Annotated in this window: 51 protein-coding genes, 1 rRNA gene, 1 pseudogene and 2 riboswitches (1 of these 55 cut by a window edge); of the genes and pseudogenes, 51 read left to right on the plus strand and 2 right to left on the minus strand. The window is 49.3% G+C overall.

Annotated elements, in window-relative coordinates; all coding sequences use genetic code 11:
• The first annotated feature begins 82 nt into the window (after positions 1 to 82).
• From rrf to tnpA, 3 genes are all read left to right on the plus strand, one after another.
• Positions 83 to 199, plus strand: a 5S ribosomal RNA gene (gene rrf, locus BFJ94_RS19265).
• A 729-nt stretch (positions 200 to 928) separates the two neighbouring features.
• A complete protein-coding gene (locus BFJ94_RS19270) occupies positions 929 to 1363 on the plus strand; it encodes a hypothetical protein (protein WP_229717263.1) in 435 nt (144 codons plus the stop codon).
• 236 nt (positions 1364 to 1599) lie between these two features.
• On the plus strand, positions 1600 to 2073 hold the full coding sequence (tnpA, locus tag BFJ94_RS19275; RefSeq protein WP_120460925.1) for an IS200/IS605 family transposase: 474 nt from the start codon (positions 1600 to 1602) through the stop codon (positions 2071 to 2073).
• Positions 2074 to 2238: 165 nt separating this feature from the next.
• On the opposite strand, the gene BFJ94_RS19280 is transcribed toward tnpA, so the two are convergent.
• Positions 2239 to 2760 carry a hypothetical protein gene (locus BFJ94_RS19280; RefSeq protein WP_120464111.1) on the minus strand — a complete coding sequence of 174 codons (522 nt, stop codon included), beginning with the start codon at positions 2758 to 2760 and terminating at the stop codon, positions 2239 to 2241.
• A 217-nt stretch (positions 2761 to 2977) separates the two neighbouring features.
• Here BFJ94_RS19280 and BFJ94_RS19285 point away from each other — a divergent pair, with 217 nt between their 5' ends.
• From BFJ94_RS19285 to rsmI, 10 genes are all read left to right on the plus strand, one after another.
• A complete protein-coding gene (locus tag BFJ94_RS19285; RefSeq protein WP_120464112.1) occupies positions 2978 to 3163 on the plus strand; it encodes a sigma factor G inhibitor Gin in 186 nt (61 codons plus the stop codon).
• Between the two features lie 180 nt (positions 3164 to 3343).
• Complete coding sequence (locus BFJ94_RS19290) at positions 3344 to 4858, plus strand: aminotransferase class I/II-fold pyridoxal phosphate-dependent enzyme (RefSeq protein WP_120464113.1); 1515 nt, start codon at positions 3344 to 3346, stop codon at positions 4856 to 4858.
• Between the two features lie 35 nt (positions 4859 to 4893).
• Entirely contained in the window at positions 4894 to 5535 is a 642-nt protein-coding gene (gene tmk / locus BFJ94_RS19295) for a dTMP kinase (protein WP_120465317.1), read from the plus strand.
• Positions 5536 to 5611: 76 nt separating this feature from the next.
• Positions 5612 to 5941: a cyclic di-AMP receptor DarA gene (darA, locus tag BFJ94_RS19300; RefSeq protein ID WP_120464114.1), complete on the plus strand. Its 330-nt coding sequence runs from the start codon at positions 5612 to 5614 to the stop codon at positions 5939 to 5941.
• Between the two features lie 74 nt (positions 5942 to 6015).
• Positions 6016 to 6459, plus strand: coding sequence for a YaaR family protein (locus tag BFJ94_RS19305; RefSeq protein ID WP_120464115.1), 444 nt, complete (start codon positions 6016 to 6018; stop codon positions 6457 to 6459).
• A gap of 27 nt (positions 6460 to 6486) precedes the next feature.
• A complete protein-coding gene (gene holB / locus BFJ94_RS19310) occupies positions 6487 to 7467 on the plus strand; it encodes a DNA polymerase III subunit delta' (protein ID WP_120464116.1) in 981 nt (326 codons plus the stop codon).
• A gap of 130 nt (positions 7468 to 7597) precedes the next feature.
• Positions 7598 to 8398, plus strand: a complete 801-nt coding sequence (locus BFJ94_RS19315) for a PSP1 domain-containing protein (RefSeq protein WP_120464117.1) — start codon at positions 7598 to 7600, stop codon at positions 8396 to 8398.
• 53 nt (positions 8399 to 8451) lie between these two features.
• Positions 8452 to 8817 (plus strand): DNA replication initiation control protein YabA, encoded by a 366-nt coding sequence (gene yabA, locus BFJ94_RS19320; RefSeq protein ID WP_120464118.1) that lies wholly within the window; start codon positions 8452 to 8454, stop codon positions 8815 to 8817.
• A 109-nt stretch (positions 8818 to 8926) separates the two neighbouring features.
• Positions 8927 to 9682, plus strand: coding sequence for a tRNA1(Val) (adenine(37)-N6)-methyltransferase (locus BFJ94_RS19325; protein ID WP_120465318.1), 756 nt, complete (start codon positions 8927 to 8929; stop codon positions 9680 to 9682).
• Positions 9679 to 10569: a 16S rRNA (cytidine(1402)-2'-O)-methyltransferase gene (gene rsmI / locus BFJ94_RS19330; RefSeq protein ID WP_120464119.1), complete on the plus strand. Its 891-nt coding sequence runs from the start codon at positions 9679 to 9681 to the stop codon at positions 10567 to 10569. The genes BFJ94_RS19325 and rsmI overlap by 4 nt, the downstream gene beginning before the upstream one ends.
• Before the next feature lie 140 nt (positions 10570 to 10709).
• Here rsmI and BFJ94_RS19335 read toward each other — a convergent pair whose 3' ends face one another.
• Positions 10710 to 10964, minus strand: a complete 255-nt coding sequence (locus BFJ94_RS19335) for an AbrB/MazE/SpoVT family DNA-binding domain-containing protein (RefSeq protein WP_068778580.1) — start codon at positions 10962 to 10964, stop codon at positions 10710 to 10712.
• Between the two features lie 347 nt (positions 10965 to 11311).
• On the opposite strand from BFJ94_RS19335, the gene BFJ94_RS19340 reads away from it, so the two are divergent.
• From BFJ94_RS19340 to nadC, 38 genes and pseudogenes are all read left to right on the plus strand, one after another.
• Entirely contained in the window at positions 11312 to 12601 is a 1290-nt protein-coding gene (locus BFJ94_RS19340) for an HD domain-containing protein (RefSeq protein ID WP_120464120.1), read from the plus strand.
• A gap of 85 nt (positions 12602 to 12686) precedes the next feature.
• Positions 12687 to 13454: a TatD family hydrolase gene (locus tag BFJ94_RS19345; protein ID WP_120465319.1), complete on the plus strand. Its 768-nt coding sequence runs from the start codon at positions 12687 to 12689 to the stop codon at positions 13452 to 13454.
• Between the two features lie 217 nt (positions 13455 to 13671).
• A riboswitch (cyclic di-AMP (ydaO/yuaA leader) is annotated at positions 13672 to 13889 on the plus strand.
• A gap of 260 nt (positions 13890 to 14149) precedes the next feature.
• Positions 14150 to 15286 carry a resuscitation-promoting factor gene (locus BFJ94_RS19350; RefSeq protein ID WP_120464121.1) on the plus strand — a complete coding sequence of 379 codons (1137 nt, stop codon included), beginning with the start codon at positions 14150 to 14152 and terminating at the stop codon, positions 15284 to 15286.
• A 168-nt stretch (positions 15287 to 15454) separates the two neighbouring features.
• Positions 15455 to 16006 (plus strand): ribonuclease M5, encoded by a 552-nt coding sequence (gene rnmV, locus BFJ94_RS19355; RefSeq protein ID WP_120464122.1) that lies wholly within the window; start codon positions 15455 to 15457, stop codon positions 16004 to 16006.
• A gap of 1 nt (position 16007) precedes the next feature.
• Entirely contained in the window at positions 16008 to 16904 is an 897-nt protein-coding gene (gene rsmA, locus BFJ94_RS19360) for a 16S rRNA (adenine(1518)-N(6)/adenine(1519)-N(6))-dimethyltransferase RsmA (RefSeq protein WP_120464123.1), read from the plus strand.
• 39 nt (positions 16905 to 16943) lie between these two features.
• Positions 16944 to 17846, plus strand: a complete 903-nt coding sequence (gene yabG / locus BFJ94_RS19365; protein WP_188831484.1) for a sporulation peptidase YabG — start codon at positions 16944 to 16946, stop codon at positions 17844 to 17846.
• A 134-nt stretch (positions 17847 to 17980) separates the two neighbouring features.
• The gene (gene veg / locus BFJ94_RS19370) at positions 17981 to 18256 is read left to right on the plus strand and encodes a biofilm formation stimulator Veg (RefSeq protein ID WP_120464124.1); all 276 of its coding nucleotides are present in this window, start codon (positions 17981 to 17983) and stop codon (positions 18254 to 18256) included.
• Positions 18257 to 18460: 204 nt separating this feature from the next.
• Positions 18461 to 18643 (plus strand): small, acid-soluble spore protein, alpha/beta type, encoded by a 183-nt coding sequence (locus tag BFJ94_RS19375; RefSeq protein ID WP_120464125.1) that lies wholly within the window; start codon positions 18461 to 18463, stop codon positions 18641 to 18643.
• Between the two features lie 236 nt (positions 18644 to 18879).
• On the plus strand, positions 18880 to 19734 hold the full coding sequence (ispE, locus tag BFJ94_RS19380) for a 4-(cytidine 5'-diphospho)-2-C-methyl-D-erythritol kinase (RefSeq protein ID WP_120465321.1): 855 nt from the start codon (positions 18880 to 18882) through the stop codon (positions 19732 to 19734).
• An 82-nt stretch (positions 19735 to 19816) separates the two neighbouring features.
• A complete protein-coding gene (gene purR / locus BFJ94_RS19385; protein ID WP_120464126.1) occupies positions 19817 to 20644 on the plus strand; it encodes a pur operon repressor in 828 nt (275 codons plus the stop codon).
• Between the two features lie 185 nt (positions 20645 to 20829).
• The gene (gene spoVG / locus BFJ94_RS19390; RefSeq protein WP_068778569.1) at positions 20830 to 21114 is read left to right on the plus strand and encodes a septation regulator SpoVG; all 285 of its coding nucleotides are present in this window, start codon (positions 20830 to 20832) and stop codon (positions 21112 to 21114) included.
• A 124-nt stretch (positions 21115 to 21238) separates the two neighbouring features.
• Positions 21239 to 22648: a bifunctional UDP-N-acetylglucosamine diphosphorylase/glucosamine-1-phosphate N-acetyltransferase GlmU gene (gene glmU / locus BFJ94_RS19395; protein ID WP_120464127.1), complete on the plus strand. Its 1410-nt coding sequence runs from the start codon at positions 21239 to 21241 to the stop codon at positions 22646 to 22648.
• A gap of 133 nt (positions 22649 to 22781) precedes the next feature.
• Positions 22782 to 23735, plus strand: coding sequence for a ribose-phosphate diphosphokinase (locus BFJ94_RS19400; RefSeq protein ID WP_068778567.1), 954 nt, complete (start codon positions 22782 to 22784; stop codon positions 23733 to 23735).
• A gap of 962 nt (positions 23736 to 24697) precedes the next feature.
• The gene (pth, locus tag BFJ94_RS19410) at positions 24698 to 25258 is read left to right on the plus strand and encodes an aminoacyl-tRNA hydrolase (RefSeq protein WP_120464129.1); all 561 of its coding nucleotides are present in this window, start codon (positions 24698 to 24700) and stop codon (positions 25256 to 25258) included.
• 692 nt (positions 25259 to 25950) lie between these two features.
• Complete coding sequence (gene fin, locus BFJ94_RS19420) at positions 25951 to 26181, plus strand: anti-sigma-F factor Fin (protein WP_120464131.1); 231 nt, start codon at positions 25951 to 25953, stop codon at positions 26179 to 26181.
• A gap of 230 nt (positions 26182 to 26411) precedes the next feature.
• A complete protein-coding gene (gene mfd / locus BFJ94_RS19425) occupies positions 26412 to 29936 on the plus strand; it encodes a transcription-repair coupling factor (protein ID WP_120464132.1) in 3525 nt (1174 codons plus the stop codon).
• Positions 29923 to 31041: a peptidylprolyl isomerase gene (locus BFJ94_RS19430; RefSeq protein ID WP_120464133.1), complete on the plus strand. Its 1119-nt coding sequence runs from the start codon at positions 29923 to 29925 to the stop codon at positions 31039 to 31041. The genes mfd and BFJ94_RS19430 overlap by 14 nt, the downstream gene beginning before the upstream one ends.
• A 282-nt stretch (positions 31042 to 31323) precedes the next feature.
• Positions 31324 to 31866 (plus strand): stage V sporulation protein T, encoded by a 543-nt coding sequence (spoVT, locus tag BFJ94_RS19435; protein WP_120464134.1) that lies wholly within the window; start codon positions 31324 to 31326, stop codon positions 31864 to 31866.
• Positions 31867 to 32055: 189 nt separating this feature from the next.
• Positions 32056 to 33756 carry a putative polysaccharide biosynthesis protein gene (locus BFJ94_RS19440; RefSeq protein WP_120464135.1) on the plus strand — a complete coding sequence of 567 codons (1701 nt, stop codon included), beginning with the start codon at positions 32056 to 32058 and terminating at the stop codon, positions 33754 to 33756.
• A gap of 200 nt (positions 33757 to 33956) precedes the next feature.
• Positions 33957 to 35447 carry a bifunctional methyltransferase/pyrophosphohydrolase YabN gene (gene yabN, locus BFJ94_RS19445; protein WP_120464136.1) on the plus strand — a complete coding sequence of 497 codons (1491 nt, stop codon included), beginning with the start codon at positions 33957 to 33959 and terminating at the stop codon, positions 35445 to 35447.
• Positions 35448 to 35628: 181 nt separating this feature from the next.
• On the plus strand, positions 35629 to 35901 hold the full coding sequence (hbs, locus tag BFJ94_RS19450; protein WP_120464137.1) for a non-specific DNA-binding protein Hbs: 273 nt from the start codon (positions 35629 to 35631) through the stop codon (positions 35899 to 35901).
• On the plus strand, positions 35901 to 36176 hold the full coding sequence (locus tag BFJ94_RS19455; protein ID WP_120464138.1) for an RNA-binding S4 domain-containing protein: 276 nt from the start codon (positions 35901 to 35903) through the stop codon (positions 36174 to 36176). The genes hbs and BFJ94_RS19455 overlap by 1 nt, the downstream gene beginning before the upstream one ends.
• A 117-nt stretch (positions 36177 to 36293) precedes the next feature.
• Positions 36294 to 36575 (plus strand): sporulation protein YabP, encoded by a 282-nt coding sequence (gene yabP, locus BFJ94_RS19460; RefSeq protein WP_120464139.1) that lies wholly within the window; start codon positions 36294 to 36296, stop codon positions 36573 to 36575.
• A pseudogene (gene yabQ / locus BFJ94_RS25930) lies at positions 36572 to 36823 on the plus strand (spore cortex biosynthesis protein YabQ); the annotation flags it as partial. The gene yabP and the pseudogene yabQ, both read left to right, overlap by 4 nt.
• Before the next feature lie 113 nt (positions 36824 to 36936).
• Complete coding sequence (locus tag BFJ94_RS25935) at positions 36937 to 37134, plus strand: hypothetical protein (RefSeq protein WP_229717136.1); 198 nt, start codon at positions 36937 to 36939, stop codon at positions 37132 to 37134.
• A gap of 34 nt (positions 37135 to 37168) precedes the next feature.
• Positions 37169 to 37513 carry an FtsB family cell division protein gene (locus BFJ94_RS19470; RefSeq protein WP_229717133.1) on the plus strand — a complete coding sequence of 115 codons (345 nt, stop codon included), beginning with the start codon at positions 37169 to 37171 and terminating at the stop codon, positions 37511 to 37513.
• A gap of 114 nt (positions 37514 to 37627) precedes the next feature.
• Positions 37628 to 38116, plus strand: a complete 489-nt coding sequence (locus tag BFJ94_RS19475; protein WP_120464141.1) for a S1 domain-containing RNA-binding protein — start codon at positions 37628 to 37630, stop codon at positions 38114 to 38116.
• A 352-nt stretch (positions 38117 to 38468) separates the two neighbouring features.
• Positions 38469 to 40967, plus strand: coding sequence for a stage II sporulation protein E (gene spoIIE / locus BFJ94_RS19480; protein ID WP_120464142.1), 2499 nt, complete (start codon positions 38469 to 38471; stop codon positions 40965 to 40967).
• Positions 40968 to 41151: 184 nt separating this feature from the next.
• A riboswitch (cyclic di-GMP riboswitch) is annotated at positions 41152 to 41241 on the plus strand.
• Positions 41242 to 41395: 154 nt separating this feature from the next.
• On the plus strand, positions 41396 to 43147 hold the full coding sequence (locus BFJ94_RS19485; RefSeq protein ID WP_240431918.1) for a methyl-accepting chemotaxis protein: 1752 nt from the start codon (positions 41396 to 41398) through the stop codon (positions 43145 to 43147).
• A gap of 50 nt (positions 43148 to 43197) precedes the next feature.
• Positions 43198 to 46914: a non-ribosomal peptide synthetase family protein gene (locus BFJ94_RS19490; protein WP_120464144.1), complete on the plus strand. Its 3717-nt coding sequence runs from the start codon at positions 43198 to 43200 to the stop codon at positions 46912 to 46914.
• 612 nt (positions 46915 to 47526) lie between these two features.
• Complete coding sequence (locus BFJ94_RS19495; RefSeq protein WP_120464145.1) at positions 47527 to 48273, plus strand: vWA domain-containing protein; 747 nt, start codon at positions 47527 to 47529, stop codon at positions 48271 to 48273.
• Positions 48257 to 49198 (plus strand): serine/threonine protein kinase, encoded by a 942-nt coding sequence (locus BFJ94_RS19500; protein ID WP_120465323.1) that lies wholly within the window; start codon positions 48257 to 48259, stop codon positions 49196 to 49198. Before BFJ94_RS19495 ends, BFJ94_RS19500 begins: the two co-directional genes overlap by 17 nt.
• A 37-nt stretch (positions 49199 to 49235) precedes the next feature.
• Positions 49236 to 50684: a tRNA lysidine(34) synthetase TilS gene (tilS, locus tag BFJ94_RS19505; RefSeq protein ID WP_120464146.1), complete on the plus strand. Its 1449-nt coding sequence runs from the start codon at positions 49236 to 49238 to the stop codon at positions 50682 to 50684.
• Positions 50685 to 50739: 55 nt separating this feature from the next.
• Positions 50740 to 51279, plus strand: coding sequence for a hypoxanthine phosphoribosyltransferase (gene hpt, locus BFJ94_RS19510; protein WP_120464147.1), 540 nt, complete (start codon positions 50740 to 50742; stop codon positions 51277 to 51279).
• Between the two features lie 100 nt (positions 51280 to 51379).
• A complete protein-coding gene (gene ftsH, locus BFJ94_RS19515; protein ID WP_120464148.1) occupies positions 51380 to 53506 on the plus strand; it encodes an ATP-dependent zinc metalloprotease FtsH in 2127 nt (708 codons plus the stop codon).
• Positions 53507 to 54280: 774 nt separating this feature from the next.
• Positions 54281 to 55219, plus strand: coding sequence for a quinolinate synthase NadA (gene nadA / locus BFJ94_RS19520; protein ID WP_120464149.1), 939 nt, complete (start codon positions 54281 to 54283; stop codon positions 55217 to 55219).
• Between the two features lie 35 nt (positions 55220 to 55254).
• Positions 55255 to 56871, plus strand: a complete 1617-nt coding sequence (nadB, locus tag BFJ94_RS19525; protein WP_120464150.1) for an L-aspartate oxidase — start codon at positions 55255 to 55257, stop codon at positions 56869 to 56871.
• Positions 56861 to 57671 carry the 5' portion of a carboxylating nicotinate-nucleotide diphosphorylase gene (nadC, locus tag BFJ94_RS19530; RefSeq protein ID WP_120464151.1) on the plus strand. The gene runs 56 nt beyond the window's last position, so only the first 811 of its 867 coding nucleotides appear in the window; the start codon lies at positions 56861 to 56863; the stop codon falls past the right edge of the window. Before nadB ends, nadC begins: the two co-directional genes overlap by 11 nt.

Consider the following 57671-nt stretch of genomic DNA (forward strand, 5'->3'; position numbering starts at 1 on the left):
AGTTTCGTATCCAGTTTTCAGGTGATCAAACATCTGAATGATTTTGAAGGAAGCTGTGATTCACAGCCAGCACAAAATCCCGTTTGGTGGCGATAGCGGAGGGGTTCCACACGTACCCATCCCGAACACGACCGTTAAGCCCTCTAGCGCCGATGGTACTTGGACCGAAGGGTCCTGGGAGAGTAGGAAGCTGCCAAGCGACAAGAGCCACTGCCGATAATCCGGTGGTGGTTCTTTTTGGTTGTCTCGTAACAGAAACGAGTAACGTTATTCTGGCCCCTATAGTAGCTTGAAGTCCAGATGTAGCTCAAGTAGCGATAAAGCTGTGACTAGAACCGAATTAGCCTTGTTTTGGAGTAAATAGCGGTCTGTTGTTTCGTTAGAGTCAAATCCCCGGCTGTATCCTCTAAAAGCCTGCAAAAATGCAGGAATTCTGCCCCTAATCGGCTCCAAGACGAACAATTCCTGCAATAATGCAGGTATTTTCTCCGCGCAGGCCTGATTTCACAGAAAAAGAGGGAAAAGCCTGCACTTTTGCAGGTATTTGCTCGTAACAGATGGTTTTGGATGATAAAGCCTGCATATTTGCAGGAATTTCTCAATCTACCATTAATGTAATCAAGTGCCCTTACGGAGAAGGCGGATTTGTCACCCATTAATCGAGAGAATCGAATACAATAGGAATAGGTACTCCATTAAACTCGATATTTCCTAAAAAAACAGCTTATTTGCTCATTTGAAGAATAGAATAGAGTAAATATAACGATAAGCTTGAAATAACTAATGTAACCTTTTTGTTACCGACAGCTATAGGACTATCGGTATAATTAACTTGGTGTCTTATTACTCAGGAAATTGAGCCTACTCATGAACTATGTCTGGTGGAGAATGATCATTTCAAATATTACTGGGTAAGGAGGAATATATAATGTGGCAAATGAGAGTGAGATATTCCTTCTATGTGTTGGGGATGATCTTGATGATCCTTGTCATTGTGGGCTGTAGTTCCTCTAATTCCAATTCTTCTTCCTGGACGACCTTCGTAGGGGCATCGGTAGAGAAGAGCTTTCCCGTTCCGAAGGAAGCGGATCGGATAGAAACTGCACCTAATAACTCGAAGATGGACTACGTACATTATTCCTTGTCTGGCTTGCAGGAGGATAGCGGCGTACCTCCGGCCTATCGGAAGATCATTAAGGAATGGGGCTGGAACGAGAAGGTAGAAGAGGGCAAAGGCACGACGACAGTTTACGAGAAGGATAAATTGACTGTACAGCTTACGATCCATAATAATAGCTTCACAGTGCTCGTTCCCAAGAAAGAAAGCAAGGCCGTCGTACAAGGCTTGGATAGCGGTTCATGATCATGCGGATCAATCGGCAGCGATATTCTTACAGTTCTTACAGCGATGCATAAAGCAGCCTGTCCCCAGGAATCACGGGTGACAGGCTTTTCATTATGGCTTTAGCCAGTTGAGTGCGTGAAACGCGCGAAACAAAAAACCACCCGCTATGCGGGTGGAGGGATCGAGGGTTTGACCAATAAGACCATCCCGATAGAATTGAGATGTTCAGGCTCAATTGAAAGGAATGGTCTTAGATGGCAAACAAGAGCTATAGTCTAGCTCACACGAAGTGGATGTGCAAATACCACATTGTGTTCACCCCGAAGTATAGACGGAAAGAGATCTATAATCAAGTGAGGAAAGACTTAATCGAAATTTTCAAACGTTTATGTAAGTATAAGGGAGTGGACATCCTGGAAGGTCATATGATGCCAGATCATGTACACATGCTGGTAGCGATCCCCCCAAAGATAGCCGTGTCCACATTCATGGGATATCTGAAGGGGAAAAGTTCGCTAATGATCTTTGAAAAGCACGCGCAACTAAAGTATAAATATGGGAATCGAAAATTTTGGGCAGAAGGCTATTATGTAAGTACAGTGGGCCTAAATGAAGCAACCGTAGCAAAATACATTCGTGAACAAGAAGCACATGACCAAGCAATAGATAAGTTGAGTGTAAAAGAGTACGAAGATCCGTTTAGCAGTAACAGGAGCAAAAAGAAATAAACCAGTTTAACTGGTTAGTGAAAGTGACAAATTACACTGAGCCTGAACAGATTTGTGGTCAGGCTAGCGTCTTTAGGCGCAGTTTGGCAACAGGGGGTTATACCCCAAGTGCAAACCACCCGTTGGACGGGTGGTCATGATTTTAGTGAATTTAGATTAATCAAGTTAAGGCATATAATAGGAGGCATCTTGCGGGTTCAGCTTAATAATCCCGTCGCGAGGCTGTTTTCTGAAACGAATCAGCACGATCAGCCTAGGGGCCATAATCCAGAAATGCCAGAAAAATAAGGCCATCGTAAAAGAAACCGGCGACCACGGGATCAGAGCGAGAATAATGAGGCAACTGATCCAAGTCGTATAGTGCTGGGTGCGGCGGAAGTTAGGATAACTGACGAATTGCTCTGGCAAGTAGCCAATCCAGGGCATTCGCAGCCTAAAGTGCCAGCGCTTCTTATAGGAATGGCTGATAATAATTAGAACGGAACGGGTAATGACGAACTGAATCCACAATATAATGAAAAGCGCCAATATAAAAGTAAAAATACTTGTCCAGGAAATGAATATAATTTCAGCCAACAGCCAAATGAAAGGAAGCGTAAGTAAGCCGCCGATCAGGGCTTTGGGGATGGTAACTCTTTTGAGAAGCCTGTAGTTATAAAAGGTTGCGCTTCCGGACTCTGCAGGCATGAGTGTGGACGACCCTCCTTTTTGTCATTAGAACTAAAAAAATGTAAATCCCTGATTAATATATCGGATGAAAGAAGAAAAAATTAAGATTTACTTACGTACAAACACAGTCATCAGGCTTCCGGCATATATATAAAGTAGGAATCTAACTATGAAAGGGTTTAAATAGTAGAATTTGTATCATACTGGTAGTAAAACGAACAAGGTGGGATCGCATATGGATGAGCTTACCGGGAACACATGTATCATTTGTGGAGAGACCAAGCAAGACGGCATTCATATCGTATCAGAATTTATATGTGATGCTTGCGAAGCGGAGATGGTCCATACGGATGTTCAGGAAGAGAAATATCATTTTTTCATCCATCAGATGAAGCAAATCTGGATGCAGAGAAATGCATAGAAGCAAATTATTATCCCTTCTATTCCTTTATAATAAAAGATGGATGCTGGACTACTGTGTAGAGAGGACCTGATCTTAAGTGATGTCGGGTCCTTTTGTATTGCCCTGTCAGGCGATTAAACGGTAAAATGGAGAAAAAGAGCATCAGGAACTGCATGCGGGAAGGAATCGATATTAGCGATGGCAGAAAATAAGCCACAGGCTCCGTTATATGATGCTCTGGTACATTACAGGGAGCGGAAGGACGCTTCCTTTCATGTGCCGGGTCATAAGGACGGACAAGCCTATCAGGATATAAATGAACAGATCGCCTTGATCAAGGCGATGGAGATCGATGCGACGGAGATTACAGGGACGGATGATCTACATCATCCCGAGGGAGTGATATTGGAGGCGCAGCAGCTTGCGGCGGAGTATTTCGGAGCCGCAGAGACGTTCTTCCTGGTTGGCGGCAGTACGGTCGGCAACCTGGCCTTGATCCTGAGCGTGTGCACCGCTCCAGGCGATGTGTTGCTCGTTCAGCGCAATATACATAAATCCGTGATCCACGGATTAATGCTCGCTGGCGCGAACGCCGTGTTCCTCTCGCCGCAGATCGACGCGTCGAGCGGTCTGGCTACCATCCCGTCCGTGGAGACAGTGCGTGAGGCCCTGAGCCGGTATCCCGGCGCCAAGGGACTGCTCGTCACGCACCCGAACTACTACGGGATGGGCACGGCCCTGCAGCCGTTAGCGCAGCTATGCCACGGCAGCAGCGTACCGCTGCTCGTGGATGAGGCGCACGGCGCGCACTTCGGATTGCACCAGCAGCTGCCTCCCAGCGCTCTCGCGCAGGGGGCGGACGGCGTGGTGCAATCCACGCACAAAATGCTGACCGCCATGACCATGGGCGCGATGCTGCATGTGCAAGGCGGTCTGCTCGACCGCAGCCTGATCCGGCAGCGGCTCGCCATGGTGCAGAGCTCCAGCCCTTCCTATCCGATCATGGCTTCGCTGGATCTAAGCCGCTGGCTGCTTCAAGCCAGCGGAGAGGAGCGATTCGCGCAGGCATTAGACCTAGCCTCGCGACTCCGCCGCGATATCGCAGCCATGGAGCGTTTCGGTCTTGTCGAAATAGGCGCAAGCGGAGGAAGCGCTGCATATTCTATACAAGACCCGTTCAAGCTGGTGCTGTATGACGCGGCGGGCGCGCTTAGCGGCTACGCGCTGCAAGAAGCGTTGGAGGCGCTGGGCTGTGTTCCAGAGATGAGCGACGATCGCTATGTCGTGTTGGCTCTTGGACTCGGCACTTCGCAGCAGGATGCCGATCGTCTGCTTGCAGCACTGCGGCAGTTGAATACTCAGTTGAATACTAATATTTCCACGTGGAACATCACAGATGAGCCGGACACTGCATCAATGCTTGAAGCTGATCGGGGTCAAATGGCTGCTAGCGTGTCGGCTCCCACTTTATTCAGTCTCAGGCCAGTAGCTGCGTCAGAAGTGGAGAAGATTCCCGTAGAGGAGAGCGCGGGGCGAAGAGCCGCGGAGATGGTTATTCCGTATCCTCCCGGGATTCCTCTATTGTATCCGGGCGAGCGGATCACCGAGGAAGTAACGGCCGGGCTAATCCTGCTCAAGCGTTCCAAGGCGAAATGCCAAGGGGTGGAGGACCCTTCTCTTCATACCATCCGAGTATATCTAAGTAAAGAATAAAGGCGGGACACATATTGAAATTTGGAAATAGAGGAATGTTCATTACGCTGGAAGGCGGTGAAGGATCAGGCAAGACGACGATGATCGGGGAATTGGCGACGATCCTCGAGGAACAGGGAATCCCGTATATTACGACCCGTGAGCCTGGCGGCATTGAGATCGCGGAGAAAATTCGCGCGGTTATCCTTGATCCGCAGCATACCGCTATGGACCCACGCACCGAAGCGCTGCTCTATGCAGCAGCAAGACGGCAGCATCTGGCCGAGAAGGTGGAGCCTGCATTAGCTGAAGGTACCTTCGTCATCTGCGACCGATTTATCGACAGCAGCCTTGCTTATCAGGGGTATGCCAGAGGGCTGGGGATTGAGGAAGTATTGTCGATCAATCTGTTTGCGACCCAGGGGCGGATGCCGGATATTACGTTTTATATGGATATTGAGCCTAGACTGGGCTTGGCGCGGATATCCGCGACCCAGGGGCGTGAAGTGAATCGCCTCGATTTGGAGAAACTGTCCTTTCACGAGCAGGTTCGTCAGGGATACCAGCAGGTAGCCGCCATGTATCCAGAGCGCATTCAAGTGATCGATGCCTCCGGCTCCAAGCGAGAGGTAGCGGATATCATGAAAGCTCAACTTCTGAGGGGTATAGAGGAATTTGGGCGTTCTTTGTCAAAATAATAGAGTAGTCGGACAGAGATCAGTCATGGCATCTCGTCTGGTGAATCTGGTTCACACAAAATAAGGAGGGACTGCAATGAAATTAATTGTTGCGATTATCCAGGATAAAGACAGTAACAGATTGTCTAGTGCATTAGTCAAGGAAAATTTTCGGGCAACCAAGCTGGCCAGTACCGGCGGGTTCCTGCGCGCGGGCAACACAACATTTATGATCGGGGTCGATGATCAGCAAGTAGAATCTGTATTGGATGTGATCCGCAATAGTTGTAAAGTACGTGAGCAGTTAGTAACTCCAGTGACGCCGATGAGCGGCACAACCGATTCCTATTTGCCATTGCCGGTCGAAGTACAAGTGGGCGGCGCGACCGTCTTCGTATTGCCGGTAGATCGTTTTGAACATTTCTGAACATATTTTAACTATAAATCTGCTTAGTATGATAGAATCATAACAATTAAGGTTAGATTGGCAGGTGATAGCTTTTGAAGATAGATCCGGGTTACAGGCCGCTGAATAGCCGTCTGGGCGTTAGCGATAACACGACCAAGCCGACGCAGGCCAAGAGCTTCGCAGATGTGATGCATAAGCATGGAGAGCAGGCCAGCAAGGAAGAACTGAACCGCAAATTCAAGGAGATCCAGCTACAGGGTGATCGCTTGGCGCGTTCAATGACGGTGCGGGAGCTAAAGGCCTACCGTCTATTGGTCAAGGGCTTCCTGGAGGACACGGTTCGTCGCGGAGTAGGCATTAAGGATTCCCGAGGCTGGGATCGCCGTGGCCGGGGTAAGCGTTACAAGCTGCTGGATGAGATCGACGCAACTTTATTGCAGATGGCTGATGAACTGCTGGAATCGGAGCAAGGGAAAATTGAGCTTCTGCAGAAAATTGGCGAAATTCGCGGTATGCTCATCAATTTATGTTTCTAGGAACACGATTAGAGGTAAGGAGACATCATGGCTTTTAAAGATATCATCGGGCAGGAGGCTGCTAAACAGCAGCTGCAGAGCAGTCTCCGCCGTCAGCAAATATCGCATGCATATATATTTAGCGGGCCACCGGGAAGCGGACAGAAGGAAGTTGCTATGGCGTTTGCCCAGGCCCTGTTCTGTATTCAGGGAGGGGATGAAGCATGCGGGGAATGTCTGGAATGCCGGAAGGTGCAGCATGGCAACCACCCCGATTTGCACAATATCTCCCCGGATGGAGCGAGTATCAAGATCGAACAAATCCGCGATTTGCAGCGGATCTTTTCATATCGTTCGGAGACGGGGAATCCGAAGGTATATATTATCGATGAAGCGGACAAAATGACCGTCCAGGCAGCGAATAGCCTGCTGAAGTTCCTGGAAGAGCCGCCATCTCCGGCTGTAGCGATCCTGCTATCCGATAATGGACGAGCTCTATTGCCGACGATTCAGTCGCGAGCCCAGTGGGTCTCCTTCATGCCGCTGGACCCGGACAGAATGCTGCAAATTTTAACCACAGAGGGATATCCTGTGAACCTGTCCAGATGTGCTGTCCAATTGGCAGCAGGACTCCAATCCTGCCGGGATTTACTTGACCAGAATTGGTTTGCAGAAATTAGAAACGTAGTGTTACAATTAGGGAAGGAAACCGCTGGCCGTGGCGGATCTCCATTAATTACAGCGCAACAGAGCATATTCAAAGCCGGATTAGCTGAACATTTAGACGTATTGTTCAATCTTTTCCATTTATGGTTCAAGGACATGATTCAAGCGCTCTATCATAGACATGACCGAATCGTTTTCATAGATGAGCTGGAATTTATCACAAAGCATGCCTTTTCACGACCGGAAGGTCAGTGGATTCATGCGATGGAACTCGTGGCGGAAAGTAAGAAGAAACTGCGACAAAATATGAATGCCCAGCTTTGTCTTGAACAATTTCTGATTGGAGTAGACGAGCGTAATTAAATCGGTGGCAGTACGTATCGTGTCAGACAGATAGATAAACTTTTCTCCCGATAAGCAGGGGTTTGATTACAAGTGATGGCCTTTATTCGAGGCCCACCAAGTTTTTATCGCTATACAAGGGGGTAAGTTTTTGTATACTGTAGTGGGTGTCCGCTTCAAGAAAGCGGGTAAAATATACTATTTCGATCCACTTGATTTTCCTGTTGAGAAGGAACATAGCGTTATCGTCGAGACGGCGCGCGGGATCGAATACGGCAAGGTTGTGGTGGGCAAGAAGGTGGTTGAGGAATCCGACGTGGTTCTCCCCCTCAAGAAGGTGATCCGGATTGCAGGCGATGCCGATGCCGATATTGTTGAGGAGAATAAGCTTGCGGCAAAGAACGCGTTTGCCACATGTTTAAATAAAATCAAAGACCATGATTTGAAGATGAAGCTGGTCGATGTCGAATATACATTTGATCGCAACAAGATCATTTTCTATTTCACGGCAGAAGGACGGGTAGACTTTAGAGAGCTGGTGAAGGACTTGGCCAGTATCTTCCGTACCCGGATCGAGCTGAGACAGATCGGCGTCAGAGATGAGGCGAAGATGCTCGGCGGGATAGGCCCTTGCGGCCGGATTCTCTGCTGCTCTTCCTGGCTTGGCGATTTCGAACCTGTCTCCATCAAGATGGCCAAAGATCAGAGCTTGTCGCTCAATCCAACCAAGATCTCCGGTTTATGCGGGAGATTAATGTGTTGTCTCAAGTTTGAGCATGATAACTACGAGAGTGTGAAGGAAGAAATGCCAACGGTGGGCAAACAGGTGATTACGTCCCTGGGAGAAGGCAAAGTCGTTGGAATCAATGCCGGTTCACGGACGGTGCATGTGCAGTTGTTCGAGGTTAATAAGGTCAAGGAGCTTTCATTAGACGACGTAGTTGTTAAATAGTTAATAAATATCATAATTTTCAATATATTTGAGAATGACTCTGGGGTGGGAACTTGGAGAATAAAGATATTTTCACTTATATGCAAGCGCTGGAAAAACAAATAGCTAAAGTACACGGCGATTTCGGTACTCTTATGCTTGAGGTGAAGAAGCTGATGGAAGATAATCAGCAGCTCAGGCTCGAGAATGAGAAAATGCGAAAAGTGCTGAAGCAGGAGCAAGAGAAGGAACCTTCATCTTCCGATGACAAGAAGGATCGAGCGCAGTTGGAGGATAAGGATAATACCGATATCGTGGGAGAAGGATATGACAACCTGGCGCGTTTGTACCACGAAGGTTTTCATATTTGCAACGTATATTATGGACATTTACGTACAGAGGGCGATTGCCTGTTCTGCCTGTCTTTTTTGAATAAATAACGAGCCGTAGGGAGAGCTTCCTACGGTTTTTTTTAGATCAGACGATTATTCTATGGATGTATTTGTTCAGCTTCTATATAAAATTGAACAGAAATGGACGAAAAAGTTGATGAGAAATGTAGAAATTCATGAGTCTGAGCGAGTGGACGATCTGCTCACCCATGAGCTGCGGATTATCCAGAGCGAACAAGTATTCAGTTTTTCCATGGATGCGGTTCTGCTGGCGAAATTCGCGAATATTCCGAAATACGGTAAAATATTGGATCTATGCACCGGTAACGGGGTCATCCCCCTTCTGTTGTCGACTCGGACGCAGGCGCAGATCGACGGTATCGAGATTCAACCCCGGCTGGCTGATATGGCTCAGCGCAGTGTGGACATGAACGGGCTGAGCAACCGAATTAACATTATAGAAGGGGATTTGCGCGAACTGGCCAAGACCGGCGGGAACGGCGTATATGACGCGATCACCGTGAATCCGCCTTATATGCCGCTAACGGGCGGGGATTTGAAGCTGAACGAGCATCAGCGTATCGCCCGGCATGAGATTCATGGCACACTCGAGGATATTGCGGCGGCGGCGATGCGGCTGGTCAGGCCCGGAGGCAAAGTATCGATGGTTCATAAGCCGCAGCGTCTAGGAGAGATTATAACCCTGCTTAGAGAATATCGGATGGAGCCTAAGGTCATCCGGTTTGTCCATCCTAGAGCGGGCTCAGAGGCCAATATGGTGCTGATTGAGGCGCATCGGGACGGCAGGCCGGATGTGAAGATATTACCTCCACTTGTCGTATATGAGGAGAACGGGGAATACTGTCAAGAAGTGATGGAAATTTACTATGGATCGGAAGAGGAGAAGGCATGAGTATAAGCGTACAGAGAAGTTTTGAGGACCATATAGAAGCAGGGAATCCAGGTAAGTTATTCCTCGTCGCTACGCCGATCGGCAATTTGGAGGATATGACGTATCGGGCAGTACGAACCCTGCAAGAGGTGGATATTATCGCCGCAGAGGATACACGGCAGACGCGCAAGCTGCTGAGCCATTTTGAGATATCCCCAGGCAAACTGCTAAGTTATCATGAACATAATAAAGCGGCAAGTGGACCAGAATTAGTACGTCTTATAATAGAGGGAAAAAATTTGGCCCTGGTCAGCGATGCAGGTCTGCCTGCGATTTCAGATCCAGGTAGTGATCTAGTTAAGCTGGCGCTGGAGGCGGGGATATCCGTCATTCCGGTTCCAGGCGCGAATGCCGCTCTATCGGCTTTGATCGTATCAGGCTTGCCCACCGATAGATTCACCTTCCTTGGCTTCCTGCCAAGGGATCATAAAGATCGGGACAAGCTGCTGAGCTTGCTATTGGATGAACAGGGGACCTTGTTGCTCTACGAGTCGCCTCATCGCTTAGTGAAGTCACTTGAAGCGCTGCTAAGTGCTTGGGGGGATAGACATATCGTCTTGGCCCGAGAACTGACGAAGCGTTACGAAGAGATGGTGCGCGGGACATTAAGCGAATGTCTGGAATGGCTTCAGGAGCATCCACCGCTTGGCGAGTATTGTATTGTCGTCTCTGGTGCTCATCCGGAGGAAGTGAAGGAACGAAGGGATGCCTGGTGGCAAGAACTTACTGTCGAGGAGCATGTACGTCATTATGAGGAGCAAGAACAGCTGACTAGAAAAGAAGCGATGAAAAAAGCGGCAGGAGATCGGGGAGTCTCCAAACGGGATATTTATAAGGATTTACTATAAATTAATAAAAAACCCATATTTTGTATTCCGGGGTCAAAAAAGGGGCCTTCGAAGGCCGGGTTCAAGCCTGGAAGGCGCCAAGGAGATATGAAAAAGGTTAGAATTAACATATTCAGTAAATCTATTATATACTATTTTTATTAATTTGTCACAGGGGTAGGCAATTCACTTAAACATTCATGGCAAACAATTTTTCCCTTGAAGTAAGTTACGTTCTCGGCGTTGCCACAGAAGATACAAGCTGGCTCGTATTTCTTAAGCATGATCCGTTCTCCGTCAACGTAAATTTCAAGAGCGTCCTTCTCACCGATACCAAGAGTACGGCGTAATTCGATCGGAATTACAACACGTCCTAATTCGTCTACTTTTCTAACAATACCTGTTGATTTCATCATAACTGATAGTAGCCCCTCTCGCTATAGTTTAAAAGTGTCATTATTCGACAAACTTCTATCTTTTATGATATTTATGATACCAACCATTGCCAGAATAGTCAACCTATTTATGGTAGAGTTCAGTTTTATTTCTATTTTTTTGGGTTTAAAAGCATAAATCATCCTTTAATTACAGGAGGTTAGGGCCATTTTACCTAGAAAAAACGAATTATATCATTCGACAATTTGGAAGACGTAGATTCAACACTATTAGACAAAATTCGACAAAACTAGTCGACAACAGCGTCTTTTTCGCCAAAATTTCCTTATTGGATAAGCTAAAAAAATGGATCAAGGAGGGATTTACCATGTATCGTCAGCTTCGTGAAGAGAAAGTATTCAAGGACCCGGTTCACAATTATGTTCATGTTCAGGATGAAATTATTTGGTCACTTATCAATACTTCTGAATTTCAGCGTTTACGCCGGATTCGTCAGCTTGGCACCTCCTATTTAACATTTCATGGCGCCGAGCATAGCCGATTCTCCCACTCTTTAGGAGTTTATGAGATTACCCGACGAATTATTTCTAAATTTGAGCGGGCAAAGTACGAGGACTGGCCGAAGGAAGAAGGGACGGTAGCCCTATGTGCTGCATTATTGCATGATTTGGGACATGGCCCATTCTCTCATTCTGTTGAGCAGGCTTTTCAGATGCATCATGAGGATTGGACCTGCCGGATTCTGCTCGGCGATACAGAGGTCAGATCGGTATTGCGCCGGATGGGTGATGATTTTCCGGAGAAAGTAGCAGCGGTTATCCGCAAGGATTATGAGCATCCGATCGTCGTCAACCTCGTCTCCAGCCCGCTTGATGCGGACCGGATGGATTATCTCTTGCGCGATGCTTATTTTACCGGTGTCAATTATGGTACGATCGACATGGACCGCATCGTGCGGATGCTTAGACCGTATAAAGGGAGAATTGTCGTCAAGGACTCAGGCATGCATGCCGTAGAGGATTATTTAATGTCAAGGTATCAGATGTACTGGCAGGTCTATTTCCATCCAGTGACGCGCAGCTCGGAGATTATATTGCGCCAGATCTTTAGAAGGGCGAAGGAGCTATATGAACAGGACTACCCATTTAAGTTCCTGCCGGAGCCTCTCCCGTCCTTATTTGATCGCAGCCTCACGGTGCAGGAGTATCTGCAATTGGATGAAGCGTTAGTCCAGACAGCCTTTATGCAATGGAGGAAGGAAACGGACGAGCTGCTGGGTGAGCTATGCTCTCGCTTCATAGATCGTAAGCTGTATAAGTATGTAGAGATGGGTACTCTCGATAAAGAGACTATAGAAGAGATCCGATTTGCCTTCGCTGAAGTGGGGCTGGATCCAGAATATGATTTGGAAATTGATTTTCCAACCGATCTGCCGTATGATGTGTTTCGTCCGGACGGAGAGGGGCGGGAGAAGCAAATTCTGCTTCTGGACCGACAGGAACGCTTGCGCGAAATTTCCGAAGTATCGGATATCGTCAGATCGATCAGCGGTCTACAGCGCGGCAAAATTCACTTATACTTTCCAGACAAGAAGGTTCGTTCTATAATCGACAGGCTTCCGCATGAAATTGCAGAAATTTTTGCAGAACAGCATTAGATTTCAACGGTAAATTTCTACTTTCCTTTCATCCGGCTGCCTTGATCTGGATAATTATTAGTTACAGGAGGCGCAATGAACATTGATGCTTATTGATACACATACCCATTTGGATGCTCCGCAGTTTGACGAAGATCGCGAAGAAGTCATTCAGCGGGCGCTGGAGCAGGGCGTTACACGCATGATCAACATCGGCTTTAACCGGGAGACGATTCCGACGACGATGGAATTGGCGGAGAAATATGATTTTATCTACGCAGCGGTAGGCTGGCATCCGCAGGATGCGATCACTATGCAGGATGGAGACCTCGACTGGATTGCCGAGTTATGCAAGCATGAGAAGGTCGTTGCCATCGGTGAAATCGGACTGGACTACTATTGGGATACCTCACCAAAGGACGTGCAGCATAAGGTTCTGCGTGAACAAATTGGACTTGCCAGAAGCCTGGGGATGCCGATTTCCATTCATAATCGCGATGCGCATGAAGATATTGTACGAATTCTGCGGGAAGAGAAGGCCAGTGAAGTGGGTGGTGTCATGCATTCCTTCTCAGGTAGCTGGGAAATTGCCAAAATGTGTCTAGATATGGGATTTCATTTGTCGTTTGGCGGCCCGATTACTTTCAAGAATGCCAAGCAGCCGAAGGAAGTCATTGCCAAGGTCCCGCTGGACCGTTTATTGATCGAGACAGACTCCCCATATTTAACTCCACATCCACATCGAGGGAAGAGAAATGAGTCCGGTCATGTTAGGTTGGTTGCCGAGGCAGCAGCGGAATTAAAAGGAATTTCTTTGGAAGAAATAGCCAGCATAACGACCCGAAATGCAATGGAACGATTTGGCATTCGCTGAATTCTTGAGGAAAAGCGATGAAAAAATGAGTAATCGAGAAAGATTAATGGATTTTAACAATTAAAAGTCCGTTTATTACATTTTTTTAACCAATTATTAAAATAAACGTTGTTGATTCGTCCTTTACAACATGCATCGAAACAAGATAGAATTTCTTCAGTAATCGATTTGGTGCTATCTTAATTTTTAAGATTCGCCTCGATTGCCGAAGTTCCATAAACCAGTCTCGCTGAATCTCCGAGTATGGAGAACGGGGGAACCGATTGCGACAAACTACCAAAGTGAACACGGATTTCAATGTCGCGAAGGATTTCTTTGTAAGGGTCTATGGGGTGAATTCGAGGTCATTGCGCCATGAGCGAATGAACTGAGAAAGGGCGACTCTCTACGTCCTAACCCGACAGCTAACCTCGTAGGCGTATCCAGAGAGGCAACAACTCGTGCATCTATACATCATCGATTTAGTCCGGAAGCCACGAATAGAGTTCCTCTGACTCTTTCTTTAGGCTTCTTTTGTTTTGAATAAACATACTAGGGTCATCATACTGTTGTTTACAGGGGGTGACCAATGCCGAGAGGACTGGGACAGGAATGCGAAATGCGCTTAATGGCATTTCGTAAAAACGATCTGTAGTCACGTCAATTTCATGATATCTCGATCTAGACGGCGGGACTATGTAAGGAGGACGGAAGATATGGGATTTTTCCGTAACCAGGATACCCATGAATCACGCTCATCCAGCATGTCTTACGCAATGCGGTGGAAGCAAGAACATCTGCGTCAGGTTTTGCTAGTAGGAGTTCTGGCCATCGCGGTAATTACCATCATCCTGATTTGGTTTTACGCGCAGAATAGTAAAAAAATATATTTGGTTGTGGATGGCAAGACCGAATCCATTACAACCAGACATTCGCAAGTCGACAAGCTGTTGGATGAACAGTCCATTGTGCTGCAGCCAGGTGATGAAGTATCCAAATCCCTGTCGAGCGCAATTAAGGACGGGGACCGGATTGAAGTCGTTCGGGCCGTTCCCGTCAGCATCAGCGCGGATGGCAGCAAGAAGCTGACCTTCACGACAAAGGCGAAGGTTCAAGACGCTATTCAAGAATTAGGCGTGGATGTAAGTCAGGAGGATAAAGTTTCTCCAGGCCTGAATCAGGCCATTACGGCTAACATGGTTATTAGTATCATTCGTGTCAAAAAACATAATGTACAGCAAAAAGAGACCGTACCATTCCAAGTCGTCAAGACGAGTGATGATAAATTGCCTAAGGGTGAAACAAAGGTCGTACAGCAAGGTAGCAAAGGCCTGGTCGTACACAATGTCGAAAAGGTGTATGAGGATGGCAAATTCGTGTCTAAGCGTTGGCTAGGCAAGGAAGTCGTCAAGAAGGCGACTCCTAAAGTGATTGCCGTCGGCACGAAGCCGAAGACTGCTGTTATGTCCGCCAGTATTTCACGTTCCTCAAACGAGGTAAGCATTAGCGGATTGACTACGAAGAGCGGAGTCTCGTTCAAATATAAAAAGGTGCTCAAAAACGTAACCCTGACTGCCTACTCTGCAGAGGAGGATGGAATTGGCACGAAGACAGCTTCCGGAACCCGCGTGAAAGAGGGGAGAACGATCGCTGTTGACAAGAGTGTAGTTCCGTTAGGTTGGTGGGTGTACATTGAAGGTGTCGGGTTCCGCAAAGCGGAGGATACCGGAGGTGCCATCAAGGGTAACAAGATGGATGTGTACTTTGATTCGCTCAAAACAGCAAATAAATTCGGCCGCAAGAAGGGACGCACGGTTTATGTGATCGGCCCGAACAAGCCGGAGTTGAACTAAGGGGAGTTCAAAAAGTAGACTTTTTGAATAACCTCTATTAGGATGATGAATAAAGACAGTGGATAAGAAGAGGATATATTCCTCTTCTTTTTGTTTTAGCGGTTAGAGCGTATAATTTTCAGGGATAAATGAGTGTTCAAAAACCTCTGTATAGAAGGGGAGACGTATATGATCAAAGAGGTCATCGTGGTTGAAGGCCGGGACGACACCGTCGCCATCAAACGGGCGGTAGAGGCGGACACGATTGAAACCGGCGGTTCAGCGATTAACGACAAAACACTGCGCAAAATCGAGCTTGCCCAGGAGCGGAGAGGGGTTATTATATTTACAGACCCGGATCATGCCGGTGAGCGGATTCGCAAAATCGTGGCCCAGCGCGTGCCGGGATGCAAGCATGCCTTCCTGCGGGAAGCAGATGCGACCAAGCGGGGCGATATCGGGGTCGAGAACGCATCGCCTGAGGCGATACGTGAAGCACTGAGCCGAGTACGCAGTGAGACGGAGGGAATGGACCCTCTGATCGATTGGGAAGACTTAATCGAGGCGGGGCTTATTATCCACCCGCAGGCGGCTGCACGACGCCGTGTCCTCGGCGAGCTGCTAGGGATCGGGTATTGCAACGGCAAGCAGCTGTATAAGCGCCTGACTGTCTTTAAGATCAGCCGTGAGGAATTCGCGGCCGCATTAGCACAATTGGAGGATGAAGGGGTAAATCATTGATATGACGATAAGAGAAGATATAGCGACTCCGCGGCGGACGAAGGAGATTATTCAGCGCCACGGATTTTCGTTCAAAAAAAGTCTCGGTCAGAATTTCCTGATCGATCAGAATATACTCGGCAAGATTGTAGCTGCGGCCGGATTAGATAAGACCAAGGGGGCCCTGGAGATCGGCCCGGGCATCGGCGCACTCACCGAGAAGCTGGCTGACGAGGCGGGCAAAGTAACTGCGGTAGAAATCGACCAGCGTCTGCTGCCGATTCTGAGAGAAGTGCTGGAACCGTATCCGCATGTGCAGGTGATTCATGGCGATGTGCTGAAGCTGGATCTGAAGGAGCTATTCGCTCAGCAATTCAGCGATGTCGAAGGCGTTAGCGTAGTAGCTAACCTGCCTTATTATGTGACGACACCGATTCTGATGAAGCTGCTGGAGGAGAAGCTGCCACTGGAGCATATCGTCGTTATGATCCAGAAGGAGGTCGCTGAGCGGATGGCAGCTGCTCCTGGCGGCAAGGAGTATGGCAGCCTGAGTATTGCGGTGCAATACTATAGTGAGCCTGAGCTGGTCTGCACGGTGCCTCATAGCGTGTTTATCCCGCAGCCGAATGTAGAGTCGGCGGTGATCCGGTTAACGGTGCGGAAGCAGCCTCCAGTCGAGGTTGCTGACGAGGCCTTCTTCTTCGAGGTGGTACAGGCCTCCTTCGCGCAGAGACGCAAGACGATTTCCAATAATCTGAAGAGTCGTTTCTTCCCTAAAGAGGGCAGAGAGCGTCTGGAAGCGTTGCTGGCAGAGGCTGAAATAGCCCCGTCAAGGCGGGCCGAGACTTTGGATTTGCATGAATTCGCCCGGCTGAGCAATGTGCTGGCGCAATTTGGGTTGAACGAAGCTTCGCTGTAACCAATCCCTCTATTCGCCCATACGATGGGGGTAGAGGTGATGGATTTGACGAAATTGGGAGACTTGGTCGTCCGCAAATCCTATGGAGGGGATGTTACCTTCCGGGTCGAGAGGATTGAGCGGAGCGTGGCCATCATAAAGGGAACGGAATTTCGTCTGTTGGCGGATGCACCGCTGACGGATTTGCTTGAGGTAGACCCGGGCTCACCTGGGGAGAAGACTGAGCGTGCGCGGATCAAGGCCACCGAATCGCTGCAGCGGCTGCGTCAGGATCGCCAGGAGCTGGCGGAACGCAATCAGGTGGCGATACAGCAATGGTCTCCCGCAGCGCAGGAGCCGTCCTACTTCGAGGTGCCAGGCAAGGTGCTGCATCTGGACGGAGATGAGAGATACTTACAGAAGAGCCTCGACCTGTATAAGAAGCTCAGAGTGCCGGCGGAGGGCTATTATGTGAACGAGTCAGCTATGGCTAATGTGCTATATCGGTTGCTGCCAACCGTTAATCCGGATATTGTGGTGCTGACAGGGCATGATGGGGTATTGAAGAACCCACCTTCCAGAGACCTGTACAACTTGACCAACTACAAAAATTCCAAGCATTTCGTAGAGGCTGTTCGTATAGCGCGTGATTATGAACGTAATTTCGATACACTGACGGTCGTGGCCGGGGCTTGTCAGTCGCATTTTGAGGCCCTGCTACAGGCGGGAGCCAATTTTGCGAGTTCCCCTGCCCGGGTATTGATCCATGCCTTAGATCCCGTCTATATTGCGGCTAAGGCCTCGTTAACGTCGATCCGGGATACGATTCATATTACCGATGTGCTGAACCAGACGATTAGTGGCACCCAGGGAGTCGGAGGAATCGAGACGCGGGGGAGCTATCGAATTGGACTCCCAACGCTCAAAGATTTGTCTAAATTGAACGTCGTTCCGACCATGTAAATTACTCATTTTAAAAAGTGTCGAAAAAAAACCGTTGACAACATTTTTTTCATGCTGATATAATTATCTGTTTGATTTGACAATCGTGGCCTCCTTCATGTATAATGGACAAAGAAGGAAGGTGGTCACAGGCCATGGCTAAAAATGCACTATCAGAAATTAAGAATAGTCTGGAAGCTCACGTTGGTCAGAAAATCATGCTACGGGCAAACGGAGGTCGCCGAAAGACCGTTGAACGTACTGGAGTGTTAGAGGAGACTTATCCTTCAGTCTTTATCGTTAAGCTTGACCAGGACCAACAAAGCTTCAAACGTGTGTCCTATAGTTATGCCGATATACTGACCGAATCCGTTGAAGTTATGATTTACAATGACGACAATGGAATGGGGCTTTCGTATATTAAACCGTGAACATCATGACATGACAGCAAGCGATCTATCGCAGTTTCTGCGAAGGTCGCTTTTTTCATGGATATAACCGATAACGAAACAAGATATGGAGTTTCGTTAGATCGCCGTGGCTGTAATTCCTCTGCAAATCGTATGAAGTAGCCCCGAACGTCGCATACTACGAATGTTCCTTTTTATTTTATAATCACAAAGGGGGAAGTGGCTATGGCACGCAGACGGCGCAGTGTGATGTCGGAGGAATTGAAGGTCGAGCTCGCTAAGGAACTGGGTTTCTATAATACCGTTCAGCAGCAGGGCTGGGGTGGTATTCGAGCCAAGGATGCTGGTAATATGGTGAAAAGAGCCATAGAGTTGGCGGAGCGGGCCGCCGCAAAAAATTCACAATAAATCATGCACATGTCAAGGCTTCTCCCGGAGGGGGAAGCCTTGTTTTTGTATCAGGATAAAGTAATATAGAGAAGGCAGGTTTGTCTACAGCAGATGGACGTGATGCGTGAATTTTTTTAAAATAGATACAGTGAATCAATTTCATAATGGATTACTACGGGCGCAGATAGCAACGAATTAGCAGCATTATGAAATTGATCCTTAGTGTATGGATATTTGAGGACAGGTGAATGACCTTGAAAATTTATGAGAAGGCTCCGGCGAAAATTAATTTAATGCTTGATGTATTATATAAACGGCCTGATGGATATCATGAGGTCGAAATGATCATGACTATGGTTGATCTGGCGGATCGCCTGGAAATGAGCGAGCTTCCGCGGGATACGATAATTATATCGAGCCAGGCCGGCTATATTCCGCTTGACGAGAAGAATCTGGCCTTTAAGGCGGCCAAGTTGATTAAGGAGCGGTACAAGGTCCCGAGCGGTGTCTACATTCATCTGGACAAGAAGATTCCTGTAGCCGCAGGACTTGCCGGTGGTAGCAGCGATGCGGCGGCCACCTTGCGGGGGCTGAATCGCTTATGGAAGCTGGGCATTTCGGACAGAGAGCTGATGGAGCTCGGCGCCGAGTTGGGCTCAGATGTCCCTTTTTGCGTTACAGGGGGGACGGCACTGGCTACTGGTCGGGGGGAGAAGTTAACTCCAGTCGGCAGTCCGCCGCAGTGCTGGGTCATTCTCGCCAAGCTACCGATCAATGTATCGACCGAAGAGGTCTATGGCCGCTTCCGCAGCGACCGGATTACGGAGCATCCATCGGCTAGCAGAATGATCCAGGCGATCGACAGCGGCTCTTTTCCCGGAGTATGCCGTGAGCTTGGCAATGTTCTGGAGGACGTGACGCTACAGATGCATCCAGAGGTGGCTCATCTCAAAGAGACAATGCTACGTCTGGGAGCGGATGGTGTGCTGATGTCTGGCAGTGGACCGACTGTTTTTGGTCTGGTATCCAAGGAATCCAAAGTGCCGCGGATCTATAACGGATTAAGAGGCTTCTGCAAAGAGGTGTATGCCGTTCGCCTGTTAACTTAGGATTTTTACAACAAAGCTTGTGTAAACCCGTACAAAAGTGGTATATTTTCATTAAAATATTCGGATTTAGCGAGGGGTCTTCGTGAAAAAATTAAAAAGAAGCGCTCGATTGGTTGAAATGACCCAATATCTGTTATCCCGTCCGCATCATTTGATACCTTTGACGACATTCGCACAGCGGTATGGCGCGGCCAAGTCTTCGATCAGTGAGGATTTAGCCATCATCAAAGAGGTATTCGAGGATGAGGGGATCGGCGAATTGCAGACGCTGGCAGGCGCTGCCGGTGGGGTCCAATATATTCCCAAAGTAGGACAAGAGCATGCGCTCACATTTATCCATGAGCTGTGCGAGAAATTATGTCAGCCGGATCGTATTCTTCCGGGGGGATATTTGTATATGTCGGATTTGTTGGGACAGCCCGCATTAATGAATGAGGCCGGTAAGCTGTTCGCCACCGCCTTTGCCCATGTGGATATCGATTGTATTATGACGGTGGAGACGAAGGGGATTCCGTTAGCTTACGCGACCGGGGCCGAACTGAACCTGCCCGTTGTGCTCGTCCGCAGGGATCATCAGGTGACTGAAGGCTCGGCAGTAAGTATTAACTATGTATCGGGTTCTCATAAGAGTCTGCATACGATGACACTATCCCGGCGTGCGCTGAAGGAGAAGTCCAAAGTGCTGATCGTCGATGACTTTATGAAAGCCGGCGGTACGATTCAAGGAATGGTAGATTTATTGGCTGAGTTCGATGCTACCGTAGCTGGAGTCGGGGTTCTGGTAGAATCTGGGGAAGTTGAGTCGGAACAGCGTCTGCTGCAGGATTATGTATCCCTGGCAACACTTCGAGCGGTGGATGCTAAAGAAAAGGAAATATCAGTAACTCCCGGTAATTATTTTAACAAGTGAGATAACCCAAAAATTAGTCGATTCCCTGTAAAAACTACCGGAATTATGGCGAATTCTGTCGAATAACACAATATTCCAAAAAAATTCTTAAATTTAGCCTATTTTATTCTCGAAAAAAAAAGGATTTCCGTTTGCTATGTGGAATATTACACCAAGTCTCTGATGGAAAAAGGTGGTGAACACATATGCAAATTACGGATGTAAGACTCCGCCGAGTCAGCTCTGAGGGCAGAATGAAGGCGATTGCATCCATTACCATCGATAACGAATTTGTTGTTCATGACATTCGTGTCATCGATGGTAACAACGGGATGTTCGTAGCTATGCCTAGCAAGCGCACACCGGACGGGGAATTCCGGGATATCGCGCATCCGATCTCTTCGGGTACTCGCGAGAAGATTCAGAGCGCAGTCCTCGCAGAATACGAGCGCGCTGCTGAACAAGAGGAAGTTATTGAAGAAGGGGCTTAAGTTTTTATTGTTGTCTTAACTAATTGGGGTTCGAGGAAAAGAGAGCCATGTTCATGGCTCTCTTTTCTTTTTCTTCTAAATGAGATATAGTCAGTAATGAGTTCAAATGAAGGAGGCCGGGGCCTTGAAAAGATTTGCGATTATTCTTGCTGCAGGACAGGGGAAACGCATGAAGTCGAAGCTCTATAAAGTGCTCCACCCCGTTTGCGGTAAACCGATGGTCGGGCATGTCTTGGATACGGTGAATAAGGTCCAATGTGAACGCAGTATCGTGGTCGTTGGTCACGGTGCAGAGACCGTTCAGGCTTATCTTGGCGAGTCAGCGGAATATGTACTGCAAGAGAAGCAATTAGGGACCGGTCACGCTGTTAAGCAAGTCAAGCCATTGCTTGGCCAAGAGCAAGGGACGACGATTGTGATCTGCGGAGACACTCCGTTAGTAACAGAGGAATCGCTGGAGGCTATGATTCAGCTCCATGATCGAAATGGAGCGGCGGCAACGATTCTCACTGCAGAATTAGATCGTCCGGAAGGCTATGGTCGGATTATCCGGGACGAGGGTGGCTCTGTGAAGCGAATTGTCGAGCAGAAGGATTGTTCTCCTGAAGAAAATGCGGTGAAGGAAATCAATACCGGCACTTACTGTTTTGATAATGCGAAATTATTTTCCGCTCTGGAGAAAGTGACAAATAACAATGCTCAGCAGGAGTATTATCTAACAGATGTGATAGGAATCCTGGTTCAAGAAGGAGAAGTTGTTGAAGGTTACAGAACGGACGATTATACCGAGTCTATCGGTGTTAATGATCGTATCGCTCTCTCTGAAGCGGAGACACTTATGCGAGTTCGCATTGCCCGTAAGCATATGTTGAATGGTGTAACGATTGTAGATCCAGGTTCTACTTATATTGGAGCGGATGTTGTGATCGGCGCAGACACTGTCATTTTGCCGGGGTGCTCCATATACGGACAGACGGTAATCGGAGAAGATTGTATGATCGGCCCTTCCTCTGATATCGAGAACTGTCACATTCTTGACGGTGCAAAGGTCAAACATTCGGTGCTAAGCCAAGCAGAAGTTGGCAAGGACACGACCGTAGGGCCGTTTGCTTATTTGCGTCCAGGGACGAAGTTGGGTAATCATGTGAAGGTGGGCGATTTTGTAGAGATCAAGAACGCCTCGATGGATGATGGCGCAAAGGTGTCTCACCTGAGCTATATCGGAGATGCCAAGGTAGGCAAGAACGTTAACTTTGGCTGCGGTGCGATTACTGTCAACTATGATGGATATAATAAGTCTATTACTGAGATCGAGGACGATGCCTTCATCGGCAGCAATGTCAATCTCATTGCGCCGGTTAAGATCGGCAAGGGAGCGTATGTCGTAGCAGGCTCGACGATTACGAATGCAGTGCCGGAGAATGATCTGGCTATCGCGCGGAATCGCCAAGAGAATAAGCCGGGCTACGCTGAGAAGATTCGCGCTCGCGCCAAAGCTAAGAAGTTAAGACAACAGGAAGAAGCTAAAGAGTAGAAGCAAGATGCCAGGCACGGAAGAAGTAGTATGAATCGAAGTTCAGGATTCAGGATGCAGTGATCATATTAATGACGGGGATAGTTCGAGACATCTCTAATCTATCTACACAGCACGGAGGGTATTAAATTTTATGACTTATTGTGATTCTAAACTGAAGATATTCACTTGTAACTCCAATCCGAAATTAGCGCATCAAATCGCCGATTATATTGGAATCCCGATGGGGGAATCGGAGACGACTAGCTTCAGTGACGGTGAGATTCAAGTCAAATTGTCGGAAAGCGTACGTGGCTGCCATGTATATATTGTGCAGTCTACTTGTGCGCCTGTTAATGACAATCTGATGGAGCTTCTCGTAATGGTGGATGCTTTGAAGCGTGCTTCAGCTAAGAGCATTAATGTAGTTATTCCGTATTATGGATATGCGCGTCAGGACCGTAAAGCGCGTTCACGCGATCCGATTACGGCCAAGCTGGTAGCTAATTTGATTGAGAAGGCAGGCGCACACCGCGTCATTACGATGGACCTGCATGCTATGCAGATTCAAGGCTTCTTCGATATTCCAGTGGACCATATGTTGGGCGTTCCGATCCTGGCCCAATATTTCCGCTCGAAGAATATTCAGAACCCGGTTGTCGTATCTCCTGACCACGGTGGTGTTGTTCGTGCCCGCAAGCTGGCCGACTTCCTGAACGCTCCGCTTGCGATTATCGACAAGCGTCGTCCGGAACCTAACGTAAGTGAAGTTATGAACATTATTGGGAATATTGAAGGAAAAACGGCGATCCTGGTCGATGATATTATCGATACGGCGGGTACGATCGTGCTTGGCGCTAATGCGCTTAAGGAAGGCGGCGTAGAGGAAGTGTATGCTTGTTGTACGCATCCGGTATTGTCCGGCCCAGCGATGGAGCGGTTGGAGAATTCTCCGCTCAAGGAAGTTATCGTGACGGATACGATTCCGATTACCCACCCGAATCCAACCAGCAAGCTGAAGGTATTGTCTGTTGCTCCTCTCATGGGCGAAGCTATTATTCGCGTGCATGAGGAGTTGTCGATTAGTAAGTTGTTTGAGATAGAATAGAGTCTCAACCCTCCCAAACCCTCCCTTACCATAAGGGAGGGCTCCAAAGGGCTTGCTGCCCTCTGGACTCCTGCAAAATGGACTAACGTTGGAGGTAAAGAGGTGCTCCTGCGACTGTCCCCCTTCCAGGGGGAGGCGCTAGGGGCTTTTGTTGCATGGATCGCTTTTCCCCCTTCGGGTACGTCTTACTTTGGGAGCGCCCGGGTTACCTGGAAACATGCTGGGGAGGTCTGCTGCTTTCGGCTCGCCTGGGTGTACGGAGGCGTAGGAGCCGCTTTCCACCCCTATGGGGTACGCTCTACTTTTGGCGGTTGTGAGGGGAGCGGAGAGTGGACTGTCGTGCTTTTTAACTGCAACTTAGCATGTAGGTGGCGCTGTTCCTGCGGAATGCGCTCAGGTTGGAGCGAGAAGAAAGAGGAGCATGTGGCACGTTTTAAGTTAGGTTGAGCAAGGAGGACGCTGTTCCTACGGAATGCGCTTAGGTTGGAGCAAGAAGAAAGAGGGCATGAGACACGTTTAAGTTTAGGTTGAGCAAGGAGTCGCTGTCCCTGCGGGATGCGCTATGGTCTGAGCAAAGATTAGAGTGTGAACTGGAAGAAGTTCAGCGGAGCAGGGTGAATGAGGAGTGTTAGGCGGGGAATTGTGCTACTTAGCGTGAAGGAGGGCGCTGTTCCTACGGAATGCGCTTAGGTTGGAGCAAGAAGAAAGAGGGCATGAGACACGTTTTAGTTAGGTTGAGCAAGGAGGACGCTGTTCCTACGGAATGCGCTCAGGGTGGAGCGAGAAGAAGGAGAGCATGCGACGTGCATTAGCTAGAATGAATAAGGAGTCGCTGTTCCTACGGAATACGCTTAGGCTAGGGCAAGGAAGGAAAGTCCGCTGTCCCTGCGGGATGCGCTAAGTGGAATCGAAGAAGGTAGCTGGGGATACCAGTGAAGAGAGTAAATGGAGGATTTACGAAGATGAAGTGGATTGTCGGCCTCGGTAATCCGGGGAGTGAATATGCGAAGACCCGACATAATATCGGGTTTATGGCGCTGGATGAGTTGGCGCGCAGGCACAATATCGCGATTAAGCAGAGTAAGTGTAAGGCGCTAGTTGGCGAAGGATTTATGCTGGGTAGCAAGGTTGCGCTGATTAAGCCGATGACGTATATGAATTTGTCGGGTGAGGCGGTTCGCGCTTTTATGGATTATTATAAGGTGTCGCTGGAGGATATGATCGTCGTGTATGACGATCTGGATACGGAGCTGGGGAGGAATCGGCTGCGCTATCAAGGTAGTGCCGGTGGGCATAATGGGATTAAGTCGATTATCCAGCATACGGGGACGCAGACGTTCAACCGGATTCGTATGGGGATTTCGAGGCCGGAGCCGGGGTATGCGGTAGTAGATTATGTTTTGTCCAAGTTCGCCAAGAAGGAGCAACCCCTGCTGCAGCAATCGATTGAGGCAGCTTGTGATGCGGTAGAGTTCAGTATGGATCATACTTTCGAGCAGACGATGGCCAAGTTTAATCAATAGTTTCAATCGTGGCATGGTTTTTGGATATGTTACTGTTTGAAGGATTTTTTGTGAGGTTGCAGGGATTTCGAGGGAAGTCGCTAATATGTTCTCTAGTGCAGCATCATGAATGTTGGATCGTCGTGCAAAACGAGCTTATCCGTAAAAAGCCTGCAATTATGCAGGTGTTTTGCGAATATTACGGCCTTAAATGGTAAATTCCTGCGATAATGCAGGTATTTTCCTCGCACTAGCTCGATTTCAGTGCAAAAAGGGAAAAAGCCTGCACTTTTGCAGGAATTTAGGTAAATCGGGTGACTTTGGGCCAAAAAGCCTGCATATTTGCATCTTTGAAGGCTCGGATAACTTGCATAGCTGGCATAACACGCATAACACGCATACGCATAATACGCATAACCTGCATAATATGCCATGCATAAGAGGTTACGGCGGCAGAGGAAACTCTCCTGGGAAAATATCCCCAAAGGATGTACTCGCCGCTCGCGAGTAACATGGAGTTCTATGGCGGGGAATGAGGCGCTGTTCCTTCAGAATGCACTTAGGTTAGGCAGGAGAAGGCAAGTGGCGGTGGATGTGGTTCCCCCGCATCGTTATACAAATGTGGTTGCTGGTGAACGGCTTGGAGGGATAGGGCTAAGCTGCAGCAATTCCGGGCATACTGAAGACATAATGATTCTTCAGGAGGCATATAGATGGCAATAAACTATGTATGTCGGCATTGCCGAACGTTTATTGGTAGAATAGAGGCACCCTATATATCCGAGACGCAGCTAGGTTTCCATTCCTTGACCCCCGATGAGCGGAGAGATATAATAGCGTATGATTCGAACGGTGAGACGACGGTTCGGGTGACCTGCGACTATTGCAGGGAAGCGCTTGAGAACAATCCGGAGCTAACCTTGCTCTCGAATCCGCTGCAATGATCATGGAGAATGAAGGATCCACTTTGAAAAGACGGGTATAGGGCCTTGGCAAGCGTGCTGAGGCTCCTTTTTGGTTCGATTTTCGGGCGCAGGGACTTAAGGCAGAACAGCTATAAGGACAGCCTGGCGGGAATGGCAACCAGATCGCAACGATCGTAACGATTACAACGGTTAAGTCATACGATTTTTATTAGAATAGTATCAATTAAGCAATAAGAGAGGTGCCTCATTTGTTAAAAGCACTCATACAGGCTTTTTCACAGGATTCTGACTTTGCTTCCATGGTAGCGGGAGTAGAATCAGGAATGAGAGAACAGCTTATTTCGGGTTTATCCGGCTCGGCCAGACAGGTCATGCTGGCGGCGCTATATAAGAAGGTTGACCGTCCGATGCTGGTGATCACCCATAACATGTTCTCGGCTCAGAAAATATATGAAGATTTACAGGAAGCGCTATCATCAGAAGAGGTGCTGTTGTATCCGGCCAATGAACTGGTCGCTGCAGAGTCAGCCATCTCCAGTCCAGAGACGCTGGCACAGCGAATCGAGGTACTGCTGCAATGCTCGCAACATTTCCGCGGCATTGTGGTGGTGCCTTATTCGGGCGTGCGCCGCTACCTGCCTACATCAGAGGTTATGGCGAATGCCAGCTTGTCTATCGAGTTAGGCGGGACGATCGAATTGGATTCTTTTCTGACCCAGATGGTCGAGCTAGGATACGAAAGAGTGGAGCGCGTCGAATCACGCGGGGAAATGAGCGTACGTGGCGGGATTTTGGATTTCTATCCATTGACCTCGGAGCTGGCTTACCGTGTGGAGTTGTTCGATGACGAGATCGATTCAATCCGTACCTTTGACCCGATGGACCAGCGCTCGGTAGATAAGATCAAGCAGGTGACGATTACTCCTTGCAAAGAGTTGATCGCTTCTGGCGAACGTATGACCCGAGCGGCCCAGGCGGCGGGGGAGCAGCTGGAGCACCAGCTTGAGAAGATGACCGATCGTCAGGCCAAGCATAAATTACAAGAGGAAGTATCGCGGGAAATCGAAATGCTGCGCGAGCAAGTGTATTTTCCGGAAATGTATAAGTACGTCTCGCTCCTCTACCCGGAGCATCAGACATTATATCAATACATGCCGGAGGATACGCTGCTTATTCTGGAGGAACCCGCACGTTTACTTGAGACGGCTAAGCAACTGGAGCGGGATGAGGCAGAATGGAACATGCATTTATTGCAAAATGGGAAGAGCCTGCCGGAGCTGCCGCTTGCAGTGGAATCCGACCATGTTCTGTATCACCGTCCGTTCCAGACGCTGCTATTGTCGCTATTCTTAAGACAGGTACCGCATACGCAGCCGCAGAATATTATTAACTTCGTGACCCGTTCCATGCAGGATTTCCATGGGCAAATGAATGTGTTGAAGTCCGAGATGGAACGCTGGAGGAAGAGCGGCGCCAACATCATGATGCTGGCCAGCAATGAAGAGCGCATCGAGAGAATGCGCAGAGTGCTGCTCGATTATGGCATCGATGAGCCGATGCTGCTTAAGGGAAACCTGCAAACTGGATTTGAACTCCCTTCGGTTCGTCTGGTTATCATCACAGAGGGAGAGATGTTCTCCAAAAAACAGCGCAAAGCTCGCAAATTCGGCAAGAGCATGGACAATGCGCAGCGGATCAAGAGCTATACCGAGCTGAAGGTCGGCGATTACGTCGTCCATCAGAATCACGGGATCGGGAAATATGTAGGCATCGGTACGCTTGAAGTTGGCGGCATCCATAAGGATTATATCCATATCCTGTATGCCGGTGGTGACAAGCTGTCGGTCCCGATTGAACAGATCGATCTCATTCAGAAATATGTGGCTTCCGAGGATAAGGAGCCTAAGATCTATAAGCTCGGCGGGAATGAATGGACCCGGGTCAAGAATAAGGTTCGTTCCTCGGTGCAAGATATCGCTGATGACCTTATCAAGCTGTATGCAGAGCGTCAGGCTTCACCGGGCTATGCTTTTGAGAAGGATACGCCGGAGCAGCAGGAATTCGAAGCGATGTTCCCGTACGACGAGACCCCGGACCAGCTTCGCGCGATCGAGGAAATCAAGAAGGATATGGAAATTTCACGGCCGATGGACCGTTTGCTATGCGGAGACGTAGGCTACGGGAAGACCGAGGTGGCTATTCGTGCTGCATTTAAATCGGCGATTGAAGGCAAGCAGGTAGCTGTTCTTGTCCCGACCACCATTCTGGCCCAGCAGCACTATGAGACCTTCCGTGAACGTTTTGCTGGCTATCCGATTAACATTCAGACCTTGAGCCGTTTTCGCAGCCGTAAGGAGCAGAATGAGACCATCAAGGGCGTTCGTCAGGGAACCGTGGATATTGTCATCGGTACCCATCGCTTGCTGTCGCAGGATCTTATTTTCAAGGATCTGGGCCTGTTGATTGTGGATGAAGAGCAGCGGTTTGGGGTTACCCATAAAGAGAAGCTGAAGAAGCTGAAGACCAATGTGGATGTATTGACGCTGACAGCGACGCCAATTCCGCGTACGCTGCATATGTCGATGCTCGGTGTCCGCGACTTGTCCGTCATCGAGACGCCGCCGGAGAATCGTTTTCCGGTGCAGACCTATGTGGTAGAGTACAGCCCTTCGCTCGTTCGGGAAGCCGTGGAGCGCGAAATTGCCCGCGGTGGACAGATTTATTACTTGTACAATCGGGTACAGGGCATTCAAGAGATGGCCGCGCAGATCTCCATGCTCGTACCGGAGGCGCGAGTGGCTATCGGCCATGGACAAATGTCTGAGCAGGAGCTGGAGAAGACGATCCTGGACTTCCTGGATGGAGAGTATGACGTTCTGGTCAGCACGAGCATTATTGAGACTGGGGTCGATATTCCGAATGTGAATACACTGATCGTACATGATGCCGATAAAATGGGGCTGTCCCAGCTGTATCAGCTGCGGGGCCGGGTGGGGCGTTCCAACCGGATCGCTTACGCTTATTTTACTTATCAACGGGATAAATCATTGACTGAGGTGGCGGAGAAACGCCTGCAATCCATTAAAGAGTTTACTGAACTCGGTTCAGGGTTTAAAATTGCTATGCGGGACCTTGCTATCCGTGGCGCGGGCAACCTGCTAGGCGCTGAGCAGCATGGCTTCATCGCGTCGGTCGGTTTTGATCTATATTCGCAAATGCTCGCTGAAGAGATCCAGAAGCGGAAGGTAACGATGCTTGGTGAGACCGATCCGATAGAGGCTTCCTGGAGCACGACGATCGATCTTGGCATCGATGCCTATTTACCGCCGGAATATATTTATGATAGTATGCAGAAGATTGAGATTTACAAAAAAACAGCTTCAGCGGCCTCGTTCGACGATGTGGCCGACCTAGAGGACGAGCTGCTCGATCGGTTCGGCGATTTGCCGGAGGCCGTTCAGAACTTGCTGTCTGTAGCCAGAGTGAAGCTGTATGGCAAGAAATATGGCATTGAATCCATCTCACTGCGTGGAGACGAAGTTACTCTTAAGTTCTATGAAGGCGTTGAGAAGGATCTGATCCCTGCGAAATTCGCGGAGGTTGGAAATCTGTTCGGAAGACGTGTACAATTTAACCAAGGATCTGGCGTACTGATCCGGATCAAAACCAAGGGAATGGACGACCAAGAATTGATGGGCTTGTTGGAGCAATTCCTGGGAGCCTTAAAGGACTCGTTCAAGACGAAAGGGGAACTACAAGATGTTTCGAAGTAAAGGGCGTTCTTGGAAGACGCTGCTGATTACCCTCGTGGTCGTGCTGGCTTTGTCCGTCATGGCGGGATGCGGTAAGAAAACGGATAACAATGTCGTTGCAACCTATGCCGGCGGAGAAATTACGCAAAAAGAGTTCGACGACGAACAGCGCATGGTTCTTGCACTGCAGCCGATGATGGCGCAATTCGCAGAAATGGATGACTTCCGGGAATACTTGGTTAAGCAAGCGATCACTTATGAATATCTGGAGAGCAAAGCTGACGACAAGATGAAGGAAGAAGGCAAGAAGAAGGCTGATGCTCAGTATACGGCTATGAAGGAAGCCAACGGTGAAGATGCTGTCAAGCAGATGCTGGATGCTCAGAAAATTACCGAAAAAGAATTCCAGAGCTACATGACCCGTATTTATACGGTAATGGAGACGCAATTAAAGGGAATTACGGAAGATGATGTGAAGAAGGAATTCGAAGCATCTAAGGAAGATTATATTATCGCTTCCGTTCGTCATATTCTGATTGGCTTCAAGGATAAGGAAGGTAAGGAAGTAAGCAAGGAAGACGCGCTGAAAACAGCCAAAGAGGTCAAGGCTAAGTTGGACAAGGGTGAGGATTTTGCTGCGTTAGTGAAGCAATATTCTACGGATGGTCAACAGAACATTGATAATGGCGGCTTGTATGCAGACGCCCATGTCAATCAGTGGGTTCCTCAGTTTAAAGAGGCAGCGATGACGCTTCCTTTAAATAAAATCAGCGATCCGGTGGAGACGGATTACGGATATCATATTATCCGCGTAGAATCCAGAACCGAGAAGACCTTAGATAAACTGACGGATGAAGAGAAGGACGCACTGAAGATGTCCATTGCTTCTCAAAAGTTGGACGAGTTCATGTCCGGCGACTTGGAGAAGAACATCATCAAGAATATTACTTTACCTAAGATAGAGAAGAAAAAATTAGAGACCGATCCAGGGTCTGAAAATTCAGAAAAAGCCGGTAATGATGGAGCTGCTAATCAATCAGGGAATTCTGGTAATTCCAGCAACTCGGATCAGAAGGGAAGCAACGATACCTCTGGCGCTGAAGGTGGAAGCAATAGCAGTAAATAATCGCTACCCGTAAACGGGTCAAGGGATTATCTGCTATTTTGGGGACTTGACTTTAGCGGCGTGAATTTATTTTTGCGCTGCTTTCTTGTCTCTGGTAACGGTCTGCAGGTACTTACCGACAAGGTAAAATACGATGCATAAGGATTTGGGAAGGGATGAATACTATGGTCAGAATCACAAGGAGCCGTTCAATCCCTCTAATCCCGTACAAATACATCCGAAGATTAAACAGATATTCAACAGTAGTTCAAAACTTCTTAAGAAAGCGGGGCAACATGTGATATGAAAGCTACTGGAATTGTACGTCGTATTGATGATTTAGGTCGGGTGGTAATCCCTAAGGAGATCCGCCGCACTTTACGGATTCGTGAAGGAGATCCGTTGGAAATTTTTGTGGACCGTGATGGTGAGGTAATTCTGAAGAAATATTCGCCGATCGGCGAGTTGGGCGATTTCGCTAGGGAATATGCGGAATCATTGTATGAGAGCACAGGTCATATTACACTGATCTCGGATCGGGATACGCTGATCGCTGTAGCTGGGGCTTCCAAGAAGGAATATTTGGACAAACAGATCAGTGCTATGTTGGAGAGCAGCATGGAGGGACGCAAGGCAATGATCGAGACGACTACGGGGACTTATGAGATCAATAAGGATCATCCAGAGACGATTTCTTCCTTCGTTATTGCACCGATTATTTCTAGCGGTGACCCAATCGGTACTGTGATTTTGATGAATAAGGACGATTCCGTGAAGATGTCTGAGATGGAATCGAAGATGGCAGAGACAGCAGCGGGTTTCCTTGGCAAACAGATGGAACAATAATTGACGAATGAAGCTTCACGCGTACACTCCAGGTCTGAAGGGCGGCTTTGACTGCCCGGTCTCGGAGTGTATTTTTTTGCGTTTTTCTTGGCTTGACTTGGCTATATTCCCTTGAAAAGTGGTAGCAGCCGCCGGTTTCGTTTTATAATGGACGTGATTTGCGAAATATTGGCGAAAAGTAGGTTAATTATGAAATCAGGAGACAACCATGTATCGTCTCAATTGCTTAAGGGGGCGGCGGTACTAAGCCTGGCAGCGATTATAACCAAGCTGTTGGGGACGCTTCAGAAGATTCCATTGCAAAATATAGGTGGAGACGGCGTATTCGGCATTTACAATACCGTCTATCCCTTCTATACGATCCTGTTGACACTGGCTACCGCCGGATTTCCGACGGCCGTCTCAAAATTTGTCGCCGAGCGCCATGCGAGGGGCGATGAGCGCGGCAAACGAGCGGTGCTGTGGCTGGCGACCTTCATGATGATTGCGCTGGGGTTGGTCGGCAGTGCTCTGATGTATTTTGGCGCTCCTCAACTGGCGGCGATGATCGGCAGCAGCCAACTGGTACCGGCCTTGCGTAGTTCGGCTCCGGCCCTGCTATTCATCCCACTTAGCGCCGCGCTGCGCGGCTATTTCCAGGGGCTGCAGAATATGATCCCGACGGCGGTGTCACAGGTAACGGAGCAAGCGATCAGAGTAGCGGTCATGATTGTATTTCTGCTGTACTTAAGCAGTGCAGGAGCGACCGAGTCTGTGATCGCTGGCGGCGCGCTCTCCGGCTCGGCCTTCGGCGGAGCTGCCGGCCTGTTGGTGATGCTGCTCTATTGGGCGGGATATCGAAGACAGCGGAGGACTAGTGCTGAACAGAGCATTGATGTTAATCAAGTTCGAAGTATCGCTGTCGGTAGTGGCAGCAATGAAGCTCATCCTGGGCTGTCCTCAGGATCAGCATCCGTTGCAGGGGAGCGGGGCAGAGCGCTGCTCTCCTCCTTGCTTCGTTACGCGATACCGATTTGTCTGGCTTCCCTGGCTGTACCGCTGATCAGTCTGGTCGATACATTTACCCTGCCCAGACTGTTATCCAGCCATGGAGATGAGCTTGCCATTATGTCGGCTGTCGGTGTTTACAATCGCGGTATCCCTCTTGTACAATTGGTGACTATGCTGGCGTCATCATTGTCCGTGCTATTCATTCCTGTGCTGGCCGAGATGAACATCCGTGGGGATACAGCAGGAATTCAAAGGCAGCTGACCTTGGCCCTGCGCTGGTTCTGGCTGATCGGGCTGGCTTCCTCGGCCGGGCTGGCTCTGCTGGCCGAGCCGATTAACGTGATGCTGTATCAGGATGCGGCAGGCAGCGGCACCATGGCCTGGATCGCCTGGACGGCAGCGCCGAGCGCGCTCGTAACCGTGACAGCAGCATTGCTGCAGGGGCTCGGCTACGTCCGTGCCCCGGCGTTCCACCTGCTGCTGGCCGCAGCGCTCAAGACGGCGCTGAACGCGGCCCTTGTGCCGCAGCTGGGCATTACCGGCGCTGCCATCGCCGGTATCATCGCCTACGCTGTCGCTGCGGCTCTCAACCTCGCGCTGCTGCTCAGGCGCACGGGGCTACGCCCCGATGCACAAGCAGCGCTGCTGCGGCCGGCCGGCGCCATCCTAGCGCTGGCGGCGGCCGTGCTCTTGCTGCGCCTCGCTGCCGCCCCGCTGCCGCAGAGCCGCCTTATAGCGGCTCTGGTCAGCCTGCTGGGCGTGCTGCTCGGCGCAGCCGTGTTCGCCGTCGCGGTCCTGCGAACACGCCTCTTGACCGCGGCGGAGGTGGCCGCCCTGCCGCGTCTCGGCCCGAAGCTGCTGAAGCTGCTTCGGAAGCTGCGGCTGATCCGCCCGGAGTAAGCGGCGGATTATTCACAAATAATTCGGCGATGTTCTCAATTTCGTAATTGGACAAAACTAGTGGTATAGTATTATCATGCGATTTGGACTTTCTTTTTTTGACAACCGTGTTGAGTGCAGGCGGCAGGGCGCTTGGCTCAAGCAAAGAGGTTAGATCGTAGCGATCGTAATTATGAATCGGACAGGAGAGTGACTCATACATGAGCGCAAGCATAACGGTAATCGGACTTGGGTCCGGCGATCCCGAGCAGCTGACCTTGGGCAGCTTCAGAAGGCTTAAGGAAGCGCAGCAGCGGTATGTTCGTACGAAGGACCATCCCGTTGTGGGATGGCTGGAGGAGACGGGGATTCCGTTCACATCCTTCGATGCTGTGTATGAGGCGAAGGAGGACTTCCCCTCCGTTTACGCGGAGATTGCAGACCGTCTGATCGCCGAAGCTAAGTCGATGTCAGCGGGGCAGATCATATATGCTGTTCCCGGTCATCCGATGGTGGCGGAATTAACGGTCAAGCTGCTGCGGGAGCGCTGTCCTGCTGAACAGATTACGATCGAAGTCATCGGCGGAGAGAGCTTCCTGGATGAGGCATTCGTGCGTCTCGGTTTTGACCCGATTGAAGGGTTTCAACTGCTCGATGCTTCGGATGTGAATGCAGAGTTGATCCATCCGCAGTTGCATACGCTGATCGGACAAGTATATGATGAATTCACGGCTTCTGATGTCAAGCTCAGCCTGATGGAGATCTATCCAGATGATTATGAGATTACCGTCGGACATGCCTTGGGAGTAGAAGGCCGTGAGCAAATCGTTACCGTACCGCTCTACGAGCTGGATCGGATCAGCGGGTTTGGCAATTTATCTCTGGTCTATGTTCCGGCTAATTCGGATGAATCCCTGCGGATTCGTACCTTTGGCCGATTGCATGAGATCGTGGAGATCCTTCGCAGTCCGGGAGGCTGTCCTTGGGATCGCGAGCAGACGCATCAATCCATTCGAAAGAATCTGATCGAGGAAACCTATGAAGTGCTTGAGACCATCGATGACGATGACCCGGATCATATGCGTGAGGAGCTAGGTGATTTGCTGCTGCAGATCATGCTGCACTCACAGATGGAGGAAGAACTGGGAACTTTCTCGGTTTACGATGTGATTCAAGAGCTGAATGAGAAGCTGATCTACCGCCATCCGCATGTATTCGGAGAATTAAGCGCCGAGGATGCCGAAGCTGCGCTGCAGAATTGGGATGCGATGAAAGCGGAGGAGAAGCGGCGTAAAGGCATCGAACCGGAGAGACTATCCGCATTAAGCGGTGTTCCACGGGACTTGCCAGCGTTAATGAAGGCGTATAAGCTGCAGAAGAAGGCGGCCAAGGTCGGCTTCGACTGGGAGCATATCGACTCCGTCTGGGACAAGCTCGAAGAGGAGATCACCGAGCTGCGCGAGGCCGTCAAGACAGGACAGCCGGCAGAGCAGACGCAGGAACTGGGCGATGTATTGTTCTCTGTCGTCAATGCAGCCCGTTTTATCAAGGCGGACCCGGAGGAAGCATTATCACAGACGATCTCCAAATTTATCCGTCGCTTCGGCTATGTAGAGGAACGGCTTCATGAAGCCGGGAAAACTCCAGGCACCAGCTCCCTCACCGAAATGGACCGATTATGGGAGGAAGCCAAGAAGAAGGAACGGAGATAATTAGGGGAATTGCCTAAAATGCGGGTAATTTTGCGAATTAAACAAAAAAATTCTAAGTTCCGGGCAGGATTTTTTAATTAAAGAAAGAATACTCATACAAAGATATCCTTGCTGTAAGCCGGAGCCTACTCCGAATTGCCGCAATATCATTTATTTCTTTATCTATTGGGAGGCATTATTAATGAACAAAACTGACTTGATCAACAACATTTCCAGCAAGAGTGGCTTGACTAAAAAAGACGTTGAATCCGTATTGAACGGATTTCTTGGTGAAATCACCGAGGCTCTTGCAAGTGGAGACAAGGTGCAATTGATTGGCTTCGGTACCTTCGAAACTCGCAAACGTTCCGGTCGTACTGGCCGCAACCCGCAAACGGGTAAGACGATCGAGATTCCTGCATCTACAGTACCTGCATTTAAAGCCGGCAACAAACTTAAAGAAGCTGTAAAATAATGCGTCTCGACAAATTCCTTAAGGTGTCACGGTTGATTAAACGGCGTACCGTTGCGAAGGATGTCTCCGATCAAGGAAGAGTTCTGATCAACGGCCGTGAATCGAAGCCAAGCACTGCGGTGAAGGTAGGCGACGAAATTACGGTGCAATTCGGCCAGAAGCTGGTCACCGTAAGAGTCGAACGATTGGCCGAGACCACCCGCAAAGAAGAAGCGGCTACCATGTATACCTTGGTGAAGGAAGAACCGATCGCAAAAGAAAATTTATTTGAATAATCAATAGTGAATACTGTTGATTCGGCGGTGCCCTTGGGCACCGCTTTTTATTTCTCCCCAAGTTCTAAACCGTATACTTCCTCCATAAGCTATCTGTAAGAAGGAGGGGTACATGCCATGGTAGAACAAGGAAAAGGGAAGCGTCAGGAGTTGCATCTATTTCACAGAAAGCTGCTTGAAATATCAGGGGTGCAGAATGTAGAGAGCTTTGATAGTGAGGAATTTCTACTGCAGACCGAACTGGGGCATTTGACGATCCGCGGTCAGAATTTACATATCAAAAATCTGAATCTCGAACAGGGGCTTGTCAGTATCGAGGGCCTGGTAAATTCCCTGTCTTATTTGGAGCCCGGCTCCCACTCATCCAACAAAGGATTTATTGGTAAGCTGTTCCGATGAATCTGCATACACAGTGGATTACCCTTCTATGGATGCTGGCCTGCGGAATGATTATGGGAATTGTCTTCGACAGCTATCGCGTGGTCTCCAGGCAATTCCGCTTTCCGCGCTGGATTGTACATGCCCTTGACCTGCTCTATTGGTGTGCCTCAGCACTGTTCGTCTTCCGAACTTTATATCATACCAATCAGGGAGAAATCAGATTCTATGTTTTTCTAGGACTTTTTATAGGCGTTTGGATTCATTTTTTGTTTCTGAGTGTTATAACCGAACGTTTTGTGGTAATGTTAATAATAGTAATAAAGCGATTTTATAGGATATTAGTCTGGATTGTCCAGGTCATGATAGTGGCCCCATTAAGGTGGCTGTTCAAGGGAATCTGGATATTACTGGGCTTCATATGGGTTGTACTGCTGTTCCTGGGTCGAATCACCTTGCTGCCTTTCTGGAAGCTATTCTTATGGGCGACCAGGCCGCTGCGCAGGCGACTTCGCATTTCGGACAGGCTGACCGCTGTACGGAACTGGATGGTGTCTTTATGGAGACGCTGGTTTCATAGAGAATGAGAGAATAAGAGATTGGAGGGCGCTCGGTTGAATAAAGTATCCAAAGGTAGACAAACTCAGAGTAAGACTTCCGGAACGGTCGGAGCGCGCCGCCGGTTAAGGCTCTGGATGATGTTCATGGTCGTCTTCATGATTTGGGCCGGCCACACTTTTATTTCTCAATCCGGTGAGATCGGGCGTAAATCCGAGCAGCTCGCGGAGCGTGAGGCTACCAAGGAGGCTGCGGAGAAGAGCTTGAATCAATTGAATTATGAATTAGATCGTCTGAAGGATCCTGAATATATCGGTCAGATCGCAATGAAGAAGTATGGACTGTATAAACCTGGTGAGATTCCGGTGCGGATTTCGGATTCCGGCTCGGAGAATGATTGAGATCTAGAGACATCCGTCTGTTGACCTTGTTTCACTCATTCGGTATAATCAAATCACCGCAGTCATGATTTCGAGGCCTGGCTGTATATTTTTAAGGGAGGATCATTTTATTTTATGGCAATAGAAGTGGGCACCAAGTTAGAGGGTAAAGTGACAGGCATCACGCATTTCGGAGCATTTGTGGATCTGTCAGGAGGTGTCACGGGTCTCGTTCACATCTCGGAGATCGCCGACAATTATGTGAAGGACGTCAACGATCACCTGAAGATTGGCGATATGGTTACTGTGAAGGTAATTAATGTCGATAAGGACGGTAAGATCGGACTTTCCATTAAGCAAGCCGTCGATAAGCCGGTGGAGTCTAGCAGACCGCCTCGTGCACCAAGAAACGATCGCCCAAGTGGCGGCAGAGACGGAGACCGACCAGGTGGCGGATTTAATCGGGATCGAGGGGGACGCTCTTTTCCTAACAAGTCTTTTCCTAGCAAGACTTCTTTTGAAGATAAGATGTCGCGTTTCCTCAAGGATAGTGAAGAGCGAATATCTTCGTTGAAGAAGAATACGGAAGGCAAACGCGGAGGACGCGGAGCCAAGCGAATGTAACTTCACAAATATGAAATCCACCGTAGGCATGAATTATGCCTACGGTTTTTTGTGTTTCGCGGATTCTATTTTTGTCGTCTGTCCTCTTTAGCCGACAGGTTATTACGCAATAAAACGATATGCAGCAGATAAATCAGTGATGCAGCGCGTTAAAATATGGACGAGCGATGCGAACATAGGCACGTATCAGGGGGACGCAGGCTTAGGTGGGCTTGTATTCGTGATGATTCGTGTAGCCCTCTCAATTTGTCGGAAATTTCTTTGGGTCATGCTCCGGCATATGACAAACTTTCCAGATTATCCTACTTATAATGGGACATACCTAACAAATTGGATAAGGTGGTGCCAGTTAATGGAGAAGTGGAATGTCATTACGTTTCCCGGTTTGAAGAGAATGAGAGGACGGGCCAAGGCGAAGGAGAGAGGCATATGGATGAATGCCCCGTTTCTGGAGCGGGCAGCTCAGAGCTTTACGGTGAATAAATGGAATTTTCTTTTTCTGGTGATGGCATTTTTACTAGGGAGAGCTACAATTTTGGACGAGCTATCCCCATTCGCTGTCGCTTTCTTCGCGGTGATGATGTTCATGCGTCGCGAGAGTGCGATGTCCGCCGGATTTCTGATGGTGCTCGGAGCCCTTTTATCGCCTGTCCAGCATGGCGTATGGATCGCTGCGGAGTTGCTTATTTTTTACCTGATTCATAAAGGATTGGAAGCCTTCGAGCGAGCGGACATCTCCTACGCTCCGTTAATTGTATTCTTCAGTACCTTCTTCGTAGGCTTGTTCCAGGCGGTCGTCGGGCCCTCATTGACCTGGTACGCGATGATGATGATTGTGGCGGACTCCGTCCTCAGCTTCGTGTTGACGCTGGTCTTCATTCAGTCCGTGCCGATCTTCTCGCTTCGGAGAAAAGGAAAGCATCTGAAGAATGAGGAGATCTTGTGCTTGGTCATTCTGCTGGCCTCGATGATGACGGGAGCAGTCGGGTGGGAGATTTCCGGTCTGTCGATTGAGCATATCATGTCCAGATATTTGATCCTGTTATTCGCTCTGGTTGGCGGTGCCTCCTTAGGGGCTTCGGTGGGCGTAATTACGGGCCTGATCCTAAGCCTGGCCAATATGACAGCGCTCTATCAGATGAGTCTGTTAGCCTTCGCGGGCATGCTGGCAGGCATGCTGCGGGAGGGGCGCAAATGGGCTGTAGCTCTGGGCATGCTGCTGGGCTCATCCATCCTATCGATATATTTAACAGGACCAGCCGAGGTTATGTCCTCGACATGGGAGAGCTGTGTAGCGATCTTCTTCTTCTTGATTACCCCCAAGAGCGTAGTCAGCGTGATCGCCAAATACGTGCCTGGTACCCAGGATCATATTAAATCACAGCATGAGTATGCCAAGCGGGTCAGGGAGGTTACTGCCGGACGAGTGGCCCAGTTCTCCCAAGTGTTCAAGCAGCTATCGCGTAGCTTCGGGCAGATGGCTAGCAGTGGCGAGATGTCCAAGCAGAGTGAAGAGGTCGGCCATTTCATGAATGCGATCACGGAAGAGGCTTGTTCGAATTGCTCGCGCCGCAAGCTATGCTGGGATGGTAACTTCTATCAGACCTATAAATTGATGACAGAGATGATGACGGCCGTAGAGGAGAACCCGGAGGTAACGAAGCGGGATCTACCTCCGAAATGGAATAAACTCTGCCTCAAGAGTGATCAGGTCCTCGAACTGATGAAGCAGGAGTACAACCTCTATCAGAATGATATGCACTGGAAGCGGCAAATATACGACAGCAGACAACTTGTCGCGGAACAACTCTCGGGCGTCTCGCAGGTGATGGAGGATCTGGCCCGGGAAATCCAGCGCGAGGGACAAGCTATGTATAAGCAAGAGGAGCAAATCAGGGATGCGCTCGACAAGATGGGTTTGTCCATTCAGAACATCGATATTATCAGTCTGGATCATGGCAATGTGGAGATTGAAATTGTCCATGCTTATACCCGCGGCTTTGACGAGTGCCGAAAGATTATAGCCCCCTTGTTATCGGATATTGTGGACGAGCATATTACGGTCGTCAGGGAGAATATGCCGACAGGCAAGGATGGATTGGCCACGGTGACCTTCGGCTCGGCCAAGACTTTTGAGGTCACAACGGGAGTCGCCGCAGCGGCTAAGGGCGGTGATTTACTGTCAGGCGACAGCTTCAGTGCGATGGAGCTGGGAAATGGCACGTATGCCGTGGCGATCAGTGACGGAATGGGCAATGGAGAGCGGGCGCGGCTGGAGAGCGACACGGCGCTTGGGATTCTTGAGCAATTGCTGCAATCGGGGATGGATGAGAAGCTGGCGGTGAAATCGGTCAATTCGATTCTGATGCTTCGTTCTCCGGATGAAGTTTACGCCACGGTCGATATGGCTCTGATCGATGAGTTCTCGGCCCAGACCACCTTTCTGAAGATCGGCTCTTCACCGAGCTTTATCAAGCGGGGGGGTGAGGTTATCCCGATTACGGCCAGCAATCTGCCGATCGGCATTATTCAGGACATCGAGATCGACCTTGTGACCGTGCAGCTGCATCCTGGGGACATTCTGATTATGATGACGGATGGAGTGTATGATGCTCCGGGCTATGCGGTTAATAAGGAGCTATGGATTAAACGGGTGATCTCGGAGGTTTATTCGGATGAGCCCCAGGAAATTGCAGATTGTCTGCTCGAATCGGTGATCCGCTATCAGAAGAATGTGATTCATGATGATATGACCGTAGTAGTAGCCAGAATTGATCATCTGCTGCCTCAGTGGTCAACGCTGCATATACCGGGAATATCCCGGCTGGAGCGGCCGCGTACGGTGAGCTGAAAATGTACAAAGCAGATTATATAAAGAGAAAATAGGTCTTAAGTAGCGAATCTCTAGGTGGTATTATTCAAATAATGTACACAATTCTGGAATTAAATATCATGGAAATGTTTTGAAATTCATAGTAAGATTATGATTGTCGTTTTGTCGAAATTTAGCAGGTGGGTCCACTAAACCTAATTAAATAATTTTTTGGCAAAGCTATCGAAAGGTAGTGACGCAAAGCTATAGGGACTAATTCTTCTTTTGGGGGATATGTCAGCCAGTTGCTCTTAAATAAGGTAACCTATAGTTTGCTATGCGGTTATCTTTTTTTTTGCCCAATTTTTAGTGGATGGCCATCGTGAAGGGAGATTACGGAAAAATAGATTACTGATCGGAAGTACAAACGATTCCAACTCACTATTGGGATGAAAAGGAGACTGAAAATGAAGATTTCTGGTTTTATGAACCGTTTAAGTATTGTCACTAAGAATATGATGTTAACGAGTCTATCTGTTCTAATGACAGGTGTAATCTTGATTACAGCCAGCTACTATATTCAAGGCGCTGTTCTGACGAATCAATTGGAAGAGAACTCCCAGCGGGTTATGGAAGCCTGGAAGGATAAAATTAGTCCAGAGGATGCCAAGGCAGCGATGACGGATACCGATCGAAACTCGGAGCTACAGAAGAAACTGACGAAGTTGTTCGATGAATTATCGTCAACTCATCCTGAGGTGGCCCAGGGCTATATTTTTGGCGCGAAGGTAGAGAATAACAGTACACAGATGATCGCTTTCTCGACGGATATCCTGGATATGTTCGAGGGGGAGAACCTGTTCCTGGGTGATATGCTGGGGCAGCCCGCTTACCATGTGAAGGGCGTCGAAGAAATGCTGAAGACGAAGCAGATTACGTTCACGAAGCCTTATAAAGATGATTATGGAATTTGGTTGACAGTGCTTTATCCTGTTCAGGATAAGAGCGGCCAGGTTTTCTCATACATAGGCATGGATTTCGATGCTAGCCTGATATTGACCGGCCAGAGGGATTTGCTGAGATACACGGTACTCTCGCTTATCGTGATTCTGATCGTTATTTTGTCGTTCCAATTTTTCACGACCCGGAGAACCTTTGCACCGGTGAAGGATCTAATGGAGGGTTTGGATAAGTTATCCAAGAACGATTTCAGCGTACGGCTTAAGACGGATGAGAGTGAGCTTGGTCAGGTCAATGCGATCTTTAATAAGATGGCTCAGAATATGAATGATCTGGTGTCGACGATTAAGACAGTTTCAATCCAATCGGCGGATCAATCGAAGATATTATTCGATACGCTGGAGGAGAATCATCAGACATCAGCGGCTATCGGCGCCAATATCGAGGAGATCTCGGAGAAGGCATCCCGTCAGAGCAAGGCGATCGCTGAGAGTGTTACTTCATTGGAGGAGATTAATTCAGGCGTGGGCACGATTGCTAACAGCACCGCGGCTTTGTCGGATGTCTCCATGCAAATGAAGGATCGGTCGGAGGTCGGGCGAGATAATATCGGAGGCGTTATTGAACAAATGGACGCGATCCAACAGTCGGTGCAGCAATCCGTGGTATCGATTGAACAATTGCAGAAGCGCTCTGGACAAATCGAAGAGATCGTTCGGGTGATTACACAGATTGCAGAGCAGACCCATCTGTTGTCATTGAACGCCAGCATTGAGGCAGCCCGGGCCGGTGAAGAGGGCCGTGGATTCGCTGTTGTAGCAAATCAAGTGAAGAAGCTGGCTGAAGAATCCGCCAAGTCAGCGGATCAAATCGCCGATCTTGTCCATTTCATACAGAAGGAAACCCTGACAGCTGTTGCTGCTATCAGTGAAGGGGATCGCAATGTTACGGAAGGTATCCAAATTGTGCAGAAGACAGGAGAACTCTTCGGTACAATTCTGGACGCGAACGACGCGTTCACGAGCCAGATCCAGGAAGTATCTGCTGCGACTGAGGAAATGGTGGCAGAGACTGAACAGATCACCGTGACGATTAAGCAAATTGCCGAATATGCCGAACGAAATGCAGTTATTTCTGGGCAAATCCGCGAGAGTGCCTCGGAACAGCGTGCTTCTGCAGATAACATTATGAATACCGCTGAGCATTTGAATGAAATCTCCGGGAGCTTGGAGAAATTGGTTAAGGGCCTGACCCTGTAATATGGTGTTTTATTTAGATAAATAGAGAGAGAATTAAGGAGTGATCAGTTGTGAGCACCATACTGATGGATCAGAAAACCCGGGAATATTGGCTTAGAGAGCTACAGCCGCCATTATCCGGTTTTCATATTCATACGGACTACCCTAATCTGACGATAGCTAGTGAGCTTAGAAGAATAACCTGTGCGCTGGACATGGACCCATCACAACTGGAACGAATCGCCGGGAGTGGCGACATTCAGACCTGGCTGCTAGCCTGTTACTACGTATTCCTGTATCGAATGAGTGGAGAGCAGGATCAAATCGTCGGGGTGAAGGGACCGGGCGGCAGATTGCTGCCCTTGCGCCTACATCTTGAAGCGGAGATGTCCTTCAGCCATCTGCTATCGACTATAGCGGAGCGGCTCAATCCGTTATATGCAGCTAGTCTGCCTATCAAGGAGATAGAGGAGCTTATCTCGCAGTCCCCTGTGGTGCAGACGATATATGGCCAGGATGATACTTATGAATCAAGCCGTCTTAATTGGTATGTGCATAGTGAGAAGCAGCAGTGGGTGGTGGAGATCGCCTACGCGGGCCAGCTATTCAAGGAGAGCACGATTCGTAAGTTCGTCAGCCATTTTCAATGTATTGGAACGGCAGTATTGGCGGATCCGGATATGGCTGTGGGTGACATCTCTATCATGACGGATGAGGATCGATCAGCCTATGAGACGCTTAATAATACGAGCAGACAGTGGGGCGTAGACTTAACGATTACGTCCATGCTCAAGGGAGCGGTTGAGAGATTTTCTGACCGGATGGCGCTATCGTCGGCAGAGTGGAGCCTGACGTATGAGCAGCTAGACCGTCTGTCCAATCAGGTTGCCCACGCCTTGACCGACCAGGGGCTGGATAAGGGCAACTTCGTAGCGATATATATGGAGCGCAGCATGGAGGCTGTCGTCAGCATGCTTGGTGTCTTGAAGGCCGGTGGAACTTACATTCCGCTTGATCCAGAGCATCCGGATGACCGGAATCAGTACATCATCGAGGATACCCGCTCGCGGATCGTCCTGACCAAGGGAGCTTATATCACCAAGCTGCAGCCGCTTGTGGCTGATAGAGCAGAAGAGGTAAAGCTGCTTTGCTTCGATCTGGAGCAATTTTCTGCCTATTCGGCCCAGCCTTGCCAGGTGTCCATCGAGCCGGATGATGTGGCCTATACGATCTATACTTCCGGGACGACGGGAAGACCGAAGGGCGTGCTGATTCGCCATGTCGGTGTTGTGAATCTGTCGATGTCGACGATAGATCAACTGCAATTTTCAGAGAAAGATGTCATTCTCCAGTATTCTACCTTTAGCTTCGATGCATCGGTATTCGATATATTCAGCGCACTATGCTGCGGGGCGAGACTGCATTTATTGTCCAATGATCAGCGTTATTCGGTCGATAGCTTCACAGCAGCTATACAGGACACCGGAGCGACCCGGATCGGAATTCTGCCGACCGTCTTCTTCAATCAATTGTCCACTTATCTTACCGAGGAAGAGGCCCTGAAGTATCAAGTGATCAAGAGCTTCGTTATAGGTGGAGAGGCGCTTCCTGGAGAGTCGGTGCGTAATCTACAGAGGAAGCTGCGGCATCAGCCGTTCATCGTCAATGCATATGGGCCGACAGAGGTAACAGTTGTTACAACGACCCATATGATCAAGGAGCCGATCCCTGAAGATCTGACCACGGTCAGCATCGGTCGGCCGATTGCCAATTATGAGGTGCTGATCGTCAATGAGCAGGACCAGCTCTGTCCACTAAATGTGATGGGTGAGCTGTTGATCCATTCCGTCGGACTGGCTAAGGGTTATTTAAATCTGCCTGACAAGACGGAGGAGGCCTTTATTGTTGATCCGTTGAATCCGGCTTCCGGCAAGAGATTCTATCGCTCTGGCGATCTGGTCCGGCTGCTGCAAGACGGCGGTATTGAGTATATGGGCAGAAAGGATCTGCAGGTGAAGATCCGGGGATACCGGATTGAGATCGGAGAGATTGAGGAGAATCTGGCCAAGCATGAACTGGTCAAGGACGTCGCGGTTATCGCCAAAGAGGATGAGAGCGGGGAGAAGGTACTGCTCGGCTTCTATACTTCGAAATCTGGCATAGAGATCAGCAAGCAGGAGCTGGCATCTTTCCTGAAGACTAAGGTTCCGGCATATATGGTTCCGGGACATTTCATCATGCTGAATTCGATGCCTTTATCGCCGACAGGGAAGATCGACCGTAAACGGTTAGGAACCTATGATATTCCTGCGATAGTGGAGGAAGATTCCGAATATGTGGCGCCAAATACAGAGCTGGAGCGGGAAATCGCTGCGGCCTGGGAGAGATCGCTTCACCGCAGTCGTGTCGGTCTGCATGATAATTTCTTCGAAATTGGCGGGCATTCCTTGAAGATATTAGAGACGCTGGTGCTGCTGAAGCCGAGCTTTCCAAAGCTGAAAATCAATGATTTCTTCCTCTATCCAACGGTTCATTCTATGGCTGGACGTGTAGTAGAACTGGAGAATGAAACTGTAGAGGAGGATGCCTTTGCAGGTGTGGAAGAGATCCGGGATTTGGCAGAATATCCTCGTATGTTCGGCGGGGCGAATCTAAGGACTGCGGCTGCCCAGCATCATATTCTATTGACCGGGGCTACCGGATATTTGGGTTCCTCACTGCTCTATCAATTGCTTCAGACCTCGGAGGCGACGATATATTGTCTAGTACGGGCAAAAGAGGGCGAAGACCCCTATCATCGTCTCGCGGAAGTTATGCAGGGCTACTACGGGCCGGAGATTGTCCGTGAAATGGAGGCACGGGTTGTTGTCGTCTGCGGCGATTTGCAGCAGCCCGACCTGGGCTTGAGTGCGCAGGATGCAACACTGCTTAGACAGCAGCTTGACTCCATTATCCATTGTGGAGCCGAGGTGAAGCACTTTGGCGCGGCGGATTATTTTGCTAAGGTGAACGTTGAGAGCACGGACCGTCTGCTTGATCTGGCGCGCGGGAAGCAGGTGCGTTTCCATTACGTATCCACGCTGGGGATTCCTGAGGATCTGGCCTTCCTGGGACGGTGGGAGCCGTTTATCGAAGGATGTGGCTATGATGCGGTTGCTACCGAGAATGTATATACGAACAGTAAGCTCGAAGCGGAGAAGCTGGTGATTCAGGCCTGTGAGGAAGAGGGAGTGGCTGTCTCGGTATATCGGGTAGGTAATCTGTCCTGTTACTCCACTACGGGCGTATTCCAGAAGAACATCGACAATAATGCGTTCTATCGGATGCTGAAGGCGATGCTGCTGCTTGGCAAGGCGCCGAGCGTGCACTGGGAGGTAGACTTCACCCCTGTGGACTATGCAGGCGCGTCTATATCGGCCTTGGCTCTGCAGGAGAAGAGTGTCGGCAGACTGTTCCATATCTGCAATCCGGCGCAAATCGCTTATACCGCGATGGTCGATATTCTCCGTGAGTACGGCTACTCTATCGATCTGCTGGAATGGCCTGCCTATGAGGCGTGGCTGCTCGATCCGAACGAGCCGAAGGATCAGGCTGGCATGGAGCTGGCGATGGCGCAGCTGGAGGGAGATGGAGCGAAGAACTCGATCTACCGCTTCGCCTGCCCTCAGACGAATGAATTCCTGGCGGATACGAATGTCACCTGTCATGTTCCCGACGGCGAATTTTTCAGACGCATGATAGATTATGCGGTGCGCATCGGCTATTTCCCTGCTCCTCAAGCACAGTAATTCAGTTTCAATTAAAAAAGGGCGTGCCCCGAAGTCACCCAGACTTTGTGGGCAACCCCTTTTTGTTATTTAGCGGCTGCACGAATTCCAAAACTGCAAATCTGCAGGCTTTATCGCCCGAACTCACCTGTTCTTGGTAAATTCCTGTAAATCTGCAGGCTTTTCTGCTGTTTTCTGCGAAATCAGGTCCGAGTTGGGGAAATACCTGCATTATCGCAGGAATTTGCCATTATGGGTCGCTGTAGTTGCGAAATTCCTGCAAAAATGCAGGTTTGAAGAGTCGGACTTTTAACGAAACAAGGTATCGCTATTTGCGCCCCAAAGGGGCTTTGCAATTTCTAACGAAACTGGGGGAGTGCTATCTGTGCAAATCAGGGGTCTAAATTGCGATTTTCCCTCGAATAACGATATGGTGTTTCCTTAGATTTTATTTATTACTGTTTTTGGGCAAATAGCGCTCTGGAGTTTCGTTAGAGGATGAATTGCAATCCGGAAGTGTCTATGTACTGTCTTTGAACGGCCAATAGTTCTACTTGACTAGTTTGAATCCTATCAATCATGGAAATGATAGAGATAAGAGAGTTGCAGTAACTATTGGAGGCGAGAATAGCGATGAAGCAAATTATGTTGATTACGGATGGTTGTTCCAATGTTGGCGAGAGTCCGGTGATGGCGGCTGCATTGGCTCGGCAGGAAGGAATCACTGTTAATGTGGTAGGTATTGTCGATTACGGAGCGATCGGTGAGCTCGGCAGCATTGAAATCGAGGAGATCGCCAGAGCAGGTGGGGGGATGAGCCGACTGACAGGCACGGAGAAGCTGGCGCAGACGATGCAGATGCTGACCCGCAAGACTGTGGTCCAGACGATCCAGCAGGCGGTCAACAAGGAGCTGAAGCATATTCTAGGAGAATCCTCGGTCGAGGTGCTGCCGCCGGAACAGCGTGCTGAGGTCGTCGAGGTCATTGACGAGCTTAGCGAGAATAGTCCGCTGCAGGTCGCTCTGCTCATCGACGCCAGCGCCAGTATGAAGCCGAAGCTGGCTGCGGTGGAGGAGGCGATCCGCGATATGATGCTGAGCCTGGGGGCGAGGCAGGGCAGCAGTCAATTAGCGGTCTTCCATTTCCCGGGTGCGCATAGCGGGGAGGAAGCGGTACTCGATCTCGGTTGGACCAGTAATCTGGACTCTGCCCGCTCTATTTTCCAACGTCTTACGATGAGAGGGGCGACTCCGACCGGCCCCGCGCTCTTGAAGGTGATTGAATTCTTCCGTTATGGTAAACTGAATGGACATAGAGGAATTCATGGTACGGATGAGAAAGGTGAAGGAGAAGCGATGCTTGGTGACTACGTCGTCTAATTTGACCCTGCCGCCAGGGACGATTGTAACCGGCCGTTGGAAGGGTGAACGCTATTTGATACAGCGTCTGCTTGGACAGGGGGCTAACGGGGTTGTCTATTTGGTGAAGCAGATGAAGAGCGCAAGGCTATATGCTCTCAAGATGGGGTTTGATACCCTCGATCTGCAATCTGAAATCAACGTCCTCAAGGCGTTACAGCGAAAAAGGCGAAAGAACGGTTCTACAGGCAAAAGGGATCTCTCATATCTGGTAGAGGTGGATGATTACTCTCATCAGGGCAAGGAGATTCCTTTCTATGTTATGCGCTATGTGAAGGGTGAGCCGTTACGCTCCTTCTTGACACAGCAGGGCAGCAGATGGCTGAATGTCGCCGGGTATTCGCTGCTGCAGCAGCTGGAAGGGCTGCATGATCTGGGGTTTACCTTCGGGGATTTGAAGCCGGAGAACGTCCTGGTCTCGCCCTATGGCGAGGTGGAATTGATCGATTACGGCGGAGTCAGCGAGAATGGCCGGAGCGTGCGGCAATTTACAGAGTGGTATGATCGCGGCTACTGGGGCGCAGGAGGACGGACAGCGGAGCCGTCCTATGATTTATTCTCGTTCGCCGTTGTATGCATCCATTTACTGGCGGAGCCTTTGCTTAAGGAGGCTGCTATCAATCTGCCGCAGACCCGCAGCAAGAGCGATCTGCTGACGATCGTACGGAGAGAGTCCGCCCTGCAGCCTTATCGCAAATGGCTCGAACGGGCGCTGGAGGGGAAATTCCGTAGTACAGCGGAAGCGCGCCAGTTATGGAGGGAACAGGTCCAGAAGCAAGTTCTACAGCGTAAGTCCAAATCACCGACTCCGACGTGGATGATGGGGGCTTTTACGCTATCTGTGCTTTTACTTCTCTGCGCCTTATTTTTCACATTCTGGAATTAGCATTATAATGGGGAGACAACGAAGGAGGGATAGGCGCATGAACAGTAGAATAATGCACCGATTAGTTGAGCAAGTGCGCCGAATCGGTCATGAGGAGATGCTGTGGTCTCCAGGAGATTGTATCGTTGTGGCCGTATCCGGAGGCCCTGATTCTGTTGCGCTTCTACATATATTGCATCATCTGGCCGCTGATCCTGAGCTGAAGCTTCGTCTGGTCTGCGCTCATGTAAATCACGGGTTCCGTGGCAAGGAATCGGATGATGAGGCGGAGGTCGTGCGTGAGATGGCACGCGGGCTTGGTATTCCGTTTGAGCTAGGGGTGTTTGACGTACCTGCTTATATGAAGGAGACAGGACAGGGAACCCAGCTAGCTGCACGCGAGGTGCGATATGAGTTCCTGCATCAGGTGGCAACGAAGTATCAAGCGGCATCCATCGCCTTGGCCCACCATGCGGATGATCAGGCGGAGACGGTACTGATGCGGATACTGCGGGGAAGTGGCCCATCCGGTCTAGCTGGCATGAGAATGAAGCGACATGAAAAAAATGTGGAACTTATCCGCCCACTGCTTCGTATATACAAGAATGACCTAATTCAAATGTGTGAAAAGTCTGACATACCATATGTTATAGATAGCACTAATTTATTGCCTAAGTATGCAAGAAATGCAGTCCGTCTGGATGTGCTGCCCTTTTTGGGGCAATATAATAGCGGACTGACAGATTCTTTGAATCGTCTGGCTGAGGTGATCGGCGTTGAAGATGATTTTATGCAGCTGCAGGCAGAACAGGCATATCAGGAATTGGTCTTGGTTGAAGGCGGAGTTTTCACTTTCAAGCTTGAGCCTTTTATTGCTCTACATGCTGCTTTACAACGGAGGTTGATTAAACTAATATTAAATTATCTGCCTTTAGGCAGTGAAGAGAATGATTTTATCAAGATTGAAGCGATTCGCAAGGGTGCAATTCAGGATCGGCCTACAACATGGAGTCTTGATCTTGGTAGTGGACTGCGCTGTATACGTGAATATGATACGATTCGGTTTGTGGCTGATGCTGCGGGAAGTTCAGGTTTACCTTATACATATCTCGTGGAGCATTTTCCGGCTGAAGTATTAGTTCCGGGTACGGAGCATTGTTTGCGTTTCACCCGGAACGGAGCTGATATGAAGCCAGTATCCCTGGATGAATTAGGGGATAAGGAAGCGGCATTTGATGCGGATAAGCTCCTTTATCCGCTTACTGTTCGTTCCCGGTTGCCAGGCGATTTTATGAAAGTCATAGGATTAAATGGAAGCAAAAAAGTAAAGGATATTTTCATCGATGCGAAAATACCTCCTTCTTCTCGCCTCCAAATTCCTATGGTGACGGATGCAGAAGGTCGTATTATATGGATTCCCGGTGTTCGTCGTTCTGCAATCGCTGTAGTAAGCGAGCATACGTCTTCCGTTTTGCGAATAGTTTTGGATACGAGAAGGTTTGACTGAAGCAGGAACTGCAGATTTAAGGCATTCATAGTTTAACGTAGGAGGTTTACTTACTTTGCACAGTGACATTCAGGAAATTCTGTTCACAGAGGAGCAGATTCAAGCGAAGGTAGCAGAAATCGGCAAACAATTAAGCGAAGAGTATGAGGGGCGTAATCCGCTAATCATTTGTATTCTTAAGGGTGCTTTTATATTTATGGCGGATTTGGTGAAGCAGATTACAGTTCCCGTTGAGATGGACTTCATGGCTGTCTCAAGCTATGGATCTTCTACCCGGTCTTCGGGTGAAGTGAAGATTATCAAGGATCTGGATTCTTCCGTTGAAGGACGTGATATCCTGATTGTGGAAGATATTATCGATAGCGGACTGACGCTAAGCTATCTGGTAGATGTGCTCCAGCGTCGAAATGTAAAATCAGTGAAGATCGCTACTCTGTTCGATAAACCGGCTCGTCGGACGGTTGAATTAAAGGCGGATATTTCCGGATTTATTCTGCCGGATGCGTTCGTGGTCGGATATGGACTGGATTATGCTGAGAAATACCGCAACCTCCCTTATATTGGGGTGCTTAAGCCGGAGGTTTACTCCAGCTAATTTCAGCCGCTGAAGCGGTCTGATGAGCATCATGCCCAATTTTTGAAAAGGCGTGTGCGGCTATGGTAAAATATCTTAAGGTTCTGAGAGGAGGTAGGGGATGAATCGGTTCATCCGGAATTCTGGTTTTTATTTGATACTTTTCTTAGTCGTGGTGGGCATCGCTCAATTTCTTATTGGCGGACAAGAGGAAACCGTCACCCCTAGTTATACAGAGTTGCGCCAGCAATTGAAGGCGGACAACGTGAAGGAATTAACCGGTAAATTTGACGGTTATGCCTATCTGGTAACCGGTGAGTATAAACAAAAAGTCAAGGATGACAGAACGACGAAATTCTCTGCTTACATCCCGTTCGATGAGAATGTACTCAAGGAAATTACCGATCTTAGCGAGCAGAATGGATTTGAAGTTAAGTGGAAGAAAATGCAGGAGCAAAGCATCTGGCTTACTTTCTTGACTTCCATTGTTCCGCTGGCAATTATGTTTATCCTGTTCTTCTTCCTGTTCAATCAAGCGCAGGGCGGCGGCGGCAAGGTGATGAATTTCGGCAAGAGCCGGGCCCGTCTCTATAATGAGGAGAAGAAGAAGGTTACCTTTGAAGATGTGGCGGGGGCCGATGAAGAGAAGCAAGAGCTCGTAGAAGTTGTTGATTTCCTGAAAGACCCGCGCAAGTTCTCTGCAGTAGGCGCAAGAATTCCGAAGGGTGTCCTGTTGGTGGGCCCTCCGGGTACAGGTAAGACATTGCTCGCACGAGCAGTAGCTGGAGAAGCAGGCGTTCCGTTCTTCAGTATTTCCGGTTCTGACTTCGTTGAGATGTTCGTCGGTGTCGGTGCATCCCGGGTACGGGATCTGTTCGAGAATGCGAAGAAGAATGCTCCATGTATTATCTTCATTGACGAAATTGATGCGGTGGGACGTCAGCGTGGTGCCGGTTTTGGTGGCGGGCATGATGAACGCGAACAGACGCTCAACCAATTGCTTGTTGAAATGGACGGTTTCGGCGGTAATGAAGGAATTATCATTATTGCGGCAACGAACCGTGCCGATATTCTTGACCCGGCCTTGCTTCGTCCGGGACGCTTCGACCGTCAGATTACGGTAGACCGTCCGGATGTGAAGGGCCGTGAGGCAGTGCTTAAGGTACATGCCCGCAACAAACCGCTGACGAATGATGTTCGTCTTGATGTCATTGCGAAGCGGACGACTGGATTTACCGGCGCAGATTTGGAGAACCTGCTTAACGAAGCTGCCTTGCTGGCAGCGCGCCGTAATCGTAAGGATATTTCCATGACTGAGGTTGATGAGGCGATCGACCGCGTCATCGTAGGTACTGAGAAACGCAGCCGCGTGATCAGCGACCGTGAGAAGCGCATCGTCGCTTTCCACGAAGCGGGACACACGATTGTTGGATATTTCCTGGCGAATGCCGATATGGTTCACAAGGTAACGATTATTCCGCGCGGACGCGCTGGTGGTTATGTCATCATGCTGCCGAAGGAAGATCGGATGCTGGTGACGAAGCAGGAGCTGCTTGAGAAGGTTACTGGCCTTCTGGGCGGGCGTGTATCCGAGGAACTGTTCATCGGTGAGATCGGTACTGGAGCTTATAGTGACTTCCAGCAAGCGACCAGCATCGTACGCAGTATGATTGTTGAGTATGGCATGAGCGAGAAGCTGGGCCCAATGCAATTTGGAACGTCGCAAGGGCAAGTATTCCTCGGCCGTGATTTCGGCCATGAGCAGAACTATAGCGATCAAATCGCTTATGAGATTGATCAGGAGATGCAGCGCTTCATTAGCCAGTGCTACGAGCATTGTAAGCAAATTCTGACGGAGCATTCCAAGGAGGTTCATCTGATTGCAGAAACCTTGCTTGAAGTGGAAACCCTGGAATACGATCAGATCGATCAATTGATCAAGCATGGCCGATTGCTGGAGGCTGGCGAGAAAGTTGACGGTAATGACGAGGGCTCCTCTGAATCTGGGGAACCGATCGTTGATTCGATCGGTGACGTGAAGGTTCGCATTCAAGGCAAGCCTGATGAAGCGAACGCTGGTATCCCTAGAGGGGACATTCCTAACGATGTGCCAGGTGGCTCGGCTAACGATGTCACACAGGACCCTGTCGTGGATGCTCCACAAGGAACTGTCGGCGATACTCCGGTTAAGCCGGAAGATGGCGACAATAATGGATCAAATAACGGCGGCGGTACGCCTACCGTATAAGATTGGGATAACACAACAGGAGGGCCAGAGATGGTCCTCCTGTTGTGCTTTATGTGGAAAATGAGATGGGTAACGGATGTTTTGCCGAAGGCGAAAACGTATATTTTTATCAGGAGTACAATTGGTGTATGTGTTCACTATATCTTTGAGGGAGAGGATCACGCGTTCATGTGCTCCATTCCACTGGCGCAGGCTAGTTTATAAGTGCAAATATGCAGCTATATGGGTGCGTAGCGCGCTCTACCTGAGAAATAACTGCTATTATACAATTATTCGGACGGATTTTTCTACAAACGGGGCTTTGGTCAGGGAATAGTTGTATTTACGCAGTTATTTTCCGATTCCAGGGCTGTTTTCTGTAGGATAGGTGTATTTTAGCAGTTATTAGCGGCCTAAGCTGTTGAACTAAAGAAAGGGCAGTCCCCTTGGTAGCGGGGTTTGGTAAGGTGCGAGCTATCCGGACAGGTGGTCGACCGACCCAACGTCATGCAGCGAACACCCCGCGCTAAGGACTGGGCGATAGCTGCGAATAGGGTTACTGTGGTAACTACTTAACCCATTGCTGCTACTATCCGGTTCGTTGTAGAGCGTGTGAATGATGTCACTCAGATTGATTGACAGTACCACCCACCTTGTGTAAATTAATTGTTAACACCGTGTGAATCACGGCACGCATAGGGATACGCGGAAATAGCGTTGAAACCGGCGGGCTGTTTGTTATAGAGAGAAGCCGCGGCATAGAATCGTGAGCGCATGTAGGGGAGGAAGGTTCAAGTGGAGGCTCAGGCACTGGAGCGGAAGGCAGAAATGAACCGCGAATTGCGGGAGAGGCTCATGCAGCTTAAGAAGGAACGCAATGCAATTATTCTAGCTCATTATTATCAGCGAGATGAGATTCAAGAGGTGGCCGATTTTCGTGGCGACTCATTCTTATTAGCCCAGAAGGCGGCTTCGACGGATGCGGAGACGATCGTCTTCTGTGGAGTTCATTTCATGGGTGAGAGCGCCAAGATTCTGGCGCCGAATAAGACGGTACTTATACCGGATGAACGGGCCGGCTGCCCGATGGCGGATATGGTCAGTGTCGATGGTCTGCGCAAGCTGAAGGCGCAGCACCCGAATGCCAAGGTCGTAACTTATATTAATTCATCGGCGGATGTCAAAGCGGAGACTGATATTTGCTGCACTTCCTCAAATGCGGTCAAGGTGATTAATTCTGTGGATGCTGATGAAATTATCTGGGTTCCAGACAAGAACCTCGGGTCTTATGTCCAGCAACATACGGACAAGAAGCTGATCATCTGGGAAGGTTATTGTAACACCCATGATATGCTGACGGTGAAGGATGTTATGGAGATGAAGGCGAAGTATCCGAACGCTGAATTCGTCGTCCATCCGGAATGCCGCCCTGAAGTGGTGGCTATGGGTGATTTTGTGGGCAGTACGACCGCAATTCTAGATTATTGCAAGAAATCCAGCACTCGTGAATTTATCGTAGGCACGGAAGATGGGACGGGCTATCAGCTCAGGAAGGACAGTCCGGATAAGACCTTCCATTTTGCGAGCAAGTTTCTCGTTTGTCCGAATATGAAGGTTAACAATCTGAAGAAGCTTGTGAAGTGTCTTGAGACGATGCAGCCACAGATTTATGTGCCGCCTGCTATCGCCGACAAAGCCAGAATTTCTCTAGAGCGCATGTTACAGGTTCAGTAGCATGCGCTACTCCCATGTCAAGACAGGTGACTATCGTGATTCCACAATATTTGGTTGATTTTGATCTTGGGCGGCTGCCTGTGATCACTACGGATGTGATTATCATTGGCTCCGGCGTTGCCGGGCTGTTCACCGCTATCAAGGCAAGTGAAGATCGGCACGTAACCATGATAACGAAGAAGGGGCTCATGGAGAGCAATACGAGATATGCACAAGGCGGCATTGCAGCCGTTATTTCTGGTGAGGATTCCGCTGAATCGCATCGGAAAGATACGCTGTTGGCAGGGGCCGGGTTATGTTCTCTGGAGTCGGTTAATATTCTGGTCAATGAGGGGCCGAGAAGGGTACAAGATTTGATTGACCTCGGCACGGACTTTGATGAAGAGAATGGAAAGCTCGCGCTAACCAAGGAAGGGGCGCATAGCCATCGGCGTATTCTGCATGCCAATGGAGATGCTACCGGTTATGAAATTGTCCGCGCATTGTCAGAGAAAGTGGCTGCGCATGAGCGCATTGATATATGGAGTGATCACTATGTGATCGATCTGATTACAGAAGATAATGAATGTCTGGGAGCACTGGTGCAGCGGCCAGACGGGCAGCGGGTATTCCTTCGTGGACAAGCTACGATCCTTTGTACCGGGGGAGCCGGACAATTGTATCGGTATACGACAAATCCGGAAGTAGCTACCGGAGACGGTATAGCGATTGCTTACCGGGCGGGAGCCTATTTAAGAGATCTGGAATTTGTGCAATTCCATCCTACCTCACTCTGCTATCCGGGAGCACCGCGCTTCTTGATCTCGGAAGCGGTACGCGGCGAAGGCGCTGTCCTGCGCAATATTAAAGGAGAGCGATTCATGGAGAGATATCATGAGTTATTGGAGTTGGCTCCTCGGGATATTGTCGCTAGAGCCATAGTCAGTGAGATGGTAGCCACCGATTCCACTCATGTATATCTGGATATTACACATGAAGCTCCGGAGAAGATCAAGCGTCGCTTTCCTACGATATATCAGACTTGCCTCGGGTATGGACTGGATATGACGACGGATTGGATTCCAGTAGCTCCGGCTGCGCATTATATGATGGGGGGCGTTCGCACGGGGCATCATGGCGAGACTAATGTGGAACGCTTATTCGCCTGCGGCGAGGTCTCGTCTACCGGTGTACATGGTGCCAATCGTTTGGCGAGCAACTCTCTGTCCGAAGCGATTGTATTCGGTAACCGGATTGTTGAGCGGGTTCGCCAGATCGAGCCGCTCAAGAGGACTGGCTCGAATATTATGAGTACAGAGAAGCGGGATCAGCTGATTAATCAGCCGATTATGGAACGAAGGTTGAAGCTGCAGAAGGTGATGGTTCGCCAGGTAGGCGTCCGACGGACAAGAGAGGGTCTGCTCAAGGGATTGGAAGAGCTGCAGCGGCTGCAGCCGATTTTTGCGGAAGAACTACGGACTTGTGAGCAATTGGAGTTCGCGAATATGCTCACCTGCTCGCTCCTGTTGACGGAATCGGCGCTTACCAGAGAAGAGAGCCGCGGCGGCCATTATCGCGAGGATTATCCGCAGCGGGATGATCAATGCTGGCGCAAGCATATTTTACGGCATAGAGAACAAGGGATGCTGGAGGAATTCAGTGATGATATTTAATGGATATAATGAAGGGCTAGTAGAGTCGATTCGCTTGTGGCTGCGGGAGGATGTCGGTTCAGGAGATGTGACGACGAATGTGACGGTTCCGACCGGACATGAATCCAAAGGGATCATTCACGCAAAAGAAGCGGGTATAGCGGCCGGTATGCCTGTTGCACAGCTGGTGTTCGAGGTTGTAGATCCTACATTGAAATTTACTCCCCTTGTAACAGATGGGGATACTATAGCTAAGGGGACAGTCCTTGCTGAGGTAGAGGGTAGCACGCATAGTATTCTCACCGGGGAACGGCTCGCATTGAATCTGCTGCAGCGCTTGTCAGGCATAGCGACGCGCACCCGTAGCTTCGTCGATGCTCTGGAGGGGCTGCCTGTGCGTCTTGTTGATACACGTAAGACAACTCCGGGGCATCGTATGCTGGAGAAATATGCCGTACGCATGGGCGGCGGAGCGAATCACCGCTTCGGGTTATATGATGCCGTGATGATCAAGGATAATCATATTAAAGGCGCGGGTGGGATCGCTCAGGCGGTTAGCCGGGCCCGGGCGAATATTCCGCATACGATGACGATCGAGGTAGAGACGGAGAGCTTGGAGCAGGTGAAGGAGGCGCTGGCTGCCGGAGCAGATATTATTATGCTCGATAATATGGCACCGAAGCTGATGAAGGAAGCGGTCAGCCTGATCAAGTCCAAGGCGCTGCATGTCACGGTGGAGGCATCGGGAAATGTCTCACTGCAGACCATTCACGGCATTGCAGAGAGCGGCGTCGATGTCATCTCTGTCGGCCGGTTGACCT

The sequence above is a fragment of the Paenibacillus aceti genome, from assembly GCF_003614185.1.
GTDB lineage: Bacteria > Bacillota > Bacilli > Paenibacillales > Paenibacillaceae > Fontibacillus > Fontibacillus aceti.

Excerpts from the sequence above, each read along its gene's own strand:
- tmk (WP_120465317.1), top strand. The coding sequence starts at position 4,894 with ATGTTCATTACGCTGGAAGGCGGTGAAGGATCAGGCAAGACGACGATG.
- veg (WP_120464124.1), top strand. The coding sequence starts at position 17,981 with ATGGCTAAAAATGCACTATCAGAAATTAAGAATAGTCTGGAAGCTCAC.
- rnmV (WP_120464122.1), top strand. The coding sequence starts at position 15,455 with ATGATCAAAGAGGTCATCGTGGTTGAAGGCCGGGACGACACCGTCGCC.
- BFJ94_RS19340 (WP_120464120.1), top strand. The coding sequence starts at position 11,312 with ATGTATCGTCAGCTTCGTGAAGAGAAAGTATTCAAGGACCCGGTTCAC.
- holB (WP_120464116.1), top strand. The coding sequence starts at position 6,487 with ATGGCTTTTAAAGATATCATCGGGCAGGAGGCTGCTAAACAGCAGCTG.
- BFJ94_RS19375 (WP_120464125.1), top strand. The coding sequence starts at position 18,461 with ATGGCACGCAGACGGCGCAGTGTGATGTCGGAGGAATTGAAGGTCGAG.
- rsmA (WP_120464123.1), top strand. The coding sequence starts at position 16,008 with ATGACGATAAGAGAAGATATAGCGACTCCGCGGCGGACGAAGGAGATT.
- BFJ94_RS19325 (WP_120465318.1), top strand. The coding sequence starts at position 8,927 with ATGAGAAATGTAGAAATTCATGAGTCTGAGCGAGTGGACGATCTGCTC.
- BFJ94_RS19475 (WP_120464141.1), top strand. The coding sequence starts at position 37,628 with ATGGCAATAGAAGTGGGCACCAAGTTAGAGGGTAAAGTGACAGGCATC.
- BFJ94_RS19290 (WP_120464113.1), top strand. The coding sequence starts at position 3,344 with ATGGCAGAAAATAAGCCACAGGCTCCGTTATATGATGCTCTGGTACAT.
- BFJ94_RS19430 (WP_120464133.1), top strand. The coding sequence starts at position 29,923 with ATGTTTCGAAGTAAAGGGCGTTCTTGGAAGACGCTGCTGATTACCCTC.
- pth (WP_120464129.1), top strand. The coding sequence starts at position 24,698 with ATGAAGTGGATTGTCGGCCTCGGTAATCCGGGGAGTGAATATGCGAAG.
- ftsH (WP_120464148.1), top strand. The coding sequence starts at position 51,380 with ATGAATCGGTTCATCCGGAATTCTGGTTTTTATTTGATACTTTTCTTA.
- spoIIE (WP_120464142.1), top strand. The coding sequence starts at position 38,469 with ATGGAGAAGTGGAATGTCATTACGTTTCCCGGTTTGAAGAGAATGAGA.
- tnpA (WP_120460925.1), top strand. The coding sequence starts at position 1,600 with ATGGCAAACAAGAGCTATAGTCTAGCTCACACGAAGTGGATGTGCAAA.
- yabG (WP_188831484.1), top strand. The coding sequence starts at position 16,944 with ATGGATTTGACGAAATTGGGAGACTTGGTCGTCCGCAAATCCTATGGA.
- BFJ94_RS19485 (WP_240431918.1), top strand. The coding sequence starts at position 41,396 with ATGAAGATTTCTGGTTTTATGAACCGTTTAAGTATTGTCACTAAGAAT.
- BFJ94_RS19345 (WP_120465319.1), top strand. The coding sequence starts at position 12,687 with ATGCTTATTGATACACATACCCATTTGGATGCTCCGCAGTTTGACGAA.
- BFJ94_RS19270 (WP_229717263.1), top strand. The coding sequence starts at position 929 with ATGTGGCAAATGAGAGTGAGATATTCCTTCTATGTGTTGGGGATGATC.
- yabN (WP_120464136.1), top strand. The coding sequence starts at position 33,957 with ATGAGCGCAAGCATAACGGTAATCGGACTTGGGTCCGGCGATCCCGAG.
- darA (WP_120464114.1), top strand. The coding sequence starts at position 5,612 with ATGAAATTAATTGTTGCGATTATCCAGGATAAAGACAGTAACAGATTG.
- tilS (WP_120464146.1), top strand. The coding sequence starts at position 49,236 with ATGAACAGTAGAATAATGCACCGATTAGTTGAGCAAGTGCGCCGAATC.
- rsmI (WP_120464119.1), top strand. The coding sequence starts at position 9,679 with ATGAGTATAAGCGTACAGAGAAGTTTTGAGGACCATATAGAAGCAGGG.
- spoVG (WP_068778569.1), top strand. The coding sequence starts at position 20,830 with ATGCAAATTACGGATGTAAGACTCCGCCGAGTCAGCTCTGAGGGCAGA.
- hbs (WP_120464137.1), top strand. The coding sequence starts at position 35,629 with ATGAACAAAACTGACTTGATCAACAACATTTCCAGCAAGAGTGGCTTG.
- BFJ94_RS19400 (WP_068778567.1), top strand. The coding sequence starts at position 22,782 with ATGACTTATTGTGATTCTAAACTGAAGATATTCACTTGTAACTCCAAT.
- BFJ94_RS19440 (WP_120464135.1), top strand. The coding sequence starts at position 32,056 with ATGAAATCAGGAGACAACCATGTATCGTCTCAATTGCTTAAGGGGGCG.
- BFJ94_RS19350 (WP_120464121.1), top strand. The coding sequence starts at position 14,150 with ATGGGATTTTTCCGTAACCAGGATACCCATGAATCACGCTCATCCAGC.
- spoVT (WP_120464134.1), top strand. The coding sequence starts at position 31,324 with ATGAAAGCTACTGGAATTGTACGTCGTATTGATGATTTAGGTCGGGTG.
- BFJ94_RS19455 (WP_120464138.1), top strand. The coding sequence starts at position 35,901 with ATGCGTCTCGACAAATTCCTTAAGGTGTCACGGTTGATTAAACGGCGT.
- BFJ94_RS19335 (WP_068778580.1), bottom strand. The coding sequence starts at position 10,964 with ATGATGAAATCAACAGGTATTGTTAGAAAAGTAGACGAATTAGGACGT.
- yabP (WP_120464139.1), top strand. The coding sequence starts at position 36,294 with ATGGTAGAACAAGGAAAAGGGAAGCGTCAGGAGTTGCATCTATTTCAC.
- BFJ94_RS19280 (WP_120464111.1), bottom strand. The coding sequence starts at position 2,760 with ATGCCTGCAGAGTCCGGAAGCGCAACCTTTTATAACTACAGGCTTCTC.
- BFJ94_RS19285 (WP_120464112.1), top strand. The coding sequence starts at position 2,978 with ATGGATGAGCTTACCGGGAACACATGTATCATTTGTGGAGAGACCAAG.
- fin (WP_120464131.1), top strand. The coding sequence starts at position 25,951 with ATGGCAATAAACTATGTATGTCGGCATTGCCGAACGTTTATTGGTAGA.
- BFJ94_RS19495 (WP_120464145.1), top strand. The coding sequence starts at position 47,527 with ATGAAGCAAATTATGTTGATTACGGATGGTTGTTCCAATGTTGGCGAG.